At 40.1% G+C, this 57,671-nt stretch carries 52 protein-coding genes and 1 other RNA gene (1 of these 53 cut by a window edge); 37 read left to right on the plus strand and 16 right to left on the minus strand.

Features of this window, described 5'->3' with window-relative positions:
• Window positions 1-505 precede the first annotated feature (505 nt).
• The 5 genes from F986_RS14925 (at window position 506) to F986_RS14945 (ending at window position 4,159) form a co-directional block, all read left to right on the plus strand.
• Window positions 506-1,276, plus strand: a complete 771-nt coding sequence (locus tag F986_RS14925) for a HesA/MoeB/ThiF family protein (RefSeq protein WP_004696494.1) — start codon at window positions 506-508, stop codon at window positions 1,274-1,276.
• Window positions 1,277-1,333: 57 nt separating this feature from the next.
• Window positions 1,334-2,632: an ABC1 kinase family protein gene (locus F986_RS14930; protein WP_004696496.1), complete on the plus strand. Its 1,299-nt coding sequence runs from the start codon at window positions 1,334-1,336 to the stop codon at window positions 2,630-2,632.
• Window positions 2,633-2,777: 145 nt separating this feature from the next.
• On the plus strand, window positions 2,778-3,158 hold the full coding sequence (gene folB / locus F986_RS14935) for a dihydroneopterin aldolase (protein ID WP_026056477.1): 381 nt from the start codon (window positions 2,778-2,780) through the stop codon (window positions 3,156-3,158).
• Window positions 3,115-3,558 carry a 2-amino-4-hydroxy-6-hydroxymethyldihydropteridine diphosphokinase gene (locus F986_RS14940; protein WP_004696501.1) on the plus strand — a complete coding sequence of 148 codons (444 nt, stop codon included), beginning with the start codon at window positions 3,115-3,117 and terminating at the stop codon, window positions 3,556-3,558. Before folB ends, F986_RS14940 begins: the two co-directional genes overlap by 44 nt.
• A 163-nt stretch (window positions 3,559-3,721) precedes the next feature.
• Window positions 3,722-4,159, plus strand: coding sequence for a hypothetical protein (locus F986_RS14945; protein WP_017396992.1), 438 nt, complete (start codon window positions 3,722-3,724; stop codon window positions 4,157-4,159).
• Between the two features lie 68 nt (window positions 4,160-4,227).
• Here the strand turns inward: F986_RS14945 and coq7 are convergent, their stop codons facing one another.
• Together coq7 and F986_RS14955 are read right to left on the minus strand one after the other, a co-directional pair.
• Complete coding sequence (gene coq7 / locus F986_RS14950; RefSeq protein ID WP_004696505.1) at window positions 4,228-4,863, minus strand: 2-polyprenyl-3-methyl-6-methoxy-1,4-benzoquinone monooxygenase; 636 nt, start codon at window positions 4,861-4,863, stop codon at window positions 4,228-4,230.
• A gap of 4 nt (window positions 4,864-4,867) precedes the next feature.
• The gene (locus F986_RS14955) at window positions 4,868-6,187 is read right to left on the minus strand and encodes an MFS transporter (RefSeq protein ID WP_004696506.1); all 1,320 of its coding nucleotides are present in this window, start codon (window positions 6,185-6,187) and stop codon (window positions 4,868-4,870) included.
• 175 nt (window positions 6,188-6,362) lie between these two features.
• Between F986_RS14955 and F986_RS14960 the strand changes: the two genes are divergently transcribed.
• The 11 genes from F986_RS14960 (at window position 6,363) to gltS (ending at window position 24,617) form a co-directional block, all read left to right on the plus strand.
• Window positions 6,363-9,116, plus strand: coding sequence for an autotransporter assembly complex protein TamA (locus tag F986_RS14960; protein WP_004696508.1), 2,754 nt, complete (start codon window positions 6,363-6,365; stop codon window positions 9,114-9,116).
• Between the two features lie 24 nt (window positions 9,117-9,140).
• Window positions 9,141-13,658, plus strand: a complete 4,518-nt coding sequence (locus F986_RS14965; protein ID WP_004696510.1) for a translocation/assembly module TamB domain-containing protein — start codon at window positions 9,141-9,143, stop codon at window positions 13,656-13,658.
• A gap of 207 nt (window positions 13,659-13,865) precedes the next feature.
• Window positions 13,866-14,069 carry a hypothetical protein gene (locus F986_RS14970; RefSeq protein WP_004696512.1) on the plus strand — a complete coding sequence of 68 codons (204 nt, stop codon included), beginning with the start codon at window positions 13,866-13,868 and terminating at the stop codon, window positions 14,067-14,069.
• 144 nt (window positions 14,070-14,213) lie between these two features.
• On the plus strand, window positions 14,214-14,648 hold the full coding sequence (locus F986_RS14975) for an I78 family peptidase inhibitor (RefSeq protein WP_004696513.1): 435 nt from the start codon (window positions 14,214-14,216) through the stop codon (window positions 14,646-14,648).
• Between the two features lie 109 nt (window positions 14,649-14,757).
• Window positions 14,758-15,117, plus strand: coding sequence for a hypothetical protein (locus tag F986_RS14980; protein ID WP_004696515.1), 360 nt, complete (start codon window positions 14,758-14,760; stop codon window positions 15,115-15,117).
• 121 nt (window positions 15,118-15,238) lie between these two features.
• Complete coding sequence (locus F986_RS14985; RefSeq protein WP_004696516.1) at window positions 15,239-15,508, plus strand: hypothetical protein; 270 nt, start codon at window positions 15,239-15,241, stop codon at window positions 15,506-15,508.
• Window positions 15,509-15,802: 294 nt separating this feature from the next.
• Window positions 15,803-18,442, plus strand: coding sequence for a bifunctional aconitate hydratase 2/2-methylisocitrate dehydratase (locus F986_RS14990; RefSeq protein ID WP_004696519.1), 2,640 nt, complete (start codon window positions 15,803-15,805; stop codon window positions 18,440-18,442).
• A 59-nt stretch (window positions 18,443-18,501) separates the two neighbouring features.
• The gene (locus F986_RS14995; protein ID WP_004696520.1) at window positions 18,502-20,187 is read left to right on the plus strand and encodes an ATP-dependent nuclease; all 1,686 of its coding nucleotides are present in this window, start codon (window positions 18,502-18,504) and stop codon (window positions 20,185-20,187) included.
• A gap of 139 nt (window positions 20,188-20,326) precedes the next feature.
• Entirely contained in the window at window positions 20,327-20,542 is a 216-nt protein-coding gene (locus F986_RS15000) for a hypothetical protein (protein WP_004696523.1), read from the plus strand.
• Window positions 20,543-20,957: 415 nt separating this feature from the next.
• Window positions 20,958-23,189: a TonB-dependent siderophore receptor gene (locus F986_RS15005; RefSeq protein ID WP_004696526.1), complete on the plus strand. Its 2,232-nt coding sequence runs from the start codon at window positions 20,958-20,960 to the stop codon at window positions 23,187-23,189.
• Window positions 23,190-23,393: 204 nt separating this feature from the next.
• Complete coding sequence (gene gltS, locus F986_RS15010) at window positions 23,394-24,617, plus strand: sodium/glutamate symporter (RefSeq protein ID WP_004696529.1); 1,224 nt, start codon at window positions 23,394-23,396, stop codon at window positions 24,615-24,617.
• A 232-nt stretch (window positions 24,618-24,849) separates the two neighbouring features.
• Here the strand turns inward: gltS and F986_RS15015 are convergent, their stop codons facing one another.
• The 3 genes from F986_RS15015 to F986_RS15025 form a co-directional block, all read right to left on the minus strand.
• A complete protein-coding gene (locus tag F986_RS15015; RefSeq protein WP_004696532.1) occupies window positions 24,850-25,335 on the minus strand; it encodes an Lrp/AsnC family transcriptional regulator in 486 nt (161 codons plus the stop codon).
• Window positions 25,336-25,551: 216 nt separating this feature from the next.
• A complete protein-coding gene (locus tag F986_RS15020; RefSeq protein ID WP_004696534.1) occupies window positions 25,552-26,916 on the minus strand; it encodes an amino acid permease in 1,365 nt (454 codons plus the stop codon).
• A 216-nt stretch (window positions 26,917-27,132) separates the two neighbouring features.
• Window positions 27,133-27,990: an alpha/beta hydrolase family protein gene (locus F986_RS15025; RefSeq protein ID WP_004696536.1), complete on the minus strand. Its 858-nt coding sequence runs from the start codon at window positions 27,988-27,990 to the stop codon at window positions 27,133-27,135.
• 123 nt (window positions 27,991-28,113) lie between these two features.
• Between F986_RS15025 and F986_RS15030 the strand changes: the two genes are divergently transcribed.
• Window positions 28,114-28,572: a hypothetical protein gene (locus F986_RS15030; protein ID WP_004696539.1), complete on the plus strand. Its 459-nt coding sequence runs from the start codon at window positions 28,114-28,116 to the stop codon at window positions 28,570-28,572.
• A 67-nt stretch (window positions 28,573-28,639) separates the two neighbouring features.
• Here F986_RS15030 and F986_RS15035 read toward each other — a convergent pair whose 3' ends face one another.
• Both F986_RS15035 and brnQ read right to left on the minus strand, forming a co-directional pair.
• Complete coding sequence (locus F986_RS15035; protein ID WP_004696541.1) at window positions 28,640-28,876, minus strand: hypothetical protein; 237 nt, start codon at window positions 28,874-28,876, stop codon at window positions 28,640-28,642.
• A gap of 493 nt (window positions 28,877-29,369) precedes the next feature.
• Complete coding sequence (gene brnQ, locus F986_RS15040; RefSeq protein WP_004696543.1) at window positions 29,370-30,656, minus strand: branched-chain amino acid transport system II carrier protein; 1,287 nt, start codon at window positions 30,654-30,656, stop codon at window positions 29,370-29,372.
• 350 nt (window positions 30,657-31,006) lie between these two features.
• Between brnQ and map the strand changes: the two genes are divergently transcribed.
• Window positions 31,007-31,801 carry a type I methionyl aminopeptidase gene (gene map, locus F986_RS15045; protein ID WP_004696545.1) on the plus strand — a complete coding sequence of 265 codons (795 nt, stop codon included), beginning with the start codon at window positions 31,007-31,009 and terminating at the stop codon, window positions 31,799-31,801.
• A 302-nt stretch (window positions 31,802-32,103) separates the two neighbouring features.
• Here the strand turns inward: map and F986_RS15050 are convergent, their stop codons facing one another.
• Together F986_RS15050 and F986_RS15055 are read right to left on the minus strand one after the other, a co-directional pair.
• Window positions 32,104-33,012: a LysR family transcriptional regulator gene (locus F986_RS15050; RefSeq protein WP_004696547.1), complete on the minus strand. Its 909-nt coding sequence runs from the start codon at window positions 33,010-33,012 to the stop codon at window positions 32,104-32,106.
• Window positions 33,013-33,114: 102 nt separating this feature from the next.
• Window positions 33,115-33,555, minus strand: coding sequence for a hypothetical protein (locus F986_RS15055; protein WP_004696548.1), 441 nt, complete (start codon window positions 33,553-33,555; stop codon window positions 33,115-33,117).
• Window positions 33,556-33,617: 62 nt separating this feature from the next.
• Between F986_RS15055 and F986_RS15060 the strand changes: the two genes are divergently transcribed.
• Window positions 33,618-33,944, plus strand: a complete 327-nt coding sequence (locus tag F986_RS15060; protein WP_004696551.1) for a hypothetical protein — start codon at window positions 33,618-33,620, stop codon at window positions 33,942-33,944.
• A 41-nt stretch (window positions 33,945-33,985) separates the two neighbouring features.
• Here the strand turns inward: F986_RS15060 and glnG are convergent, their stop codons facing one another.
• Window positions 33,986-35,467: a nitrogen regulation protein NR(I) gene (glnG, locus tag F986_RS15065; RefSeq protein WP_004696552.1), complete on the minus strand. Its 1,482-nt coding sequence runs from the start codon at window positions 35,465-35,467 to the stop codon at window positions 33,986-33,988.
• Window positions 35,454-36,563 carry a nitrogen regulation protein NR(II) gene (gene glnL, locus F986_RS15070; RefSeq protein WP_004696555.1) on the minus strand — a complete coding sequence of 370 codons (1,110 nt, stop codon included), beginning with the start codon at window positions 36,561-36,563 and terminating at the stop codon, window positions 35,454-35,456. The genes glnG and glnL overlap by 14 nt, the downstream gene beginning before the upstream one ends.
• A 351-nt stretch (window positions 36,564-36,914) precedes the next feature.
• Between glnL and rimO the strand changes: the two genes are divergently transcribed.
• The 12 genes from rimO to lpxA all read left to right on the plus strand — a co-directional run bounded on the left by rimO (window position 36,915) and on the right by lpxA (window position 49,265).
• On the plus strand, window positions 36,915-38,258 hold the full coding sequence (gene rimO, locus F986_RS15075; protein WP_004696556.1) for a 30S ribosomal protein S12 methylthiotransferase RimO: 1,344 nt from the start codon (window positions 36,915-36,917) through the stop codon (window positions 38,256-38,258).
• Between the two features lie 43 nt (window positions 38,259-38,301).
• Entirely contained in the window at window positions 38,302-39,030 is a 729-nt protein-coding gene (gene pyrH / locus F986_RS15080) for a UMP kinase (protein WP_004696558.1), read from the plus strand.
• 79 nt (window positions 39,031-39,109) lie between these two features.
• Window positions 39,110-39,664 (plus strand): ribosome recycling factor, encoded by a 555-nt coding sequence (gene frr / locus F986_RS15085; protein ID WP_004696560.1) that lies wholly within the window; start codon window positions 39,110-39,112, stop codon window positions 39,662-39,664.
• Window positions 39,665-39,672: 8 nt separating this feature from the next.
• Window positions 39,673-40,425: a polyprenyl diphosphate synthase gene (uppS, locus tag F986_RS15090; protein WP_004696563.1), complete on the plus strand. Its 753-nt coding sequence runs from the start codon at window positions 39,673-39,675 to the stop codon at window positions 40,423-40,425.
• A gap of 3 nt (window positions 40,426-40,428) precedes the next feature.
• Window positions 40,429-41,253, plus strand: coding sequence for a phosphatidate cytidylyltransferase (locus F986_RS15095; RefSeq protein ID WP_004696564.1), 825 nt, complete (start codon window positions 40,429-40,431; stop codon window positions 41,251-41,253).
• Window positions 41,254-42,450 (plus strand): 1-deoxy-D-xylulose-5-phosphate reductoisomerase, encoded by a 1,197-nt coding sequence (ispC, locus tag F986_RS15100; protein WP_004696566.1) that lies wholly within the window; start codon window positions 41,254-41,256, stop codon window positions 42,448-42,450.
• Window positions 42,451-42,452: 2 nt separating this feature from the next.
• A complete protein-coding gene (rseP, locus tag F986_RS15105; RefSeq protein WP_004696568.1) occupies window positions 42,453-43,808 on the plus strand; it encodes an RIP metalloprotease RseP in 1,356 nt (451 codons plus the stop codon).
• Between the two features lie 90 nt (window positions 43,809-43,898).
• Complete coding sequence (gene bamA / locus F986_RS15110; protein ID WP_406935415.1) at window positions 43,899-46,388, plus strand: outer membrane protein assembly factor BamA; 2,490 nt, start codon at window positions 43,899-43,901, stop codon at window positions 46,386-46,388.
• A 33-nt stretch (window positions 46,389-46,421) separates the two neighbouring features.
• Window positions 46,422-46,916, plus strand: a complete 495-nt coding sequence (locus F986_RS15115; RefSeq protein ID WP_017396994.1) for an OmpH/Skp family outer membrane protein — start codon at window positions 46,422-46,424, stop codon at window positions 46,914-46,916.
• 3 nt (window positions 46,917-46,919) lie between these two features.
• Window positions 46,920-47,987: a UDP-3-O-(3-hydroxymyristoyl)glucosamine N-acyltransferase gene (lpxD, locus tag F986_RS15120; RefSeq protein WP_004696574.1), complete on the plus strand. Its 1,068-nt coding sequence runs from the start codon at window positions 46,920-46,922 to the stop codon at window positions 47,985-47,987.
• A 7-nt stretch (window positions 47,988-47,994) separates the two neighbouring features.
• Window positions 47,995-48,480 carry a 3-hydroxyacyl-ACP dehydratase FabZ gene (fabZ, locus tag F986_RS15125; protein ID WP_010326983.1) on the plus strand — a complete coding sequence of 162 codons (486 nt, stop codon included), beginning with the start codon at window positions 47,995-47,997 and terminating at the stop codon, window positions 48,478-48,480.
• Window positions 48,477-49,265: an acyl-ACP--UDP-N-acetylglucosamine O-acyltransferase gene (gene lpxA / locus F986_RS15130; RefSeq protein WP_004696577.1), complete on the plus strand. Its 789-nt coding sequence runs from the start codon at window positions 48,477-48,479 to the stop codon at window positions 49,263-49,265. The genes fabZ and lpxA overlap by 4 nt, the downstream gene beginning before the upstream one ends.
• Window positions 49,266-49,324: 59 nt before the next feature.
• On the opposite strand, the gene F986_RS15135 is transcribed toward lpxA, so the two are convergent.
• On the minus strand, window positions 49,325-50,161 hold the full coding sequence (locus F986_RS15135; RefSeq protein WP_004696578.1) for a YbgF trimerization domain-containing protein: 837 nt from the start codon (window positions 50,159-50,161) through the stop codon (window positions 49,325-49,327).
• A gap of 274 nt (window positions 50,162-50,435) precedes the next feature.
• Between F986_RS15135 and ffs the strand changes: the two genes are divergently transcribed.
• From ffs to F986_RS18640, 3 genes are all read left to right on the plus strand, one after another.
• An RNA gene (ffs, locus tag F986_RS18100) (signal recognition particle sRNA small type) lies at window positions 50,436-50,532 on the plus strand.
• Window positions 50,533-50,775: 243 nt separating this feature from the next.
• The gene (locus F986_RS15140; protein WP_004696580.1) at window positions 50,776-51,129 is read left to right on the plus strand and encodes a hypothetical protein; all 354 of its coding nucleotides are present in this window, start codon (window positions 50,776-50,778) and stop codon (window positions 51,127-51,129) included.
• A 311-nt stretch (window positions 51,130-51,440) separates the two neighbouring features.
• Window positions 51,441-51,773, plus strand: coding sequence for a hypothetical protein (locus F986_RS18640; protein WP_228127909.1), 333 nt, complete (start codon window positions 51,441-51,443; stop codon window positions 51,771-51,773).
• Between the two features lie 108 nt (window positions 51,774-51,881).
• On the opposite strand, the gene F986_RS15150 is transcribed toward F986_RS18640, so the two are convergent.
• The 4 genes from F986_RS15150 to F986_RS15165 form a co-directional block, all read right to left on the minus strand.
• Complete coding sequence (locus F986_RS15150; protein ID WP_004696584.1) at window positions 51,882-52,487, minus strand: regulatory protein RecX; 606 nt, start codon at window positions 52,485-52,487, stop codon at window positions 51,882-51,884.
• Between the two features lie 108 nt (window positions 52,488-52,595).
• The gene (gene recA, locus F986_RS15155) at window positions 52,596-53,639 is read right to left on the minus strand and encodes a recombinase RecA (protein WP_004696585.1); all 1,044 of its coding nucleotides are present in this window, start codon (window positions 53,637-53,639) and stop codon (window positions 52,596-52,598) included.
• A gap of 114 nt (window positions 53,640-53,753) precedes the next feature.
• The gene (locus tag F986_RS15160; RefSeq protein ID WP_004696588.1) at window positions 53,754-54,197 is read right to left on the minus strand and encodes an RNA-binding S4 domain-containing protein; all 444 of its coding nucleotides are present in this window, start codon (window positions 54,195-54,197) and stop codon (window positions 53,754-53,756) included.
• Window positions 54,190-54,864: an HAD-IA family hydrolase gene (locus tag F986_RS15165; RefSeq protein WP_004696591.1), complete on the minus strand. Its 675-nt coding sequence runs from the start codon at window positions 54,862-54,864 to the stop codon at window positions 54,190-54,192. Before F986_RS15165 ends, F986_RS15160 begins: the two co-directional genes overlap by 8 nt.
• Before the next feature lie 663 nt (window positions 54,865-55,527).
• On the opposite strand from F986_RS15165, the gene F986_RS15170 reads away from it, so the two are divergent.
• From F986_RS15170 to F986_RS15180, 3 genes are all read left to right on the plus strand, one after another.
• Complete coding sequence (locus F986_RS15170; RefSeq protein WP_004696593.1) at window positions 55,528-55,773, plus strand: hypothetical protein; 246 nt, start codon at window positions 55,528-55,530, stop codon at window positions 55,771-55,773.
• Window positions 55,774-56,094: 321 nt separating this feature from the next.
• Window positions 56,095-56,340: a hypothetical protein gene (locus tag F986_RS15175; RefSeq protein ID WP_004696594.1), complete on the plus strand. Its 246-nt coding sequence runs from the start codon at window positions 56,095-56,097 to the stop codon at window positions 56,338-56,340.
• 500 nt (window positions 56,341-56,840) lie between these two features.
• A protein-coding gene (locus F986_RS15180) for a 3'(2'),5'-bisphosphate nucleotidase CysQ family protein (protein ID WP_004696595.1) crosses the window boundary here: on the plus strand, window positions 56,841-57,671 show its 5' portion. Its footprint extends 24 nt past the window's final position; only the first 831 of its 855 coding nucleotides appear in the window; it begins with the start codon at window positions 56,841-56,843; the stop codon falls past the right edge of the window.

Here is a 57,671-nt window from a genome sequence, read left to right on the forward strand (position 1 = left end):
TTGAAAAAAATTATCTTGGCGGAGTTTTATCGAATTTTCATCCAATTTCGTCATTAGCCTGCGGCTCATCCTGCTTTTGTTTCGGCAAAAGTAGGCAAAACCATGGTCATCTGCAAAACCTGTTCTTTTCTTGGACTTGTTAAAATATATTGAAGAAACATTATCTTGCTTATACCATGCCGGTTACAGATGACGTTTTCCGAGTATCATTTTTTTGTTGAACTCTAATTAGGGTTAAAGCCAGTCAGTTCTAAATGGGCTGGCTTTTTCTTTTCTTCATTTATAGCGGGACGTAACTTGTGGAACACCGCTAGAAATATAGTTAGATGTATAAATAGCCTAAGAAAATTTAACTAGGCAACTATTATGATTCAATCTCCATTACTTAAAAATGAAAAAGTTGAGCCATCTAAAGCTCATAGCATTTATTGAATTTGTGCATAGCTAACCTTGGTTTCATGGTTATAATTCGCCATCAACATTTTCTTTAGCGAAAGGCTGAATCATGGACGAGTTAGATGAAAGTCTAGAACTGAGTAATGCTGAAATGCATCTCTATAGCCGCCAGATTTTATTGGACGGATGGGATATAGAGGCACAAGAAAAACTCAAGTTGGCCAATGTACTCATCGTAGGCTGTGGTGGCATTGGTTGTATGACTGCGGAGTTATTGGCACGTGCTGGCGTAGGGCAAATCAGCTTGATAGATGCCGATACCATCGAAGTGAGCAATCTCCAAAGACAGATTGCCTATGTAGAAAACAATGTCGGTTTTTATAAAGCAGAGGTTTTGGCCCAGCGTTTAAAGCAGATCAATCCCTACATCAAAGTTCATGCGCATGCTGTAAAACTTGATACAACCAATGCAGCTAGTTTAATTGCAGGTCAAGACTTAGTCCTCGATGGCTGTGATAATTTTACGACACGGTATTTGGTCAATCAGCAGTGTAAAGTGGCCAATATTCCACTCATCAGTGCATCGGCCATTGGTTTTCAAGGGCAACTGTTTATGGTGGAAGGTGAGTCCGCTTGCTATGAATGCTTGTTCCCGAAAGAAGAACATGCGAATGAAAGCCTACGCTGTGCAGATTCAGGTGTTCTCGCCACCACGCCAAACGTGATGGCCAGTCTTCAAGCGCATCATGCACTTTTATATTTGGGTTTAAATGTGACTGCACTCAAACAACGCTTGTTACTTTGGGATGGCTTAAGTATGAAACAACGTTTGCTTGCTTTCGAAAAAGATACAGATTGTCCCGTTTGTCAGGCAAGATAAGCCTACAATTTTTTCATTCTTTGATACACTTAATACAATTTATTTTTGACCGATATTATGAAAAACAATATCTTTTTAGATGGACTGCGATCTGTGGCCCGTGTTGGGGAAACAGCAGTCATTGCAGCGCGTGCGGGTATTAAGTACGCCACTGAAAAACCAAGTAATGCCAAATTGATGCGTGAAACCTTTGAGTCTCTGGGTTCAACCTATATCAAGTTGGGGCAATTTATTGCGAGTACACCTTCACTTTTTCCACGTGAATATGTTGAAGAGTTTCAAGGCTGTTTAGACCAAACTCCATCTTTACCGTTTAGTTATGTACAAGGGGTTTTAGCTTCTGAGTTTGAAGGCCGAAATCTGTCTGAGATTTTTGCATCGATTGATGAAACGCCGTTAGCTTCAGCGTCTATTGCCCAAGTTCATGCCGCGAAGCTGGTGACGGGTGAAGATGTGGTGATTAAAGTACAAAAGCCAGGTGTAGAAACCATTCTCTATACCGACTTAAATGTTCTGCACTGGGCTACCAAGGTTTTAGAAAAAGCAGTGCCTAAAGTCAAATTTGCATCGCTTGCAGATATTGTAGAAGAAATCAAAACCCGCATGGTTCGCGAGGTCGATTTTATTGAAGAAGCCAGTAATCTGGATGACTTTGTGAACTATCTCAATATCACGCAAAACCATAAGGCGATGGCACCTAAGGTCTATCACCAATATTCGACTCGCCGTGTGCTGACTATGCAGCGTCTTTACGGCGTACCACTGACTGATTTTGAAGTTGTTAAAAAGCGCTGTAAAGATCCTTCACAAGTCCTGATTACTGCCATGAACACATGGTTTGGTAGCCTGATGATGTGTAATAGCTTCCATGCTGACTTACATGCTGGAAACCTGATGCTGCTTGATGATGGTCGTGTCGGTTTTATTGATTTCGGAATTGTGGGACAGTTGAAACCTGAAGTATGGACAGCTTGCATCGCGTTTATGGATGCCTTGCAAAAAACAGATTATGCACTCATGGCGGAAAATATGCTGGGAATGGGCATGACCGCAGTGAAGATTGATACTCAGGTGTTGGCCGCAGATCTTGAACGTTTATTTAGTGGTGTGTTGTTGGCAGATCCGCAAGAGTTGCTTAGTTCAAACCCAGCAGATTTGAATGACATCATGATGGATATGGTCGCAGTGGGCGAGCGCCACGGGATTCGCTTCCCGCGTGATTTTGCCTTGTTATTTAAACAGATGCTGTATTTTGATCGTTTCATGCGCATTCTTGCACCGTATACCGACATCTATGCTGACCAGCGTTTGCAAATGGTGCAAACTATGGACCCAAATGTGTTATTAAAAAACTAAGTTCTTTTGAAGCACACTCACCAAAAAATCCCTTTCAGTCCTTCTTTTAAAAGAGGGACTGAAAAATGCTTTCCTGTTTAGGGGATGAAAAACATAGTTTCCTAAGACAGGGATTAAAATGTCAAAATCTGTTAAAGGTAATAATGTGGACGCAATTATCATTGAAGGCTTAAAAGTTGAAACAGTGGTTGGCTGCTTTAACTGGGAACGTCAGATTATTCAGCCTTTAATGTTGGATATGATTATTCAAACAGATTTGGAACAAGCTTCAAACTCAGATGACTTAGACCATACTTTAAATTATGCTGAAATTTGTGAAATTGCAGCAAAGGTCATTCAAGATACTAAGCCTGAGCTGATTGAACATGCAGCAAAATTGGTCATCAACGCACTTTTTTCTACCTTTCATGCGATTGAATCGATTAATATTACCATCCGTAAGCCTGCCATTATCGCGCAAGCAAATTCTGTAGGAATTCGTCTTGAACGCCACCGAAACGATTTTCGCCCTAGCTCTGGCGAGTAATAATAATCCAAAGCAACATTTTTTATATGCCTCTGAGCAACTTGCTAAAATTGGGCAACTGCAATTTTCGAACATTTATTTAATTCCATGCCGTGATGGAGTTGGGGCAGATTATTGGAATGCAGCCTGTTTGCTGAAATCGTCTTTGTCCGTTGCCGATATTTCGGTATTGCTGAAAAATATGGAAGCCACATCTGGGCGTGTCCGTCCATCACATCAGATTTCACTGGATGTCGATTTGATTGCATGGGGTGAAAACTTAGAACATATGCAGTTCAATCCCAAAAAATTGCCTTTGGCTTTAGATGTGAAAATTCCAATGTTCGATGTGTGGAAGGATAATGCATTTCAACATCAAACGCATACATTTCCAACGGTAAGCTGCTTGGAAACCAAATAACATATCGAAGTGTGATTGGCAGTTGAACTGGCTTAACATGCTCATAAAACACAATTCACAGCGAGCTATTTTCATGAAAATACAAATTTTGAGTGCTCTTTCTTTAGCAGTGTTTCTAGCGGGCTGTCATTCAACTCCGTCCAAAATGACAGCGACAACTGCTATGGATAAAACGAGTGTATCTCAAACGACTGAAAAACAAGGGTTAAAACTAGCTGTTCAGGCCTATACCCAAGATCAATCGGATTATCAAACTAGCCTATATGATTTAAACCAAGACGGAATCGATGATGCCGTGGTGCTATTAAGTGGGATGGAGTGGTGTGGTTCAGGTGGCTGTACGTTGCTGGTCTTTAAAGGTCTTGCAGATGGGAGTTTCCAACCGCATAGCAAAATGACTGTTTCATCTACACCGATTTATGCTTTAAGTACTCAAACCCAAGGTTGGCGTGATTTATCGGTCTATACCCGAGGTTTAGGACAGGTCATACTGAAGTACAATGGGAAAAACTATCCATCCAATCCATCACTAGCGTCAAAATATACGGCGAATTTAAAGCAAGTAGGTAATACTTTATTACTGCCGATCGTTGTGGAATAACTCAGCATTAAGTCAATAAAAAAGCAGTGGAACACCACTGCTTTTTTATTGGTTCAAACCATTGTGGTTTAAATAAAATAACTGGTCTTGGTCATGAGTTTTGATATAGCCGTCATGGTGATTTTGACAGGAATCGGTAAATCGACTCCGCCAGCATTCAGTGCTGTATCACGATGGTGTAATTCATCTTCATTCATTTGCACAAGAATATTGCGTGAACGGTCATCTTGAGCAGGGAGTTGGCTGATGTGATGCTGTAAATGCAGGCTCACTTGGCGTTCAGTTTCTGCAACAAAACCTAAGCTATATTTATCGCCTGCAATGCCTGCGATTGCACCCATGCCAAAGGATAAGCCGTACCAGATTGGATTGAGCAGACTGGTATGGCTATCTAGCTCTTTTAAGCGGTCTTCACACCATGCAAGATGGTCTTGTTCTTCAATCGCCGCTTGTTCCATTTCGCGGCGTACATTCGGCAGTTTTGCCGTTAAAGCTTGCCCATGATAAAGCGCTTGTGCACACACTTCACCACTATGGTTGACCCGCATTAGACCTGCAACATGACGTGCTTCACTCACTGCGAGTTGGGTTTCTACCGCCTTGCCTGGGTTTTCACGTTGAGCAGACGTTGTGCCTGGAACTAAGCTACGCAGGGCTTGATCAAAAGAATTGATAAATTTATCGATGCCAGTGTAATGACGCATAACTTTAGTCCTCTAACTCAGGTTGTACAGTTTTTAGCATGGGTTTGAGTCGATATAACAACCACAGCGTAAAGCCCGCACTTAATACAGCAGTAATGCTGAAAAGTATTTTAATATCAATCTTCAAAACACTTAAAATGATAATCGAAAATATAGCAGAAGACACCATAAACACCGCATTTAATATGTTGTTTGCGGCAACAACACGTGCACGATGTGAATGCGGTGAATAGGCTTGCATCATGGCGTATAGCGGCACAATATAAAAACCACCACTGATGCCGAGCAAGGTCACCGCAAGCATGACATGGTAGTAAATTGCACCGTGGTTAAACATATCCGCGATATTCATCATCGCGCCTGTACGCTCAGGTACAAAAGCTAGACTCAAAGCCAAGTAAAAGGCAAATAGGGTGAGCCCAATCGCACCGATTGGCACCATTTTAATATTCACTTCAGAGCCACCAATTCTACGACACAGCAGGGAGCCAACTCCAATCCCGACAGAAAAGAACGTGAGTAAAAGACTGACGACATTTTCTGATGCATGTAGGTTTTGTTGAGTCAACTGTGGAATTTGGGTGAGATAGGTCGCGCCGTAAAACCAATACCACGAATTTCCCAGTAAAATCATAAAGATGAGGGGGAGGCTTTTGGCATATTTGAGTGTTTGAAAACTGGTTCTAAAGAAATTCCAGTCAATTTTTAACTCGGGTGAGCTGACTTGCTGTTTTAAAATAAATCGACTGGAGAGATAACCCAAAATGGCAATGATGACGACAGTCAGGCTGATCCAAATAAGATTGCCTTGAGAAACCGAAATGACTGCGCCACCCAAAATCATCCCGATTAAAATAGCAATGGAGGTGCCCGACTGAAATAGCGCATTGCCCGACATGAGTTCATTCGGTTTTAGAATCTCAGGTAAAATGGCGTATTTAATGGGGCCAAAGAAGGTGGAGTGTGTGCCCATCATAAATAGAGCCAAGAGCAGCAGCCATAAATTGCCCAACAAGAAACCCGCGGAACCGATGAGCATAATCACAATTTCTAGAACTTTGATGCTACGAATGAGTTGTGAGCGCTCAAACTTATCGGCAATTTGTCCTGCAGTTGCAGAAAAAATGAAGTAAGGCAAAATAAATAACAGCGCGGCTAAATTATTTAAGGTACTAACATCCGCGGCTTGTTGATTAATCCATCCATAAGTAATGACTAAAAGCAAAGCTTGTTTATAGACATTGTCGTTTAAAGCACCAAAAAATTGGGTAATAAACATGGGAAGAAAACGACGGGTACTTAATAGATGTTCATGGTTTTTCATGCTTTTGCACTGCATTAAGTTTTATTAAGAAATGTGACTAATTGCTCAAACGTTCAATAAAATCATGTAATATATTTAAAACCTGAAATTGGGTAAAATAATCAATAGATTTCAGTTCTTTTGTGACAATTCATTAGAGCAAATCCATAACGATTAAATAAATTTAGAGTTTTCTATGCTTGCTAAAACACAATTTAAAAAGTCGACTCTTTCATTGAGTATGAATTCTCTCATACCGTGGCATCATAACAATAAATATTTGTGTCTGAGTATCTTTTTAACGCTTTTGTCACAAGCGGCTTTGGCTGAAACACCCGTTGCGATTGAACCAAGTAACGCGGAAGTCGATCCACAAATTTCTACACAATTCACTGAAGACATTAAAAAAGAAGCAATTCGCCAAGGTATGGGCAGTGCGGACGAATTAAAAAAAGTTGAAAATTCTGTGGTTCAGCCCACGGTTCCAGACAGTATGCAAATGTTGCAACAACAGCAGATGGCTTTAAAAAATTTACCTGAATTTGCACCGATTGAGTTTGATAACCTTGAAGACTTGCCAACTGTCCAAGTTGACCAAGGTATGGCCAATGATATTTATCAGGTAGCTGAGCAAGCGAAAGCAGAAGCTCAAGCTTACCGTAGTGGCCAAAAGACAGAGTTGGTGCTAAGCGATGCAACTCAACAGGAAATGGCGGAAATTAATCAAGCTCCAGTCAATGTTGATCAACTGATGCAAAGCATTCAAGCAGACAGTAAAATTTCAGTAGAAGCCAACACGGAAGGCAATACTTTAGATTTTGGCATGAGTGCTGAAGAGCAAATTGCCAAAGAACCTAATTTCTTTAAACGCATGCTTTATAAAATTCGACCACCAAGAGAATTAGATACTGCAAAGGTGCCGCGGATCAGTGCGGATGTCGAAATCATCAATGCGAAATATGAAGGTGAAATATCCGATAAAGCGTATCAGGCCGCTTTGGTTAATTTAAAAGAAAATATTAAAGGCAAGGTTTCGAGCTTTACTGAAGAATCTTTTGAAGACTTTCCTTCGGCACTGCCACAGTTGCGGACACTTTCCAACCAAGCTGCTCAAGCCGTCGGGTTTTATAATGCTGAGTTTAAGTTTGAAAAAACCAGCAGTAATCGTGTGCGCATTCAAGTGGTACCGAATAACCCTGTGCGGATTGAAGAACAAAACATCGAGTTTAGTGGTGCAGGTCAGTACTTACCGCAGTTCCAAGTGATTAAAGTCTTACCTGAACAAGATGTTGGTGATGTATTGCACCACGGCTTATACGAGTCGACGAAAGCACGAATTAATGAAGCGGCCAGCAATAACGGTTTCTTTGATAGTTACTGGCGCTTACATGATGTGAAAGTTGAACAGCCGCAAAATACCGCAGACATTAACTTACGTTATGAAACAGGTGAACGCTATAAACTCGGCGGTGTTGAGTTTGTGATGAGTGACCCAAGCAAACCACTGCCTATTGATTTAGATGTTTTGCAAAGTTTAGTGACTTGGGAGCCTGGCGCGGACTATACCTTTTGGCGTGTTAATGGTTTGGCCAATAATTTGACCAACTCACGTTACTTTAACTACAGCTTGGTAGATGCCGTTCGACCGGACCCTGTTGAAAGAATTCGCGAGTTACCCCCTGATTTACAGCAATTGGTCGATGAACAACAGCTTTCTAGTCAAGATGCTTTGATCCAAGAGAGGAAAGAAGTTGTTTCAAATCGTGAAGTAACACAGTCTGTGGTGAGCGAAGCACAGTTCGCCGGTGTCAATGATGCCGAGCAGAACAAAGCACAAGCAGCGCTTCGCACCGCACAAGAAACCAAAGAAAGTGAAGAAGAACGTTTAAAACTGGAAGCTCGAGAAACAAAAGTAATTCCTGTTAAAGTTACTTTAAATGCGGACCAGTTAAACAGTGTAGAAGTCGGCGCAGGTTATGGTAGTGACTCTGGTGCGCGTTTACGTGCGCAATACCGTCGTGCCATTGTAAACCGACGTGGTCACTCTTTTGACGCCAACTTTGAGCTTTCAGAAATTCGTCAGTCTATCGACGGTCGTTATAATATTCCCTATAAGCATCCACTAAATGATTATATCAGTCTCGTGGGGGGGTATGAGCGTGAAGTGCGTGATGATGTGGGACAGGGCGTAAACTTACTCACAGAATCAGCAGTTGCAGGGGCTGACCGTGTCATTAAAAACCCAATGGGGAACTGGCAACATACTTATGGGGTGCGTTACCGTTTAGACCGCTTAACGCAAAAAGGTACAGCGAGTGCAACAGATATCCCTGATGCATTTATTGCCAATGATGACCCAGAACAAGAGTCACTTTTATTGGGCTATGAAATTTCTAGAATTGACAGTGATAAACGGGTCAACCCAAGCAAAGGAATTAAACAAACCTATAAAATTCAATTGGGGAGCGAAAGCCTACTTTCAGATGCAGATATGGCCATCGTAAACGCGGGTTGGCGTTTTATCTATTCCTTGGGTGAAAATGACAATCACCAATTTGTCGGACGTGGCGATCTCGGTTATATCTTTACCCCAGACTTTAATAAAGTCCCTTATAACTTACGTTATTTCACGGGTGGAGACCAAGGCATTCGTGGTTTTGACTACAAGAGTTTGTCACCTGTGGTCGATGGTTTTAAAGTGGGTGGTCAAGCCTTAGCTGTCGGCTCCATGGAATACAATTACCAATTTAAAGAAGGCTGGCGTGCGGCAGTATTCAGCGACTTTGGTAATGCTTATGATACAGATTTTAGCAATGACACCGAATACAGTGTCGGTCTTGGTGTGCGCTGGGCATCACCGATAGGCCCGATCCGGATTGATGTAGCTTCAGGTATTTCTGATGATAGTCATCCGATACGTGTGCATTTCTTTATTGGCTCATTATTATAATATTTAACACTTTTTGGGAAGACTATGGCTGAAGTAGAACAGCAGCAAGAACCAACACCACCTGCGCCGCTTGCCAAACAGCGACGTATTTTTAGAAGTGTCATTTTGACGCTGTTGTTGACGCTCATCTTGTTGGTGATATCGCTTGCGGTCATGTTTTCTACCGATAAAGGCAGTAAGTTCTTACTCGACCAAGTTTTACAACGCCAGCAGATTATCCAATATGAATATGAAGGTGGTAATCTGTGGAAAGGCATTATCCTTAAAAATGTGGTGGTTACCTTAAAGCCTGTCGATGTCAAAATTGACCGTGCTGACGTGAGTTTGGGGTGGCGCGCCATCTTGGATAAAGAGATTCATCTACGTGAAGCTGATGTGCGTAATCTACGCATCATTACTAAAGGTGAACCGAGTGATGAACCGTTTAAGTTCAGCGAAATTAAATTACCCTTTGTTTTACGTTTAGATACAGCAGATGTTGATCATTTAAATATCCGTACCGCATCCGATGCCGAAGTTAATTTTTATGATGTGCATTTAAATAACGCTCTCTGGTCGGGGACGGAACTTGAGTTTGAAGACTCTCGTATGGACATGGGCTATCTAGCAGTTCGTAATGCAACTGGGAAAATGAAATTCTCAGGGAAATATCCACTTGAAGCGACCGCCATTGCAAACTTACCGGCACTGCGTGATAGTTTAAATGTGTATGATATTGCGGTACACGCAACGGGGACACTGGATACCATCCAAGCGGGTTTTGCAACGCGGACACCTGACCTGTTGACAGGTTGGGCCATTTTGCACCCTGTACGTAAGCATGTACCGATGCAAGGTCAGCTTAAATTTAATCATTACAACTTACCACTCCTGACCGATTACAAACTCTATGCTGAAAAAGGCGTTGCTAAATTTTCAGGTGATATCCAACGTTTAAATATCGACTTAAATACAGATCTGAGTGGTAAAGACATTCCAAAAGGTCAATATACTGCTTTGATGCATACCGATTTGGTTCATCAACTTGACATTGATAACCTAAATGCTCAGTTGATGAAAGGTTCGGTCAATCTGGGTGGTGTGGTGAGTTGGAAAGATCATGTCACTTGGGATGTACAAGGTCGTTTAGATAAAATCAATCCTAAAGACGATGTACTGCCACAAGTGGTTTCTGACTTTCTACCGCCAAGTTTAGATGCAAAAATTGCATCTAAAGGTACGCTTGAAAAGGGTTTACACTTAACCGCAGATCTAGACTTTGATCGTTATGAAGCATGGCATCTCGCACTAGACCAAAACCCAGAGAAAAATAACAAAGTCCAGCCAATGTTGATGGATGTCTCTTGGAAAAATATTGACCGCGCCGTGCCTTATATCGGTTGGTTAAGTAGTGCTTCAGGGGATGTAAAACTGGCGTTAGTTGAAGGTCAGCAAGATATTCATGTTGCCACTGTTGTGAGTAAACACGAAAAAGCGACGTTACCTGCGGGTAATTACCTCGCACAGTTAAATTTTAAAAATAATAATTTAAATGTGCCGAGTTTTAGTTATGTGGCAGGCAAGGGAAGCTTAAGTGGCAATGCGGTGGTTGAGCTGCCAGATGAGAAACGTCAACTGAAGTGGAAAGCCGCTTTAAACGCGAAAGATTTTAATCCGCAAATGGTTGCAGAAGCTTCACCGGTTAATCTATTGAACGGAAAGCTACAAGCAAGTGGCTATGCCAAACCGAATCAGCAAATCATTCAGCTACAGGGCATTGATCTGACTGGAAAAATGGTGGGCAATAATGAAACGGTTCACTTAACGGGTAAGTCAACAGCGGCACTCCTGTTTAATGATGAAAAAGCTGGTGGTGCTTTCAAAGGCTATGCAGTGAACTATGATGGTGCTTTAAAAGCCAGCCAGTTTGAAGCCAGTCAGGGCACGTTAAACCTAAAACTTTCAGGAACGCCTGAATTTATTAAAGTAACTGAGTTGAAACACAATGGTGTGGCAGGTCAAATTAATGCCAGTGGTTTGGTGCATTTTATTCACGGTATCACTTGGGATGTGAATGCAGCATTCATTCGTTTTAAACCACAATATTTTGCATCTAGTGTTAAAGGCGAATTGTCTGGTGTGGTGAAAACCAAAGGCACATGGTCGGATGCTTTAAAACGCATTAACATTGAGAGCTTAAACCTCGCAGGTACACTGAACAATAAGCCAGTCCGTGGCACGGGTAATTTGGCTTTAGTGCTCAACTCCAGCGAAAAGGGCTTTTTACCGCAACAGTTTGAAGCGAATAATCTACTGTTGGCTTATGCCAAAAACCAAGTGCAAGCGACGGGTAATGCACAAAACCTGAGACTGAATATTAATGCACCTGCTCTGTATGAAATTTATGCGGGCTTACGTGGCCGTGCCTACGGCTATTTAAATATCCAATCTCAACCACGTTTAAGAGCTACCGCAAACTTAGCAGTGGATAATTTTGGCTTTAAAGATCTGATTGATATGCGTAAATTACGCATTGTCGGGCAGTTGCCGACATCGGAAACAACGCCGTCATTATTGACTGCAAAAATGGAAAGCTTAAGAAGTGGTAACCGTGAAATTCAACAAGGTGAAATTTCACTGGCAGGTATTCGCAAAGCTCATTTATTAAAAGTTTCTGCACAAAATGAAAAGTCGAAATTTTATGTGCAATTGGCAGGTGGTTTTAATGCGCAAAATGATTGGTTAGGTCAGATCCAAAAAGGTGATTTTGACTCTTTACGTGCACGTTTGGTACAGCGCCAAAATGCAGCAGTTGTCTATAACAGTGCCAAAGCAGATTTGTTGATTGGTGCGCATTGTTGGATGAGTCAACAAAGTCAGTTGTGTTTTGACCAGCCGATTCGTGTCAGTAAAACACGTGGCAATATTTCATTCGTGACTCAAAACCTCGACCTAAACGACTTTGCTGCCTTTATGCCTGAAGGATTAGCGATTACAGGTAAGTTAAATGGACATGCTAAAGCGGTTTGGGCACAAGGATCTAAACCAAAAATTGATGCGCGCTTAGTCACCCGTGATGGTGTGATTGGCTTGGCGGCGGATGACCCACAAGATATGGGTTCAACCTTAAAATATGAACAAGTGGCTTTGGTTGCCAAAAGCATCGCGGAAGGTTTACAAATCCGTTTGGATGTCAAAACACCTGAAATTGGTGTGGGCTATGCCAATGTGGTTATTGATCCGTATCGGGACAGCATGCCTATGCGCGGTGAAATTGCATTTGATCAGGTGCAACTCAAAGTCTTTAAACCTTTCATTGCTGATGTACGTTCGATGGGCGGAACACTTTCGTATGCAGGTAAAATTAATGGAACGCTAAAAGCACCACTACTTACAGGCGATGTCCGTCTGAAAGATGGTTCAATTAGTATGATCTCACTTCCAGTCAATTTGACCAATATTCAGCTGTATTCCGCTATACGCCAAGACCAAGCCACCATCAATGGTGCTTTTAACAGTGGTCGTGGTGTGGGGACACTTACAGGGACGGTAGATTGGAAAAATGATCCACGTATTCAGCTTCAGTTGAATGGAGAAAATCTACTGATTCGCCAAGCGCCATTAATTACCGCGCTAGTGACACCAAAAATCACACTGGATGTTTTACCGTTGAGTAAGAAATTAACCTTAAACGGTGAAATTCAAGTTCCTCGTGCGCTTATTTCGATGCCTGAAGCATCTGTACCTGTGGTGAACGTATCGTCAGATGTACGCGTGGTCAGAGAAGGTCAAAACCAATTGGCGATTTTAAATAGCGCAAAACCTTGGGACATTCGTGCTGATGTGATGGTTGGACTAGGTAATCAAGTTGTGTTCCAAGGGTTTAATAGTCGTATTCCATTGTTAGGTCGTTTATATCTATCGCAGCGCGGTGCTGAAACCGCAATGAGTGCCAATGGTGCAATTGGGGTAAGTCAGAAAGTTAAAATTGAAGCTTATGGACAGAGTTTGGATTTAAACCGTGCCATAGCGCGTTTTAACGGTGTGTTGAGCAACCCAACACTGGATGTCGATGCAAATAAAAATGTACAAGGCAGCACGGTGGGTTTCCGTGTGACGGGTACGGCAACATCACCAAATATTCAGGTCTATAACGATGCAGGGCTGTCTGAGCAAGAAGCTTTGAACGCGTTAATTACAGGCCGCATTAACGAAGGTACAAGCGGTTTAAGTCAAACGGAAGGCTTCAAGTCAGATGTCAACAACACCATTGCTGCTGCAGGGATTAGTTTGGGTTTAGGCGGTACACGCGCCTTTACGAACCAAATTGGACGTACTTTTGGCTTAAGTGGTTTAGCATTGGATGCGCAAGGCACAGGGGATGACACACAAGTCAGCCTGACGGGTTATATTACACCTGACTTATATATTCGTTATGGCGTGGGTGTCTTTACGCCAGTCAATAAACTGACTCTGCGTTATCAAATGAACAAACGTATGTACTTAGAGGCGAGTCAGTCATTAGAGCGTGCAATCGACGTCTTCTATAACTGGAAGTTCTAAAGCTACTCTTCTGCTAAATAAAGCCTACATCATGTAGGCTTTATTTTTTGGTGTTAAAAAAGCTTAATTCGCCATTTGATAAAAATTTTTATTTGGTAGATGAAGAAAACCTATGAATAACAGACACTAGATACTTAAAATCAATTAAACCATAATGAAAGTAGGTGTATAGTAAATGGACTTGCTAAATTTAGAGTGATGATCCCTATGCCGATCAATTTTGTAATACGCTTTGCAGTGATTTTATTTTCAGTTTTAATTTTAGTGGCGCTTGCTATTCAGTTTTTCTTTGATCCGCACTATACCGTGGTCTTTTGGATCTTTGCGATGCCGTTCATTTTAGGTACTCCAATTCTAGCATCTGTAGTTTTAGCGAAAAATGAAGAGCTTGATATTCACTCAGTCAATTAAAAATGACCTGAAAATCTAGCTTTTCAAAATAAAAAGTCCGTCAAGTGATGGGCTTTTTTATGTAATCTTGAATTTTGCAAAACTCGCACAGTTTTTTTTAAATATATTTGCTATGTTGATCTTTTATTTAAAGAAATATTTTTTATGAAAAAAATCTTAATGCTTGGATTAATGGTTGCTGCTATTTCGGGTTGTAGTACTGCGCAAAAGAATGAAACTGAAAAGCCAACTTTAGGTATGGCTAATCCTGCCAGTACATACTGTGTTGAACAGGGTGGTAAATTAGAGATTCGAAAAGAGGCCAATGGTGAAGTAGGCTATTGCCATTTACCGAATGGTCAAGTTGTTGAAGAATGGGCGCTTTTCCGTGCTAGTCAAAGCAAATGTGTTGCCGAGCAAGCGACAGCTTTGATTGGTCAGTCAAATTTAACTGAAGCGCAGATTAAGCAAAAAACCAGTGCGAAGATGGTACGCTTAGTACAACCGGGGCAGCCTGTGACTATGGATTATCGTGAAGAACGTGTGACAGTAACAGTTGATCCGAAAACCAATAAAGTAGTTCAAGCAAGCTGCGGTTAATTTTTGCTAAGAATAAAAGCCCGAATTTGGGCTTTTATTCTATTTAAAGTGGGTAATAGTTCTGCATTTGAAAAAGTTTGATTATGATAGGGCGAATAGGAGAGTTGTAATGAAAAAATTATTCGCTTTGGTTGCTGTGATTGCACTGGTGGGTTGTGCTGAAAAAAAACCGTTAACCCCAGAAGAGCAATGGCATGGCTATTGTAAAAGTATTGGTAATGCAGCACGTTCAATTATGTTAGACCGTCAAAATGCCATTGAAAAAGATAAAGCGATTGAGCATGCCAATAAAGTTGAAGATGAAATGACAAAAGCATTTGCGTTAGAAATTATTGAAGATGTTTATGCTTTACCTGAGGCTGAAATTAAATCCGATATTGAAGGTGCGCGTGAAAAAATTCGTGTGAAATATACTGAAAAATGTATTGCAACACCGCATACTGAAATGCCAGATTACAAACCGTTCTAAGGAACGGTTTTTTATTTTTTGCATGGAACTTTTTGTGACAAAACTCTAAATCATATATATAGCAAAGCATATAAAAATAAAGAATAATGAACCTAGAATAAAAAAACGAGAGGAGCAGAAAATGGAAGTTGTTGGCTATTTAAATCACGCAGATTTACTCTTGGAAGATGAAAATGGTGTGGCCGTAATTGGCGGTGGTCATTATGTCCTTAGCTTGGGTGACCATGTATACTTCAAACACGCACTTGACCATGAACCTACACGAATTTCAGTACAAATTTCTTTTGCAAGCTCTGCACATCAAAATTTACATGAGGACGAAATTCAGATGAAATTTGAAGGCTGTCGTGAAAGTTTCAAACAATATATTCAAGCGACAACGGTACACTAAGGTTGAATATTTATATTGCGTAAAAAGAGGCAACATAGGTTGCCTTTTTTATTTTTAAATGGCAGTTCAAAGTTAATGTGAAACAATTCCAAACGATCTGACTATATTGCTGTTTTTATGTCCAATCGATATGAACATCATTTAGTTAGAAAATAATGGGCATCACGAAGAAACACTTGTAGCGCATTAACTTTTAACTGGAATTTTAGTAAAATTAAGCAGTCCATATTATTTACGTAGCTTTATTTAAAGCAGGAATACGTAAATAATTTTTTAAAAAAGAGGAATAACACCGTGCTAGAAGCTTACCGCCAACACGTTGCAGAACGTGCCGCACTCGGAGTCCCACCGAAGCCACTTGACGATGCTCAAACAGCTGCATTAGTTGAATTATTAAAAAACCCACCAGCTGGCGAAGAAGCATTTTTAGTTGATTTACTAGAAAACCGTGTTCCAGCGGGTGTTGACCAAGCTGCATATGTTAAAGCTGCATTCTTAGCTGCTTTGGCTAAAGGCGAGGCGACTTCACCATTAGTTTCTAAAGAACGTGCGGTTTACTTACTAGGCACTATGCTTGGTGGTTATAACGTTGCTCCTTTAGTTGCTCTTCTTGACGATGCTGCACTTGCTGAATTAGCAGCTGAAGCACTTAAGAAAACGCTTCTTGTATTTGATGCGTTCCATGACGTTGCAGACAAAGCAAAAGCGGGTAACGCGAATGCACAAGCGGTTATGCAATCTTGGGCTGACGCTGAATGGTTCACGACTCGTAAAGACGTTCCAACTGAAATCAAACTGACTGTTTTCAAAGTAACTGGTGAAACTAACACTGACGACTTGTCACCTGCACAAGACGCATGGAGCCGTCCAGACATTCCATTGCACGCAAATGCAATGTTGAAAAACGTACGTGACGGTATCAACCCAGAAGTTCCTGGTGAAGTGGGTCCACTTAACCAAATTAAAGAATTGATCGCGAAAGGCAACCAAGTTGCTTACGTTGGTGACGTTGTTGGTACAGGTTCATCTCGTAAATCTGCAACTAACTCTGTACTTTGGTTCTTCGGTGATGACATTCCGCACATCCCGAACAAAAAAGACGGTGGTTACTGTCTAGGTTCTAAAATTGCTCCAATTTTCTTCAACACGATGGAAGATGCTGGTGCATTACCGATCGAGATCGATGTTGCTAACATGAACATGGGCGATGAAATCGTTCTTAAGATCGATCACGCTGCTGCTAAAGTAACTGCGTTCAAAGACGGCGCGCAAATCGCTGAAGCTGAACTTAAAACTCCAGTTCTTCTAGACGAAGTTCGTGCTGGCGGTCGTATTAACCTGATCGTAGGTCGTGGTTTGACGACTAAGGCGCGTGAAGCTTTAGGTCTTCCAGTATCTACAATGTTCCGTACTCCGGTTCAGCCTGCTGCAACTGGCAAAGGTTTCACTCAAGCTCAGAAGATGGTTGGTCGCGCTTGTGGTCTTCCTGAAGGTCAAGGTGTACTTCCAGGTACTTACTGTGAACCTAAGATGACTACTGTTGGTTCGCAAGATACAACTGGTCCAATGACTCGTGACGAATTGAAAGACTTGGCTTGCCTAGGCTTCTCTGCTGACCTTGTTATGCAATCTTTCTGTCATACAGCTGCGTATCCAAAACCAGTTGACGTTCAAATGCAACACTCGCTTCCTGATTTCATCATGAACCGTGGTGGTGTGTCTTTACGCCCAGGTGACGGTATTATTCACTCTTGGTTAAACCGTATGCTTCTTCCGGATACCGTTGGTACTGGTGGTGACTCGCATACTCGTTTCCCAATCGGTATTTCATTCCCGGCGGGTTCTGGTCTTGTAGCGTTCGCTGCAGCAACTGGTGTTATGCCACTTGATATGCCTGAATCTGTACTTGTGAAGTTCAAAGGTAAAATGCAGCCTGGTATCACTCTACGTGACCTTGTACATGCAATTCCTTACTACGCAATTAAGGAAGGTGACTTAACTGTAGAGAAGAAAGGTAAGAAAAACATCTTCTCTGGTCGTATCCTTGAGATCGACTTAACAGAAATGGAAACTGACCTGACTGTTGAGCAAGCATTCGAACTTTCTGATGCTTCTGCTGAACGTTCAGCTGCTGGTTGTTCTATTACGCTTTCTGAAGAGAAAGTTGCTGAATACCTTCGTTCAAACATCACCATGTTGAAGTGGATGATTTCTGAAGGTTATGGCGATGCGCGTACTATGGCTCGTCGTGTTGAGAACATGGAAAAATGGTTGGCTAACCCAAGCCTGATCAAAGCGGATGCTGATGCTGAATACACCAAAGTGTATGAAATTGATCTTGCAGACATCAAAGAACCTATTCTTTGCTGCCCGAACGATCCAGATGATGCAAAACTTCTTTCTGATGTTCAAGGCGCGAAAATTGACGAAGTATTCGTTGGTTCTTGTATGACGAACATCGGTCACTTCCGTGCGACTGGTAAATTGTTAGAGAAAGTTCCTGGTGGTGCGTTGTCAACTCGTTTGTGGATTGCTCCACCTACGCGTATGGACGAACATCAGTTGATGGAAGAAGGTTTCTATAACATTTATGGTAAAGCTGGCGCGCGTACTGAAATGCCAGGTTGTTCATTATGTATGGGTAACCAAGCACGTGTAGCGCCGAACACGACTTGTGTATCGACTTCTACACGTAACTTCCCGAACCGTTTAGGTCAAGGTGCGAACGTTTACTTAGCGTCTGCTGAACTTGCTTCTGTTGCTGCTGTACTTGGTAAATTACCAACTCCAGAAGAATACCAACAGTATGCAGCTCAAATTGATAGCATGTCTGCTGACATCTACCAATACTTAAGCTTCGACAAAATGGGCGACTATACTGACGCTGCTGCGAATGTTGATACGAAGAAAATTGCTGCTGCTCAGTTGACTTAATTTATTGTTAATTAAGTTGAAATAGTTTATAAAAGCTCCACTTAGGTGGGGCTTTTTCTATGAAACTAACAAAATTTACGATTAAAAATTTCAGAAGTATTACGGATGGAGGAGAAATTAATTTAAAAGATCAGTCCGTCCTAGTTGGTAAAAATAATGAGGGTAAAACTACTGTTTTACTTGCTTTGAAGTTAGCAATGGATACTTTAAAGTTTCATGGATTATCTTATAAAAGTTTAGGAAGTGTACGTTTTAAACAGAGAAATAATTATGACTGGTATAGGGACTTTCCAATTTCTCTTCAAAATAAGCCACGCGCTAAAAATACATTATTTATATTAAATTTTGAGCTAAATGAAGATGAAAGACTAGATTTTTATAAAGTAATAAGAAGTAGAATCAATGGTGATTTATGTATACAGATTTCATTTGATCAAAATAATGTAGGTGAAATTCTTGTACCAAAACGTGGAAGTAGTTCTTTATCTGAAAAATCAGAGAAAATCGCAAAATACATTGCTGAAAAAATTCAATTTACATATATACCAGCGGTAAGAACTGAACAAGAAGCTTTAGATGTAATTAATGAAATGGTCGAAGAGGAATTAGCAAAATTAGAAAGTGATGAAGATTTTAAACAAGCATTAGCTGTAATCGAAAATTTACAAAAACCTGTATTAGATAAAGTTGCAAATACTATTAAAGATTCTTTACATAAATTTTTGCCAAATATTAAATCAGTACAATTAAGAATCTCTGATTCAGCTAGAAGATATAGATTAAGAAAAGATTATGTTATTGAGGTTGATGATGGTGATCAAACCGATATTAAATATAAAGGTGATGGAGTGAAAAGCCTAGCAGCTATCGGTTTGTTGAAAGATAGAAATAGAATTCATAATGGGGCATCTATTATTGCTATTGAAGAACCAGAATCACATTTACATCCTTCAGCAATGCACAGTTTGAAAGTGGCTGTTGAAGAGCTGTCTATAGTAAACCAGTTAGTTATATCAACACATAATCCAGTGTTTGTTGACAGAGATGAGCTATCTAATAATATTTTAGTATCGAATAATAAAGTAAAATCAGTTAAGAAAATTCAAGAAATTCGTGATTGCTTGGGTGTTAGAACTTCTGATAATTTGGAGCATGCACGTAAAGTTATTATTGTTGAAGGTGAATGTGACAGTATTATTATTAAAAAACTTATAACCGAGAGGAGTCAAAAACTATCAAAAATAATGAAAGATGGTGATTTAATAATTAAATTTTTGGGTGGTGTGAGTAAATTAAATTATGAACTTAAACATTATCAAGATATGCTTTGCTCATGTTTTGTTATTGTGGATAACGATGAGGCCTCAAAATCAATCATACCAAAACTACTCGATTCTACTGAGTTAAATAATAATTCTTATAGCTATTTAATGGCGAAGGGAAAAAAAGAAACAGAAATTGAAAATTTATTTAAAATTGAATTTTATTCAAATAAAGTAGATGAGGAATTTGGGATTGACCTTAAGAACACCAAATTTAGTAAAGATAATAGTAAGTGGAGTACTGCTTTGAAAAGCGTATTAGAAGCTCAGGGTAAAGTTGTCACAGATTCCATTTTAACTACACTTAAGAAGCATATAACTGCACAAGTTAGTCAGTATGGTGTATACGAAAATATTTATGATTGTAATCATGAATATATAGATAATCTTATTCTCCAACTAGAGCGAAAATTTATAAAATGAAGAAATGCTAAGCCCAGTAAATGATTTTTTAGTTTAAATTGCGATCAATTGGTAAGTAATCATTAACTAGACCTTACAACTAAACTCAATCATCGTTTAATCTTTACATTGAAAAATGATTTAGCAAGTTGATGTAGTAATGGCAAAACAATCTCGCTTCCTCTGTATTGGTGGTTTCCTCAACGGAACCCAAGTCAAAGACCAAGGTAATAGCTTTATCTGTGTGGAAAATGGTAAACAAGTGACCTACCGAAAAATGGAAATTTTCCATCAAGACGCGTGGGATCAAGATTACTATGTGTGTGAAACTACGACAGACCAACAAGCCAAAAACTGGGTGTATGACATTGAGTAAGTCCTCGACAAGACCATGAGCTAAAAATAGACCAAGATACACTTGGTCTATTTTTTTGTTGTCATATTTATAATTATAAAAAAATAGAGCATTATAAATATCGAATGTTTGTTTTTCACTCAGTTTTCTGTGAAAAGGAACGTATATCTACAATACAAATATCTTAAATCTAAATTAAAGATGTATTTGCTAATGATAATCAGTATCACTTGCGTTATTTTTTGTTTATAATTTTTCGAAATGGATTGATATGTAATGACTCAAATCACTGAGATGTTCGAAAAGGATTTTACGAATCTTAGTACTTGTGATGCTACAAAGGTGCTTGTTTTACTTAAGCATAGTAGGCATGTGCGCACTTTAAAATTATCAATTCATTGTCTTATTTTTTCTCATTAGCTGTGAATGTCCTGATATGTTTAAACGTCCGTTGCCTACGCAAAAGCCACTTTATTTGGCGATGCAAATTATTTTCCTATCTTCAACTGCCATGCTGTCTATAACACACGCAAACACCGTGGAAGAGGAGGAGGCGAATGCAACGTCTCAGCCAAATGCACAGTTGGCGACCATTACCCTTACAGCTCAAGATAAAACAGCAGTTACCGAAAATACAGGCAGCTATACGACGAGTAGCACAAATACCGCAACCAAGTTAAATTTATCCCTACGTGAAACCCCACAAACAGTCAAAGTCTATACCCGTGAATATTTGGATGACCGAAACATTGAGTCCTTCCAAGATTTGATGAGTAATATTACAGGTGTATCTACTCCGCGTACGGACGAACGTCAACGACCTTATGCACGCGGTTTTGATGTAGATAATTTCCTTATCGATGGAAAGCCAACAACTGCAAACTTAGTGGCAGCTGACCTAGATTTAAGCATTTATGATCGTGTTGAAGTCGTAAAAGGTGCTAATGGTTTAATGACTGGAGCTGGAAGCCCAGCAATGGGTATTAATTTAATCCGTAAGCATGCAAATTCAAAGGAATTTGCTGGATCAGTAAGTGCATCGGCAGGTTCATGGAATAGTTATTCAAGCTCGGCAGATCTATCTGCACCTTTAAATAATGATGGCTCACTTCGTGGACGCATCTTCGTAAAACATTCTGATGAAGATTCATTTATGGATTTTTATGAGAAAGAGCGAAATATTGTTTATGGTGCAATTGATTATGATATTAGCGATAAAACATTATTATCTTTCGCTGCATCTTATCAAGAGTTGAATCGCGATGGTGTGCGTTGGGGAGGCTTACCCGCATTTTATACCGATGGTACCAGAACCAATTTTGATCGATCACTAACAGTTAGTTCTGACTGGACGTATTGGGATGCAAAAACGACGATGCTTTTTGCTGACTTAAAGCATACTTTGTTTAATGATGTAAGCTTAAACGTTTCATATTTATATAGAAAAGAAGATTCATCTTCAAACTTGTTGTACACAACAGGGCAAGTGAATAAAGAAACAAATAAACTTCCTGTCTATAATGAGACTACCAAAAAGTATAATGTTTCTGTTTATGCAGATGATCAACGTACCGATGAAAATAATGTCGATGTTTATATCGCAGCACCTTTCACACTTGCCGGCCGTGAGCAAGAGATTGTTATTGGAGGAGCATGGAATAAATCTGAATTAAAGAAAAATAACTTTGGAGGTTCTTATTATACGGGAGGGAATGTATTAAATGTAGATGCATTAAACTTTAACGATATGAATACCCAAATTGTTGTACCTATAGAAAAAAATCAAAAAGGTGTACTCAATAACACGGTTCAAACAGCAGGTTACATTTCAGGTAAATTCCATATTTTAGATCCATTAAAAGCCGTTGCAGGTGTTCGTGTTTCAAATTGGGAATACGAAGCAGCAGATGGTAAAGGGAATAGAGAGTTTAAAAATGAGATTACACCTTACTTTGGCCTTATTTATGACGTTGCGCGAGATTATTCAGCATACGTGAGCTATACCAGTATTTTTAAACCACAAAACAGAAAAGATGTAAGTGGCAATTACCTTGATCCTATTGACGGTAAAAGCTATGAAATGGGTTTAAAAGGTGAATATTTGGATGGAAAGCTAAATGCCGCCTTATCTATCTTCCGAATTGAGCAAGATAATGTTGCAGAGCAATTATATGATTCAAATGGAAAAGAAGTAAAAGTTAAAGATAACAACGGGGCTGATACCCCAGAAAATGCTTATTTTGCGGCTGAAGGTGTAACCAGTAAAGGGGTTGAACTCAACATTGATGGTGAGCTTAATGAGAATTGGGGGCTTAGCTTTGGTGTTGCCAATTTTGATGCTAAGGATGCTAAAGGTGTTGATTATAACTCTACCAGTTCTCGGACTACGGCAGACTTATTTGTTAAATATAAAAATGAAGCATGGTATGCCGGTGCTGGCCTAAATTATTTTAGTAAAATTTATAAAGGCACAGGTGCGACGCGTGTGGACAGAGGTGATTTGTATCTTGCAAATGCAATGCTGGGTTATAAGTTTGATCCAAATTTTAGTACACAACTCAATGTAAATAATTTATTTGATAAAAAATATTATGATGGAATAGGCTCAGACTCGATGATTTGGGGCGAACCAAGAAATGCAACATTAAGCTTTCATTATAAATTTTAATTTTAAAGTTACGCTGCTGTAAAAACAAAAAAGACTCAATTGGGTCTTTTTTGTTTTTAAGATGATGTAGTTTTAAAATACTGAGCTCAGTTTTAAAACATCATGTAATCTAAAGCATAGAAATTGTACATTGAGAAACTTTAGCCTGTTCATTACTGACTTATCTGTTTTAGAATTAATGCAATAAGCATCATTGGATACCTCATGAACTATCAATTCGATGCATTTATGACCATTGTTGCAGCAGTTGCTGTACTATTGGTCGGTTATGTATTTGTGAATAAAGTCAGTATTTTAAAAAAATATAACATTCCCGAACCTGTTGCGGGTGGATTGGTTGCAGCTGTTATCACTTATATCTTATTTAAAAGTTCAAACATAACTGTCAACTTTGATACCAATATTCAGCAAATTTTTATGCTAATGTTCTTCACCTCTGTGGGGTTAAGTGCAAGCTTAGTTAAGCTCAAAGAAGGTGGGAAGTCGCTGCTTGTATTTTTGGTCTGCGTCATTGTATTTGTCCTGCTGCAAAATGTGGTTGGTATTAGTCTTGCCAAAGTTTTAGGTCTAGACCCGCTGATTGGTTTAATTACCGGTTCGGTCACACTCACAGGTGGTCATGGGACAGCAGGTGCATGGGGCACGATATTTGAACAAGAACATGGTGTGCATGGTGCGATTGTGCTGGGTATGGCAAGTGCAACATTTGGTTTGGTCATTGGGGGAATGATGGGCGGGCCTGTAGCTAAATTTCTGATACGTCGCTACCAGTTGGCTGAAGAAATTCCAGCTGCAACAGGGCGTAATGAAGCGCCACCTTCAGCACAAACGGCTCCATTTGAATTTCCTGAAAAGACGCGTCTGATTACGGCAGATGATGCGGTCAAAACCATGGGGATGTTTGCCATTTGTATCAGCTTTGCATACTTCATGACAGCGGTAGCTAAAGGGCAGTGGTTTGAGCTACCAAGTTTTGTTTGGGCTCTAATGTGTGGTGTGGTTTTACGTAATATTTTAGAGCATGGGTTGAGAGTTCAGGTTTTTGACCGCTGTATCGATGTATTTGGCAATGCTTCACTGGCACTGTTTTTAGCCATGGCGTTGATGTCCTTACAGCTTTGGTTGTTGGCAGATCTAGCAGGTCCTTTAGTGATTATCCTGATTGTTCAAACACTGTTCTTAGCACTTTATTTATACTTTGTGACTTTTCGTGTGATGGGTAAGAACTATGATGCTGCGGTACTCTGTGCAGGCCAATGTGGCGTCAACTTAGGCGCGACACCGACAGCAATTGCCAATATTCAAGCGGTAACCAATACCTATGGACCATCCCATAAAGCCTTTTTGATCATTCCGCTGACGGGCGCATTCTTTGTCGATATTGTGAATGCTTTTGTGATTCAGCTCTCAATTGGTATTTTGGGTTAATATTTTTAGAGATGATATCGTTAATAAAAAAGCACTTTAGGGTATTTTTTTATTGGTTACGGTTTTGTATTTGAATGATGTGCACTATCTAAAATATCAGAAATATAAAATCTATAGACATTAAAAAGCCCCATGGTTAGGGGCTAGTCGTATGCACATCTAAGGCACATACTGTAAGAGGCTCATCTCATACTGAGTGTATTAAACCACATTTACACAATATTTGCAGCAATCACTCAATCATAATGAGGTCGGATTTATTTTCGAGTTTTAAAGGGCGTAAGGCAAAAATGGAGCGTGTATGACGTACACCTTTCATTGAGTATAAGTTTTTACGCAAAAAGCGTTCATAGTGTTCTGCATTTTTCACTGCGACTTTGAGTAAGTAGTCGTAATCGCCAGTTACTAAATGTGCTTCAACCACTTCAGGCATGTAAGCCAGTGCTTCACTAAATTGCTCTAAGATTTCATCATCATGGCGTTCAAGCGTAATCTCAATAAAAAACAGCTCATTAATACCAATGGCTTTTGAATTAATCTTCGCTGTATAGCCTTCAATGATATTGAGGTTTTCTAGACGTTTTACACGTGTCCAGCACGGAGAAGACGAGAGCCCAACTTTCTCAGCCAACTGGGTAACAGTCAGGCGGCCATCTTGGCGAAGTTCAGACAAAATACGGCGGTCAATTTTATCTAAAACGTAGTGAGCGTCATTCATAACGTATTCCTGCGTATAATTTTCTTTATAAACTATTTTATGTGAAAATATTTCTCAATAAATACTCAAAATAAGCAAATAAAAGAGAAACACTCTGCATCGGTTATGACTACAATAAAGTGATTCAATCAAAGTCATTTGGGAAATTGGCTTTGATTTGCAAACAGCGTCTTTAAAGGGAAGGGTGCCTTTTAACGGCGCTGTTTGCTGACTTATTTATGGTATTTTTTGTGTTTTTGATCTTTGTTTAAACCAGTAAGTTAGAGTTAGGCAGCCAATCCAAAGTGGAATCAGCATCACTGCAATTCGCATATCAGGTGTAAGCCACATCACCACTAAAATACCAAGCATAAATACAATACAGATATAGTTACTGATAGGGTAAATCAAAGTTGGAAACAAGGTTGATTTTTGCAATGCCAGCATACGTTGCTTGAATTTTAAATGGGTCAACGCCAACATCATCCAGTTAATCACAATGGCTGAAACTACAAGACTCATCAGTAGTTTAAAGGCTTTTTCTGGGAAGATATAATTCAAGACGACGCACAGTAAGGTCACCAATGCAGAGCATAAAATGGCTGCATAAGGGATGCCACGCTGGTTAATTTTCTTTAAAAATTGTGGAGCATTGCCTTGTTCTGCCAGGCCTAGCAGCATACGACTCGTGCCATAGCTGGTACCGTTATACACCGATATAGCTGCGGTTAAGACCACAAAATTCAGCACAGTTGCAACGCCTTGACTACCTAAGGAGTCAAATATCAAAACAAAAGGACTACCGCCTTCTGCGATTTGATTCCATGGAAACAATGAGAGCAGAACAATGATCGTAAGCACATAAAACAGTAACACACGGTAGACAATTTGATTGACTGCTTTAGGAATAGTTGTGGTCGGATTTTTAGTTTCCGCAGCTGCTATACCAACGAGTTCAATACCGCCAAAGGAAAACATAATGATGGCCATCGCCATGATTAAGCCAGAAATGCCATTGGGAAAGAAACCGCCTAGAGCCCAGAGGTTGGAAATAGAGGCATGTGCACCACCGTGACCACTTGCCAGTAACCAAGCGCCATATCCAATCATGCCAATGATGGCGAGAATTTTAATCATGGAGAATAAAAATTCTGTTTCACCAAAGACTTTGACATGCAGCAGGTTGATGGCATTGATCAGTACAAAGAAACCAAGCGCTGAAATCCATGTGGGAATTTCAGGCCACCAATACTGGACATAGAGGCCGATGGCACTTAGTTCCGCCATGCAGACCAAGACATTGAGCACCCAATAGTTCCAGCCCGACATAAAGCCAGCAAAAGGGCTCCAAAATTTATAGGCAAAATAACTAAAAGAGCCACTCACGGGTTCTTCAACCACCATTTCACCCAACTGGCGCATCATGAAAAATGCAATTAAGCCCGCCAGTGCGTAGCCTAAAATAACGGAAGGGCCAGCCAGTTTAATGGTTTGCGAAATGCCTAAAAATAGGCCTGTACCAATAGAGCCGCCTAAAGCAATCAGCTGAATATGGCGGTTGCTCAGCCCATGCTTAAGCTGGGGTTGCTGTTGTGCAGACATGATTCATCCATCTCTAGCACATGCGATAGTCATCACATGAACTATGACTTAATAAAAATTCGTGGTGGAAATATAATATTTATTTATCGATTAATGAAATTAAATTTATCAATAGCGTTGGTTTTTATCTGAAAGCTGCAGTTTTGCGGTGAAAATAAAGCCAGTCAAGTAAGTACTGCTTGAACTGGCGATAGGCTTGGCTTGATATGTACCGCCTTAAGATGAAAGCTGTGCTGCAATTTCAGGCCATAAGTTTTGATGGGAGCGCTTAAACATCGCCATATGTCCAATGACTTTATGGCCATAAGCCTGTGGTTTGAGTTCAATTTGATCTGTTTGTGCATTTGGGTAAAGGCTGAGTAAGCCTTTAACATTCACTTGTGTGGCAATTTCATCATCCGAGGCCCAAATAGCTGTGATTGGACAGCGAATATCATGGTGGAAGTCATCTTGTACTGTTTTGCCTAAGGCATTAATTACATAACCAGGTTTGCTGCAAAACTGTGCCCAATCGCGTGCCACGTCTTTGGGTAGGTTTTCGCCCATGCCAATGGCATTGGTCGGACCGTAACCTAAGGTATAACGTGCAATAGGAAAGATCAGTTTAAACATCACAGGAGCTAGAAGTTTGGTACGACCTTTCAAGTCTTTTATGTGTCCGGTTGAGCCAGCAACGGCAACGACTTTTGCGACTTTCTCATAGTTTGGGTTAATACCTAATAGTTGCCCATCTGCACTATGACCGAGCAAGATCACTTGTGTCGCTTGGGTCTTATTTAATAACACCTCCATCGCTGCTGGGATGTCCAATTGCCCCCATTGCACGATGCTGGCTTTCGACTTTTTAAGTGGCTCATGCAGAGACTCACCAATGCCGCGAAAATCAAAAACCAAAACGGCATAGCCTTGTTCGGCAAGCCATGATGCAAAATGGTGGTAAAACTGTTGGGTAATACCTGTGGCAGGGCAGATTAAAACAGGTAGGGCTTGTTGTGTACCTTGAGCTGCATAAAAGCGTCCATTGAGTGAATAATGGTCAGAGCAGGTAATAGCTAAAGTTTCGTAATTTTGCATAATCGGTTAAGCATTGAATTTTTTTATACTCTACCTAAGTTCCAAAAAGAAACTTGTCTAATCTATGACTTTGAAGTCAAGCAGATCTGTATAGAATAGAGTGAAAATAAAAAAGGAAAACACATGCAGTTTGTTGAATTAGATATGTCGGTAAAATTTGCACTTTTGTTTAGTGGTATTTTTCTGTTTGTAGGGATGCTGACAGGGGTATGGAAATATGCACAAATACGCCATTCACCGCAGTTTCGCGCGCACTATTATGTTGATATTGCGCACCGCAGTAGTTTGTTATATGCACCTGCAAGTTTAATTATTGCGGTAATGGCCGCAATTTCTATCTGGCCTGAACCTGTGAACATGCTGTTTGTGGGAATCAATTTATTCTTTTTTAGCTTCTCTATACTGAGCTATATTGTGCATGGGGTGTTGCAAGACACCAATAACCAATTTCGTAGTCCGCATGTTTTAGGCAAATGGACTTTACCCAAATCAATCATGCTGATAGCAATGATGGCATTGGTTGTGGGGGAAATTATGGCGACGTTAGGCTTGTTGTGGGGAATGTTTTTAGGTTTATTTTAAGTTGTTCTTATAGTTTTTTAATTTTTATACTTTTACAAAGGTGGATGACTAATCATCCACCTGTTTGCTAGTCAATTGACTGTGTGGCCTTTCGGAATTTTTGATCGACGACTGCCCATAAATAAAAGGCAAATGATACGACGATAGCGTAAGCAAAATATTCAGCTTTAAGGTTACCTTGAATTAAGCCATGCATGATCATAATGACCATCAGGGCAATGGTGGTACTTAAATACGTCACCATATTCTTGTTTGCCTTCAGAGCGTTAATGAAGACTTGCTTGTTGAAATGTAATGATAACATCTCCATCCCTCCTTGAGTTTTTGACTAAAAACCAATGTGTTTAGTCGGATTAGTTCTTAATGTTGTACTGCTAAAACTTGCGTTGATCAAGAGCAAAAACAACTATTTTTCAGAGAAATTATGCTATACCAATCAGAAAATATGTGTGTAGCATTTTTTTAGTGAATAAATAGTATTTCGTTACCGTATAAGGTGACAAATAAATGATGCATGTAAGCTTATACATAGATTGTATAAAGCAATATTGATGCCATGAATGACTTGCTAGGACAGGCTTTAAAGAATTTTTTATTTTCTAATATTAAATTTAGAAGAGATATGAAGGTGTTGATATACGACTTTAGCGGTGTATATGAAATGTGTCAGTATGTACAAAAACTGATGTAGAAAGAAATGAAACAATATGTATCCATTTGGATAAAATGTGACAAATATTGATCATGCTTAAAATCAGGTTTGGGTAAAACCAGACTTTAACAACATCAGTTTTTGCTTACTTTTTCACTTTGTCGATTACAAAAGCAATTACAAAAACCACCAATGATGGGATAAGCCATGCAAGGTTTTGTTCTGCAAGAGGTAAGTGAGTCAGCGCATAAGGCAGTTCAAAGTTCGCAACTTTTAAACCATCTACAATACCAAAGACCAAAGACACTGCGGTAACAGGTGCGATCACTCGGCGAGGATGATTAAAGAATTTCCAGCCAAAGCTCAGCATAATCACTACAATTGCAGGTGGATAAATTGCACTTAAAACAGGCACAGAAAAGGCGATAAGTTTGGTTAAACCTAAGTTGGAAATAATGAAAGAGAAACCAATCAGAATGAAGACCCAAACTTTATAGCCAATTTTAGTGATTGAACTGAAATATTCAGCACACGCACAGGTCAGGCCAATCGCAGTGACCATACACGCAATAAAAATCATGGCAGAAAGGAAGATAGAACCTAAGTCACCAAATGCATGTTGAACATATGCATGCAGGATCACTGCACCATTGCTCGCATTTGCTGCGACTTCATGGCTTCCAAGGCCAAGTTTAAATAAGCTGAGGTAAACTACAGTTAAACCAATACCAGAAATGATACTTGCAATAACTGCATAACGCGTAATCAGTTTAGGATTGCTTACACCGCGTGAACGGATGGCTTGAATAATCACAATACCAAAAACCAAAGCACCTAAAGTGTCCATGGTTAAATAACCATTGACAAAACCTTCAGAAACAGGGCTGTCGATATAATTATTGATGGCTGGCGAAACGAAACCTGTTGGAATCATCATCGCCGCAATGCCAAGGATGGCCAAAGATAAAATCTTTAGTGGCGAGAGTACATAGCCGACCGTGTCTAAAATCTTGTTTGGATACAGTGAAATGAGGGTGACTACACTAAAGTAGATTGCACTGTAGATCAGCAAGCTGCTGCTTGATGTTCCAAGATAAGATGAAAAACCAATTTCATAAGAAACGGTTGCAGTACGTGGTGTCGCAAAGAGTGGCCCGACAGTTAGGTAACACGTAATGGTTAAAATGAGGCTGGCTATTTTACCCAAAGGTGAACTTAAAATTTGAATCGAACCTTCGACACGTGACAGCGCAATAATGGTGATTACAGGTAAGCCCACAGCAGTGATTAAGAAACCAAAAGCTGCTAGCCATACATGCTCACCCGCTTGTTGAGCCACAATCGGTGGAAAGATAATGTTGCCCGCACCAATGAAGAGTGCGAAAGTCATAAAACCCAAAGCAACAATATCCCGAGTACGCAGACTTGTCATAAAAGGGAGATCGAGTTGAACAAAGGGGACGATTTTAGTGCATATGGGTTTTTTTGGCTAATTTATTTCATGGGTAGTATTAAATTTTTTTATAAGATGAAAAGTGAATATATCAACTTGTAAAAAATAGGTTGATATATGTGATTGATTATCCATTTTAAAATAGAAAAATTATAAATATGAAAAGCTTGAGGCGCTATTTTTCCTAAATTAAAAGTTGTAGTGTAAATGCTTTAAAATTACACAAATTTTTTAAAGGCTGGTTGTTGGAGGTGACCTTAAGATTTAAGTTTGAACAAAAATATTGAGAAAAGGTCTATACTTGCGACTTCATAATTGAGGATATTTCAATGCGTGGCTTAAATGTGAGCATAAAAACTGAACAAGATGTAGAAAAACTTCGTATATCTGGTCGTTTGGCTGCCGAAGTTTTAGCGATGATTGGTGATCATGTAAAGCCGGGTGTCACGACTGAATATCTGGATGATATTTGTCATGACTTCATTGTAAATACCTTAAAAGTGACGCCTGCCAATATTGGTTATCATGGCTATACCAAAACCACCTGTATTTCTCCAAATGAAGTAGTCTGTCACGGTATTCCATCGCCGAATGTTGTACTCAAAGATGGCGATATTATTAATATTGATGTGGCGATTATTAAAGATGGCTACTTTGGTGATACCAGTCGTATGTATTACGTGGGTACAGTGAAACCAGAAGCCAAAAAGCTAGTCGATACGACTTATGAGGCGATGGTTGCAGGTATTCATGCTGTGAAGCAAGGTGCAACGCTTGGTGATATTGGTTATGCCATTCAAACAGTTGCGCACCGTGAAGGTTATAGTGTGGTACGCGAGTATTGTGGTCATGGTATCGGCAAGGTTTATCACGAACAGCCAAGCGTATTGCACTATGGTCAACCAGGTAAGGGGATGCAGCTTAAAGCGGGCATGGTGTTCACGATTGAACCGATGATTAATATGGGCAAAGCGCATGTCAAAGAACTTAAGGATGGTTGGACAGTCGTGACTGCAGATAAGTCTTTAACTGCGCAGTGGGAGCATATGGTACTCGTGACTGAAACAGGTTTTGAGTTACTATCACCTTGGCCTGAAGGTACGGGCACTTATCCAGAAATTTAAGTTGATGTTTTGTAGGTGGTTAAATTTTAGACTTTGGTCTAGCTTTGTGGTCTAAAAGCTAAATTAAGTCTTAAAAGCAATCACTGATATTTCTGAACCCCTTTATTTATCGGGTTTTTGATTTTATATGATTAAAACTTATACATGCAAGCTATTGGTCTAGACTTCATTTTGTCACTAAAATTGTTTCCAAGATACTCGCTGTAGTTTCTTATTTTGAAAGTTTATGAGCTTATCCACCTCGGTTAAGCTCTTTTTTTTGCCTCATGGATTGGCTCAATGTCATTGAGCATGTGTAGAGTTTAAAGTGATTTATTTGAGCTAAGGTGTTCAATTAAATAGTCAATAAACACGCGGACAGCAGGCAATAAACCACGACGTGAAGGATACACCGCATGAAAAATACCGTGTGGTGCTTTCCAGTCGGGCAGGACACGAACCAGCTCACCACTTTTCACCATATCTTGTACGATGCTGTCTGGAAGTAAGGCAATACCGCAGTTTTTACGCACCAGTTGAGCCAGCATACTCAAATCAGAGCCCATCACTACAGGATTGACACGTATTTTCTTTTGTTGCTGTGCATCGTTATGCACGATGATATGTTGATCTAAATGCTCGTCGACCATACTGAGTATATGATGTTGGCTTAAATCTTCGGGTTGTTTCAGTTCGCCAAATTCATTCAAGTAGGCTTGGCTGGCAAATAAATGCTGCTCGATATTTTCAAATTTACGAATTACCAAACTTGGATCATCGTCTAGATTGGAGCGGACGCGAAGGGCAATATCAAAACCTTCGTTGATAATATCCACACGGCGATTGGTCACCATCATTTGTACTTTAATTTCGGGATAGGTTTTTAAGAAGCTCGGTAAAATACGTGCAATTTCGTTTTGTGCAATCGATACTGGCAGGCTGAGTTTAATGATGCCACGCGGTTGTAAACTGAGATGATCGACCAAATCGTGTGCGGCTTGTGCGGCATTCATCATCACTTGCGCATGACGGTAAATATTCATACCAATATCGGTCACTGCGAAATGGCGAGAGCTGCGTTGAATTAGGCGTACACCCAAGCGCTCTTCGAGGTTATACACGCGTCGACTGAGCTTGGATTTAGGAATATCTGTTGCGCGTTCGGCTGCGCTAAAACCACCATGTTCAACCACTTGAGCAAAACAATAAAAATCATCTAAATCGCTTAACATTCACGATGTCCATTTGTGCAACGATAGGCTTAATTAAAAAGTGATCGTTGCAGTTTGTCAATTTTGAAATTGTAGAGATTTAATTGAAAATACTCAGCTATTTTAAGGGTTTCGCTGAGTTTTCGCTTGTTTGAGTATTTCAAGCACCACTTTATATTCTTCAAGTCGTGCAAAGTCGTGTGCTGTTGGATTGTTTATGCGCGTAAGGTTCATATTATCGAGTACATCAACATATTTCACTTGGGTTGCAAGAGGGTTTAATACAGTGCGCTTAGCCGCTTGCAAACGTGATTCACCTGTTTGTTTGGTCAGTGCTTGTATGGATTGAATGATCTCGGCACTAAAGCCAAGCGCTTTTAAGTCTTCAGCAGTCGTTGCGGTGTCTTCCAAAATGTCATGCAACACCGCAATGATTTGTAGGGTGGGATTGGAAAATTGCAACATGAGGCGAAGTGGATGCAAGATGTAAGGTTGTCCGCCCTTATCGAGTTGCCCCGCATGTTGGGTTGCAGCCAGTGCAATGGCTTTTTCTAAAGTCGACATGATTATTCTAGGTACTTTATCCTATGCTAAACTTCGCAGCATCTTTGTTTAAAAACTAAATTATGACTTATCAATTGATCCCACTAGACTGTGAAGCGACAGATCCCGTAGCGTGTCCACACTGCCAACAACAGGTAATTGATTGGTCTCAGGAACAATACGTTCAGCCTTGTGAGCATACCTTATTTATTGCGATGGACATTGGTTTTGAATATATCACAGATGAATTTGAAGCGACCATGCAGCGCAGTGTTGATGATCTCCATGCACATGATGATCAAGTGATTATGTTTGAAGAGTTAACTCAAGCCAGTTACCCAAAATTTATCATGTTAAAAGCACCACTTGGTGTTGAAGGCTATTCACGCTATTTAGGCTTTACGGCTTAATAAATAAAAGCGCCATTGCGGCGCTTTTATTTGAATCTGTCTTAGTTTTCTAAAGCTTCTTCTTCACTTTCATCATCTGCGGTATCCATACCTAGCTCTTTAAGTTTACGCGTAAGGGTGTTACGCCCCCAACCGAGTAACTCAGCCGCATGCCGTTTACGGCCACGGGTTTGTTGCAGCGCAGCAATGATCAATGTACGTTCGAACATTGGGGTTGCGATATCGAGGATTTTCATCTCGCCATTTTTCAGCTTTTGCACAGCCCATTGACCCAACAACTCATCCCAATGGTGGACTGCAATCCGATCTAAGTTTTGCGCGGCTTGCGCATCTTCACCTGAGCGGGTAATTGGAATTTGCTTCAGCTCTGATGGTAAGTCTTCAGGATAAACTTCACGTCCTGTAATCATGACCGTTAACCAGCGGCAAGTGTTCTCGAGCTGACGTACGTTTCCTTGCCAAGGCAGCTGTTGCATATATTCTTGCGTTTCAGGACGAAGGATTTTAGGGCTTACACCTAATTCTTTGCCTGCACGTGCCAAGAAGTGTTGCGCTAACATTGGGATGTCTTCGCTACGATGCGCCAGTTTTGGAATGTGAATGCGAATCACGTTTAGACGGTGATATAAGTCTTCACGGAAGCGACCATCATGTACCAATTTTTCTAAGTCTTGGTGCGTTGCCGCGACAATACGTACATCTACTTTTACTGGGATATGCCCACCAACACGGTAAAACTCGCCATCAGCCAAGACACGCAGTAAACGCGTTTGTGTTTCAAAAGGCATATCGCCAATTTCATCTAAAAACAGCGTTCCACCATTGGCCTGTTCAAAGCGACCTTGGCGCTGGGTATTGGCGCCAGTAAATGCACCTTTCTCATGACCAAAAAGCTCTGTTTCAATTAGGTCTTTGGGAATCGCGGCCATGTTGAGTGCAATAAAAGGTTTGCTGCTCCGTGGTGAGTGGCGGTGTAGCGCATGCGCAACTAACTCTTTACCTGTACCAGATTCACCATTAATCAGCACTGTAATGTGTGATTGAGACAAACGACCAATCGCGCGGAAGACTTCCTGCATAGCAGGAGACTCGCCAATGATTTCGGTCGATTGAATCGGTGGTACCGTTTTTGCCGATTCTTGCTGCTGCATTTTGGTGATGTGCAAAATCGCACGATTCACTAAAGCTAAGGCTTCATCAATATCAAAAGGCTTGGGTAAATACTCAAATGCGCCTGTTTGATAACTTGAAACAGCAGACTCTAGGTCAGAGTGAGCCGTCATAATAATGACAGGTAGATCAGGATAGTTGGCTTTAACTTTCGCTAAAAAAGTTAAGCCATCTATGCCGGGCATACGAATATCGGTCAAGATCACATCGGGTGCATCTAAACTGAGTTGGTCTAAAGCAGATTGAGCTTCTTCAAAACTTGTGACGTCAAAACCTTCTTCTTTGAACGTTTTTTCCAGCACCCAGCGCATGGCGCGATCGTCATCAATTACCCATATTTTATTTCGCGACATGGTTTAACTCCCAAGGTATATATAAGCTAAAAGTTGTTTTTCCGGGAACAGATTGGCATTCAATCATTCCGTTATGTTGATGCATAATATTTTGCGCAATACTTAAACCCAGTCCTGTGCCTTTAGCACGACCCGTGACCAGTGGGTAAAACACGGATTCTAAAATTTCTTCTGGAACGCCCGGACCATTGTCTTCGATATCAATCCGTACCACAGAGCGTTGCAGTACACCATTGATGGTCACTAAACGTTGAATACGGGTGCGTAACATTAGTTCAGGTTGGTGGTCGACAAAGAACTCTTTATTTTCAGTCATGGCTTGCACTGCATTGACGCTAATGTTCAGCATAACTTGTATCAGTTGATCACGATCGGCCATGACTTCAGGTAATGACAAATCATAATCACGGGTGATCTTAATTTTCTTTTTGGTTTGGTTGGTAATGAGTGAGCGAACACGCTCTAAAGGCTCATGTACATTGACCAACTCATAACTTGGGAGCTGACGTGAACCAAGCATGGTGTCTGCTAAATTACGTAAGCGATCGACTTCACTAATAATAATGTCGGTGAACTCGCTATATTGAGGATCATTGAGGCTACGTGCTAAAAGTTGTGTAGCACCGCGAATTCCGCCTAGCGGATTTTTAATTTCATGTGCAACACCGCGAATCAGTTGGCGTGCAACCTGATGTTGTTGTAAGAAGTTTTCTTCCTTGGAAATTTTGAGCATCCGATCAATCGGATTGATCTCAATTAAAAGCAAAGGATGATAGGGTTTATTTGAATTTAGCTGTGACACGGTATAGTCAACATGAATATCTTTAAAGTTGACCTTAATGATGGCTTCACGACGGGTGTAGTGTTGCCCCGAGTTTAAAGTATTGAGAAGAGCTTCTTCTGTATTGAACTCATCATTGGGTGCATGGAGTAAATTAAGTGCAGGTTGGCCAGAGGCACGTAAAAGGCTGATATCAAATAATGCTTCGCAAGAGGAATTTAAGTAAAAAATATTTAATTTACTGTCGACCAATAGAATCGCAGTGGTCAAATTGTCCACTAAAAGGCGATAGTCGATAGAAATAGGGTGATCCATTAGCGAATGTATCCTGTATTAAAATAGCGCAATGGCATCTTGATAAAGCATTAACCGTTCCAAATAGCGGACTGAATTGATGCAAATAAAGCAAAATGCACGCCAACTTTGATTTTGTATAGTGAAATGAGCACACTTTTTTTGCGGAATGCGCTGTAAATGAACGATTAGCTAAAGATATAGCGGATTCTAAAAATCAAGTAAACTGAAAGTGACTTAAAATGGTGCGTTATATTAAGTCTACTACAGTGTTGGTTTTATTTTGGTGCATTAAACAAAGAGTGTGGAATCGATCTGTTTTTATAAACAGAAAAGACATACAATACGCGCATTCTAGTGGAGCGCAGATTCATGAAATCCCCCAAAGTCGGTTTTGTTTCTTTAGGTTGTCCTAAGGCATTGGTTGATTCCGAACGAATTTTAACTCAGTTGAAGACTGAAGGTTATGATGTAGCATCAGATTATGATGGTGCGGATTTAGTTGTTGTAAATACCTGTGGTTTTATTGAATCTGCAGTGCAAGAGTCTTTAGATGCCATTGGCGAAGCCATGAGTGCGAACGGTCGTGTAATCGTTACGGGCTGCCTAGGTAAAGACGAAGACAAAATTCGCCAAATGCACCCAAATGTCTTAAAAGTGACAGGGGCGGCTGCATATCAAGAAGTGATGGAAGCCGTGCACCAATACGTGCCTGAGCCACCAAAACACAACCCATTTATTGACCTTGTTCCAGAACAAGGGATTCGTTTAACGCCGAAGCATTATGCGTACTTAAAAATCTCAGAAGGGTGCAACCATCGTTGTACCTTCTGCATTATTCCAAGTATGCGTGGTGACTTAGTGTCTCGCCCAGTCGGTTCTGTTTTAGAAGAAGCGGCTGCGCTTAAACGTGCCGGTGTAAAAGAAGTACTCGTTATCTCCCAAGATACTTCTGCTTACGGGCTCGATACCAAATACAAATTAGACTTTTGGAATGGTCAACCTGTTAAGACGAAGTTCTATGACATGTGTGAGGCCTTAGGTCAACTGGGTATTTGGGTGCGTTTGCACTATGTCTATCCATATCCACATGTGGATGCAGTGATTGACTTGATGGCACAAGGTAAAATTTTGCCTTATTTGGATATTCCATTCCAACATGCCAGCCCAAAAGTTTTAAAACTAATGAAACGACCTGCGCATAGTGAAAATACACTTGAGCGTTTAAAGCTGTGGCGTGAAAAATGTCCTGACTTGGTGATTCGTTCAACCTTCGTTGTGGGTTTCCCTGGCGAAACTGAAGAAGATTTTGAAATCTTACTTGAGTGGTTGAAAGAAGCACAACTTGATCGCGTAGGCTGCTTCACCTATTCACCTGTTGAGGGTGCGACAGCAAACGACTTGCCAGATCACGTGCCTGAAGAGATTAAGCAACAGCGTTATGAACGCTTTATGGAAGTGCAACAGGCGATTTCTGCTGCCAAACTTCAAAAGCGTGTTGGTCAGAAAATGACGGTGCTGGTCGATGAGTTGGATGAAGAATTCCCAGTTGCGATTGCACGCTCATACGCAGATGCTCCTGAAATTGATGGCAATGTCTTTGTGGAAGATATTGATAAAAGCCAGATTAAATCAGGCGATTTGTTAGAAGTCGAAATTACCGATGCAGATGAATATGATCTGTATGCACAGTTGATTTCGATTAAATCGAATTAAGACACAAATAAAATTTTAAAATTTAGATATTGGAGTTATTGCGATGTTGGATTCTAAAAAACCACGTTTTGAACGCATCTTACTGAAACTTTCTGGCGAAGCATTGGCTGGAAATAAAGATATGGGTATTGATGCTCAAGTACTTGATCAAATGTCTTTGGCCATTGCGCACTTGGTGGGTTTGGGTGTGCAAGTCGGGATTGTTGTGGGTGGTGGTAATTTATATCGCGGTAGTCAATTACAAAAAGATGGTTTGGTTGGTCGTGTAACCGGTGACCAAATGGGTATGCTTGCAACCGTGATGAATGGTTTGGCATTACGTGATGCTTTGGTACGTCGTAATATCAAAACCCGTTTGATGTCAGCATTGCCAATTGGTGCTGTGGTTGAATCATACTCAAGCCGTGATGCGATTCGTCACCTAACACAAGGTGAAGTTTGTGTGTTTGTCGCAGGTACAGGTAACCCGTTCTTTACCACAGATACAGCAGCATGCTTACGTGGTATCGAGATTGAAGCCAACCTGATCCTAAAAGCAACGAAAGTTGATGGTGTCTACAACAAAGACCCAAGCAAATATGATGATGCTGTTAAATATGACACCTTAACTTTTGACCAAGTGTTAGATGAGAAATTGGGTGTGATGGATTTAACCGCGATTTGTTTGTGTCGTGACCACAATGTACCGCTTCAAGTCTTTGACATGAATAAAGCAGGTTCATTGCTTTCAGTGGTTATGGGCGAAAAAGAGGGTACTCACGTAACGAACTAATGTACGTGACCTCGAAAGCTCTTTATACTACACGCTATTTTAGAATTTATATCTTTTCGAATTAAGTAAGGAAGATCACATGATTAACGATCTTAAAAAAGACGCAGAAGACCGTATGAACAAGTCACTTGACTCGTTAGAACACGGTTTTGCCAAGGTTCGTACTGGACGTGCGCATCCATCTATCTTAAACGGGGTAATGGTTCCTTACTATGGCTCAGATGTGCCATTAAACCAAGTGGCAAACGTGGGTGTTGAAGACTCGCGTACATTGTTGATTCAGCCATTTGAGCGCACCATGGTTGCGGCAATTGATAAAGCGATTCGTGAATCAGATTTGGGTTTAAATCCGATTACGGCTGATGCGATTCGTGTTCCAATGGCTGCACTGACGGAAGAAACACGTCGTGACATGCAAAAAATTGCGCGTAACGAAGCTGAAAATGCAAAAGTTGCAGTACGTAATATTCGCCGTGATGTACTGGGCGACATCAAAGCATTGTTGAAAGAAAAAGAAATTTCTGAAGATGATGAACGTCGTGCATCTGATGATATTCAAAAAATCACAGATAAGTTTGTTGCTGAAATCGACAAACGTCTTGCGAATAAAGAAGCTGAGCTGTTGAAGGTCTAATTTGTATAATGACCGATTCAGAAGATAAGCTTACTCTTCCAAAACATGTTGCCATCATCATGGATGGCAACAATCGTTTTGCCAAAAAAAATGCAATGCAAAAGGGCGATGGTCACCGTGAAGGAAAAAATGTCCTGGACCCGATTGTAGAGCATTGTCGAAAAAGAAATATTCAAGCATTAACCGTTTTTGCTTTTTCGAGTGAAAATTGGAAGCGCCCTCAAGCTGAAGTTGATTTGCTCATGAAACTGTTGGAAGACACGATTCATGAACAGTTGCCTCGTATGCATCAATATCAAATGTCTTTACGTTTTATTGGTGATCGTTCTAAATTATCTCCGCAATTGCGTGACTTAATGTTGCATGCCGAACAAGACACTGCTAATTTCGACAAGATGACTTTGACCATCGCAATTAGTTACGGTGGGATGTGGGATATGGCGCATGCGGCTAAGCAGATTGCGCTTGCTGTTCAATCTCAAGCGTTAGATCCTGAGCAAATTGATGAACATATTTTTGGCCAATACGTAAGTTTGAGTGATTTACCGGCTGTGGATCTATTGATTCGTACAGGTGGGGATTTTCGTTTATCGAACTTTATGTTGTGGCAAGCAGCTTATGCAGAGCTTTACTTCACTCCAACTCTTTGGCCAGAGTTCAGTGTAGAAGAGTTTGATGACGCCTTGGCTGTATTTGGTGGGCGTGAACGTCGTTTCGGGAAAACGACGGAACAAATTCTACAAGATAAAATTGAGAACTAATAAATGTTAGAGCGGATTATAACCGCATTGGTTTTGGTGGCCGTTGTACTGAGTTGTATGTTTGCAACCCAGTCACACTATCCAATGTTTGTGCTGATGATTATTGCGGCAGGGGTTGCAGGCTATGAGTGGTTTAAACTCATGCCCCGTACAACAAAAAATGTTAATAAACCTCTAGTGTGGGGTTTTGGTTTACTAAGTGCTGGCCTTGCTACACTTGCTTTATACTTTACCGATATTGCGCTTCTACTTTGGGCTGCCTCTATCCTATGTTGGCTGCTCAGCCTGTATTGGGTTAAATCCTATCCAAATTATGATGCTTGGTATAATTCAACCCTTAAGGTGGTTGGTATTGTTCTGATATCTTCAGCTGTGACCGCTATTTTTGCACTCTGGAAGATGTCTCCATGGTGGCTGATGTACCTGTTTTTATTGGTCTGGGGTGCTGACAGCGGGGCATACTTTGTTGGGCGTAAACTGGGTAAACGTAAACTTGCACCTGAAGTGAGTCCAAATAAATCGTTGGAAGGTCTCTATGGTGGTGTGATTACAGCCATGATCATCGTGGTCGCTGTTGAAATCCTCTATTTAGACCTAACGTACGCACAGCATTTATTATTTCTTATTTTATCTGTAGTGACTGTATTTAGCTCGGTGCTCGGTGATTTGTTTGAGTCTATGATTAAACGTCGTGCTGGAATTAAAGACTCAGGTCGTATTTTGCCAGGGCATGGTGGGGTGTTGGATCGTATTGACTCGCTACTGGCTGCTGCACCTATCTTTGCTGCGGGTGTATATGTGTTAAAACTTATTGGCGTAGATTTGTAAATGTCTCAATCTGTTTGTATTTTGGGTGTGACGGGCTCGATTGGGCAGAGCACCTTAAAAATATTGCAACAACATGCTGAAAGCTACTCTGTGTTTGCTGTTACGGCACATAGTCGGATGCAAGAACTTGTTGATATTTGTCAGCAGTTTCAACCTAAAATTGCAGTTGTACCTCAAGTTAAAGTGGATGAACTGCGCCAGCTCCTAGTCGCAGCCAATTTACAAAACATTGAAATTTTGGCGGATGAGGCAGGCCTTATCGCGGTTGCTGAACATCCAGAAGTGGATGTGGTAATGGCGGCCATTGTTGGCGCGGCAGGTTTAATGCCGACGCTAGCAGCGGTAAAGGCAGGAAAGCGTGTTCTTTTGGCAAATAAAGAAGCGCTGGTGATGTCGGGTGACATCATGATGCAGGCTGCTCATGATCATCAGGCTCTTTTACTGCCTGTGGACTCTGAGCATAATGCAATTTTCCAATGCTTGCCGCAGACCTACTTACAAGCTGAGCGTCACGGACAGCCGAAACTCGGAGTCTCTGGTATTCTTCTGACCGCATCCGGTGGGCCATTTCTTAAGCATAGTTTAGATGAATTACATAATGTAACGGCTGCACAGGCGTGCAAACATCCTAATTGGTCCATGGGGCAGAAAATTTCGGTTGATTCGGCGACCCTCATGAACAAAGGGTTAGAGCTAATTGAAGCTTGTCATCTTTTTTCAATCGAAGAACATTTTGTTACAGTAGTTGTGCATCCGCAGAGTATTATTCATTCCATGGTGCAATATGTGGATGGTTCAACATTGGCGCAAATGGGAAATCCTGATATGTGTACGCCGATTGCACATGCGTTAGCATGGCCTGAGCGTATTCAAACCCATGTTCCAGCTTTAGATTTATTTAAAAATCATCAGTTGGATTTCCAAGCGCCTGATACGCATCGATTCCCTGCATTAAGCTTGGCACGTCAAGCGATGAAAACTGGGGGTACAGCCCCTGCGATTTTAAATGCAGCCAATGAAATTGCGGTTGCTGCATTTTTAAATCAACAGGTGGGGTTTATGGATATTCCTGCTATTGTTGAACACACTTTGAATACCATCCCACATCAAGCAGCAACACAACTTGATGTTATTTTAGAAGCCGATCGAAACGCACGCCATGTTGCTCAGCAATATGTGGTGAATATAGGAATTTAAGCATGAGCGCCTTGTTTATGATTGTTGCGGCAATTTTGCTTTTAGGCCCACTTATTGCAATACATGAGTTTGGGCACTATTTTGTTGCGCGTAAATTGGGCGTAAAAGTTCTAGTTTATTCCATTGGTTTTGGACCGACGGTTTTAAAGTGGACCTCTAAAAAGTCAGGTATTCAATATCAGCTTTCGGCATTGCCCTTGGGTGGTTATGTTAAAATGCTGGATGAACGTGAAGGTGATGTTGCTGAAGAGGATGCGCCCAAAGCATTTAATCGTCAGTCACCTTGGAAGCGTATCGCAATTGTTGCAGCTGGCCCATTGATTAACTTGGCATTTGCAATCTTTCTGTTTTGGATTTTGTTTTTGCCTGCACAAGAGCAGTTGAATACACGTGTGGGTAAAGTGCTACCTAATACACCTGCCGCACAAGTTCAAATGCAAGTGGGCGATAAAATTACCGCTGTTGATGGCTTAACGACACCCACTTGGGAAAAATTGAATTTTGCCTTGGTTGATCGGGTGGGCGAAACAGGATCAATCCAAATTCAGGCCGAACGTGCGGGACAAGTTAAGACATTTAGTTTGCCTATTCAAAACTTCTTGAAAGATCAAACACAATCTCCGCTTGATGTTCTTGGTTTTACGCCTTATCGACCTAAAATTCCTGCGGTTGTAACTAAGTTGAGCGAAGATGGCGCAGCCATTCGTCAGGGTATGCAGCAAGGTGACAAAATAGTCGCAATTGATGGCATCAAGATGAATGATTGGTTTGATGTGGTACAAGTGGTTCAAGCCTCGCCTGAGAAATTGTTAAAAATTGATGTGCTTCGTCAAAATCAATTGGTACAACTTGAAGTGATGCCACAAGGTAAACGCGACAATATGGGCAAGGTTTCTGGTGTCTTAGGTGTACAAAGTGACCCTGGGAAAATCAGTATTCCTACAGAATATAAACAAACGATACAATATAATCCTGCCGAAGCCTTCATGATGGCGGTAGATAAAACCGGTCAACTGTCGAGTATGATTTTGAACTCGATTGTAAAAATGGTGCGCGGTTTGATTGGTCTAGACAACCTATCAGGACCGATCACGATTGCCAAAGTCGCAGGACAAAGTGCGGAAATGGGTTGGCAAACTTTTATCTCATTTATGGCATTGATGAGTGTAAGTTTAGGGATATTAAATTTATTGCCTATTCCTATGCTTGATGGTGGACATTTGGTCTATTATTTTATAGAACTAATACGTGGTAAACCTGTTTCTGAACAAATACAATTGGTTGGTTTAAAAATTGGTATGGTATTGCTCGGAAGTATGATGCTTTTGGCACTATTCAATGATTTTATGCGTTTGTAAAAAAGCGTAGATACGGAATTAAATTTTACATCGGAAAAAACTGGCATGCAGCACACACATTTATTTATGCCTTTGGCGCTCATCAGTGCTATGGCAACAGTACAACAAGTATATGCAGCAGAAGATTATATAGTACGTGATATTAAGGTTGATGGACTTGTTCGTTTAACGCCAGCAAATATCTATGGAATGATTCCGTTGAATAGTGGGGATCGTGTGAGCGATGCAGCACTTGCCAATGCCATTCGTAGTTTATATGCAACAGGTTTGTTTGATGACATTAAAACAGAAAAGCAGGGTGATACGCTGGTTTTCAAAGTTGTCGAACGTCCACTAATTTCTAAAGTTGAATTTAAAGGTAATAAACTCATTCCTAAAGAGGCCTTGGAAGAAGGCTTGAAGAAGATGGGGATTACCGAAGGTGAAGTGCTGAAAAAATCAGCGCTACAGACGGTTGAGTCTGAGCTTGAACAACAGTACATGCAGCAAGGTCGTTATGATGCTGATGTTAAAGTTGTGACAACAGCGAAGCCGAATAACCGTGTAGATCTTACTATTGAATTTGTTGAAGGTAAGGCTGCAAAAGTTGTAGATATCAATATTATTGGTAATACGGTATTTAAAGAAAGCGAAATTGAACAAGCGTTTGCGGTAAAAGAAAGTGGTTGGACGTCCATTATTTCACGTAATGACCGTTATGCACGTGAAAAGATGGCTGCAAGCTTAGAGTCTTTACGTGCACTTTATTTAAACAAAGGCTATATCAACTTTAATATCAATCACTCAAGCTTAAATTTAAGTGAAGATAAAAAGAATATTTTTGTTGAAGTTTCAGTGGATGAAGGCGAACAGTTTAAATTTGGCGAAACCAAATTTTTGGGCGATGCTTTATACACGCCAGCAGAGCTGAAAGCGTTACAAATATATAAAGATGGCGATATCTATTCACAAGAAAAAGTGAATGCGGTTAAACAGTTGCTTCTACGTAAATACGGTAATGCAGGTTATTACTATGCAGAAGTGAACGTCGTGCCTCAGATTGATAAAGAAACTCATCTGGTGGATTTAAATTATTATGTGAATCCAGGTCAGCAAGTAACTGTGCGTCGTATTAACTTTACCGGCAACACGAAAACTGCGGATGAAGTATTACGTCGTGAAATGCGCCAAATGGAAGGTGCACTCGCAAGTAATGAGAAAATTGATTTATCTAAAGTTCGTTTAGAGCGTACAGGCTTCTTTAAGACTGTAGATATCAAGCCTGCACGTGTTCCGAACACAGCCGACCAAGTTGATTTAAATATTAATGTTGAAGAGCAGCACTCAGGTACCAGTACTTTAGCAGTTGGTTTCTCGCAAAGCGGTGGTATAACCTTCCAAGCGGGTTTAAGTCAAACCAATTTCATGGGTACAGGTAACTCTGTTGCTATTGATTTATCCCGCTCAGAAACACAAGATTATTACAACCTAAGTGTGACGGACCCGTACTTTACGATTGATGGTGTACGTCGTGGTTATAACATGTACTACCGTAAAACCAAGTTGGATGAAGACTATAACGTCAATAACTATGTGACGGACAGTTTTGGTGGTGGTATTAACTTCGGTTATCCAATTGATGAAAACCAAAGCATCAGTGCGGGTTTAAACATCGACCAAACTGAAGTCACCACAGGTCCGTATGTATCGACCTATGTACGTGATTACTTGTTGGCGCATGGCGGTAAGGCAACTGGCAAAGCTGAAGATGTTTGTATTGGTACTATAGAAAACTTGTATGAGGATACTGCTAATCCAACAAAAATAACTGGTACGAAATGTAATGGTCAGACTGTTGATTATGATAATGAATTTAACGGTGATTTCCTAACGTATAACTTAAACTTGGGTTGGTCATATAACACCTTAAACCGTCCGGTGTTCCCGACATCTGGTATGTCGCATCGTATTAATGGTGAAATTGCATTACCCGGTAGTGATGTTGAATATCAAAAGCTGACATATGATGCTCAGGCGTACTTCCCGCTTGCGAAAGATTTTGTGTTACGTGGCTATGGTAAGTTGGGTTATGGTAATGATTTACCATTCTATAAAAACTTCTATGCAGGTGGTTTTGGTTCGGTACGTGGTTATGATAACAGTACCTTAGGTCCGAAATACCCAGGCGTAACTTATAGTGAATCAAGATCTAAAGATAATGACTATGAGGAAGTGGGTGGTAACGCATTGATCCAATTTGGTACAGAATTGGCTTTGCCTTTACCATTTAAAGGAGATTGGACACGTCAAGTTCGCCCAGTTATCTTTGCTGAAGGTGCGCAAGTGTTTGATACACAGTGTGATGTTCCATCTGGTCAGTTATATATGACTGGAAGTAAAACTGATGCTGGTGTAGATGCGAAGCAATACTGTAAAGACAACTTCGGTTTCGAGCTTGATAACATGCGCTATAGCGTGGGCGTAGGCTTTACTTGGATTACGATGATTGGTCCATTGTCTCTCAGCTATGCATATCCATTGAATGATAAAGAAGGCGATGAAACAAAGAATATTCAATTTGAAATCGGTCGTACCTTCTAAGGTCGACCTTTTCTCTACATGAAAGATATCAATATGAAAAAACTTTTTACAGCTTTAACACTTACAGCATTAACTTCTACAGTGGCGAATGCTGCTGGCTATGGTGTGGTGGATCTTGAGCGTGTTGTTGAAAATAGTAGCTATTTAAAACAGCAAAATTCGAGTTTTCAACAGAAAATTCAACCGCAAAGCACCAAGCTTGATCAACTCAGTAAAGAGCTTCAAGACTTACAACAGCGTTTACAAACAGGTGATAAGCTGAGCGCTGCGGATAAGCAAAAAATGGTGACTCAGTATCAAACCAAAATGAACGAGTTCAATACTTTACAACAAACCATGCAAAGCAGTGTGCAAAGCTCTATTCAGCAAGTACGTACTGTATTTGATGGTCGTGTAAAGCAGGTTGCTGAACAATTGCGTAAAGAAAATCAATTAGATGTTGTTTTGAATAAAAACTCAGCACTTGCCTATGACGCTAAGTATGATTTAACTGATAAAATGATTCAAAAGGTTAACGCAATTAAGTAATCAATGAATCCTCAACAGTACCGCTTAGAAGATCTTGCTCGTCTCGTCCAAGGTGAGTGTGTAGGTCAAGCTGATTTAATCCTTAAGGGATTAGCAAGTCTAGATTCGGCAGAGTCTAGACATCTTGCATTTGTAAATGGTGAAAAGTACTTAGAGCAAGCACAGCAGTCTAAAGCTGGAGCATTCATTGTTACAGCAGATCTGAAAAATCACTTGGTTGAACATCAAAACTTTATTGTTGTTGCCAATCCTTATTTAGCCTTTGCGATTTTGACCCATGCTTTTGAGGCCAAACACACTGAGCAGGGCATTGAAAGCACTGCACAGATACATCCTTCTGCAATCATCTCAGATACTGCTTATATTGGTCATTATGTGGTCATTGGTGAAAATTGCGTTGTTGGCGATGATACGATTATCCATTCCCATGTCAGCATACATGATGGTGTTGAAATTGGCCGCGGTGGTTTAATTGAATCACATGTAAATCTGATGTCATGCAAAATTGGTGATCGTGTCCGTATTCATGCCAATACTGTGATTGGTAGTGAAGGTTTTGGTTTTGCCCCTTATCAAGGGAAATGGCATCGAATTGCTCAATTGGGTTCGGTCATCATTGGAAATGATGTACGGATTGGTTCAAATTGTAGTATTGATCGCGGTGCATTGGATGACACAATTTTGGAAGAAGGTGTCATTATTGATAACCTTGTGCAAATCGCCCATAACGCTAAAATTGGTGCCAATTCGGCTTTTGCTGCCAATACTGCAATAGCCGGTAGTACAACCATTGGCAAAAATTGCATCGTAGGTGGTGGGTCTGCAATTGCAGGGCACCTAAATATTGTTGATAATGTCACTTTAACTGGAATGTCAATGGTCACAAATAATATTTCTGTGGCTGGAACGTATTCTTCAGGAATTGGGCTGTTTGAAAATCAAAAGTGGAAACGCACCGTTGTTCGTTTAAGACAATTAGCAGATGTGCCATTGACCCAATTGGTAAAAAAACTTGATCATATGCAGGCTCAAATCGAGTCCCTTGAATCAACAATTAAATTGCGTAAATAGAAATATGATGACTGAGTCGAATTCTACTAGTTTCACGAAACCTGAATTGCCAATGACGATTCAAACCATTCGTGAGTACTTACCACACCGCTATCCTTTTTTATTGGTCGATCGTGTTGTTGATGTGACTGAAAATGGAATTGTGGCGTATAAAAATGTGTCTATTAATGAAGAGTTTCTTCAAGGCCATTTCCCTAATTATCCAATTATGCCTGGTGTTTTGATTGTCGAAGCATTAGCGCAAGTCTCAGGTATTCTTGGTTTCATCATGAATAATGAGAAACCGAGTGAAGGTTCTTTGTTCTTGTTCGCAGGTGCAGAGAAAGTTCGCTTTAAAAAGCAAGTCGTTGCAGGCGACCAATTGGTGTTAAAATCAGAATTGGTCATGCAGAAACGTGGTATTTACAAATATAATTGTATTGCCACAGTTGACGGTGTAGTAGCAGCATCTGCGGAAATTATGGTTTCGCATCAGAAAATAGAGCAATCATGAGCAATAACGAATTTATTCACCCAACAGCAATCATCGATGCATCTGCCGTGATTGCAGCAGATGCAAAGATTGGACCATATTGTATTATTGGTCCAAATGTCACTATTGGTGCGGGTACGCAGTTACATTCGCATGTGGTGGTCGGTGGTTATACGCGTATTGGAGAAAAAAATGAAATTTTCCAATTCGCAAGCGTGGGTGAGGTCTGCCAAGATCTAAAATATGCAGGTGAAGAAACCTGGTTAGAAATTGGTGACCATAATAAAATTCGTGAGCATTGTAGTTTACACCGTGGTACGGTTCAGGATCACGGTATAACCAAGATTGGTAGCCATAATTTATTGATGGTGAATACACATATTGCGCACGACTGCGTGGTCGGTGATCATAATATTTTTGCAAACAATGTCGGCGTAGCTGGTCATGTTCATGTTGGTGACTATGTGATTGTCGGCGGTAACTCGGGTATACACCAATTCTGTAAGATTGATTCTTATAGCATGATTGGTGGCGCATCATTGATTGTAAAAGATGTCCCTGCTTATGTGATGGTTTCTGGTAATCCTGCACATGCTTTTGCGATGAATGTTGAAGGCATGCGTCGTAAGGGTTGGTCTAAAAATGTGATTCAAGGTTTACGTACTGCATTTAAACTGATCTATAAAGAAGGTTTAACGACAGAGCAGGCTTTAGAACGTATCCGTGCAGAAATTTTGCCTGAAGTTGCTGAGGTACAGCTGCTTATTGACTCGTTAGAACAGTCAGAGCGTGGCATTGTGCGTTAAGCTTATTCCAAAGATAAAAAAAGACACTTCGCGTGTCTTTTTTTATATCTATAGAAAAATTATTTTTTAAAGAAAGAGGCCTCTTCAGACTTAGGATATTGTTTAAGGAGTTTGGCTTTGTATTGGTTGGCCTGAGCAGTATTTTTATCCACTTCTTTGGCAATATTGTAGAGTTGATAGACGGCTCGAGGCGCACGCGAAGAGTTTGGGTATTGGTTTGCCACAATCCCGTAGTTCTTTTTCGCTTCTGCATAGTTGGTAGGTTCAATCGATAAATTAAATTCCGCTAACCAGAAATATGCATTGCTGATGTAAACACTGTTGGGGTTGTTTTTAATAAAATTTTGCATGGGTGCAATCGCTTTCTTCGCACCACCTTGCTTATAGGCATCCAATGCGACAGTATACGCGGCTTTTTCTAGCTCAGATGTGTTTTGCGTACTGACCACTACAGGTGCTTTGTTTACTGCGGCTGCGGTTGTGTTACTGCTGGGGTTGGTGATTGTGGTGTTACTGGGAGGAGTATCCTGTTGGTTATCCTCCGTTGTGGTACTCGCTTCAGGGTCTACTTTTTGCTGAAGTAACTCTAAGCGTTGATCTAGGTCAGCGTAACGATTTTCCAACTCATGTTTGAGTTGAGCGATCTCGTTGTCTTGTTCTTCAAGTTTACCGCGTAAGCTACGCAAATCACTTTCTAATTGTTGGTTCTTTTGCATGATTTGCCAATTAATATTGGTTGCTGTTGCACTCGCACCTGTGTCTACTGCGACGCTGGTTGGATTGACACTATTGTTCGTTGCTTGGCTTAAGCCGCGAGATTCAATTGGAATATTGGCGAAAACAGGCGTTGTGCAAAGTAGGGTGAGGGCACATAGGCTATGCTTCTTTAGCATCATAAAATATCCGTGTTATAAGGCTTTGATGGGGAACACATCAAACGAAATTCATTTACCCCATTAAAAACGGCAACGTTATGAATTGCAATAAGCTTTTACATTGTTGTCGTATATTTAGGTAAATGAATGTAGCCTAGTCGTTACCAATAATTGAGTGATTTTTCTTGAGTTTGTTTTATAAATAGTCAATTGAATGAAATGCTTATTGAAAAATCGTTTATAGGCTTGCAACTTAGGGAAAAATCTCTATACTCTGTTCTTGCAATGGTAGCCCTGCCGGTTACTTCGCAATTGTATTCTACGAACCCCGCCAGGACCGGAAGGTAGCAACGGTAGTAGAAATATGATGTGCCGAAGGTTTGCTGGTAGGGTTGCCACCATATTTATAAATATATAAGAATAAAAATGAAAGATTACTATGGCATTGATGCAGGTCTAGTCGTTAGTATTGAATCTTATAAGAAAGTTAAAAGCTTTTTTCTTTTCTTATTATTTTTTGCGGTCACCATTATTCTTTTATATTTTCTTATTTCATCTTAAATGGTTTTTCAAACTATATTGCCATAGGTATTGTTATATCTTGCTTATGTGTCTTATTTTGCATTTTTTACTTATTGCTTGAAAGCATTAATACTGAAATCACTTTTAATGAAGATCATCTTTTATATCGTAAAGTTTTCACTGTTAAAAAAGTGCTCTATAGTGAAATAAAAGGCTATGAAATTCTATCTTTTAGAAAAAGAAGTCGTTTGCTACTGATTGATCAGCATCATCAAATCGTCAATATTAGTTCAGATTTTGAATCATATACAAGAATTTGTAATATGTTCATGGCGCATTTTGAAGATATGGAGGTTGTTAATAAACGAGAGCAAGAACAAAATTTTATACAAGAACATACAAAAAATATTTCCAGTGAACAGCAACAAAAATATTTAAAATATGCATTAAGATTTAGAAAATTTTAGATGTATTGACGGTTATTATTTTCTTTTTAGCCCCTATATTTGATTGGTCAGATCTTTTATTTCATGGTATGGCTTTGGTTTATCTATACCTTAGTTATCCCAAGCATCATAATTTTTATATTATTTATATGCAAAAGGCTAAAATCTCTACAGAAGTGCTGTCTTTTCTGATTATGCTTGTATGCAATTATTTATTTCTTAGGGATCTTATCCAGCACTACGATTTAGCTTTTTTATTTTATTCTTTGATATGTATGAGCTTTCTATTATCCGCTCTATATATTGTATTTAAAAAGAAGTTTGCCCAGAAAATGAAGCGGCAAATGATCATGGTGATCGCACTTGCTCTACCTGTTGTCGGTATTTATTCTGCGAGTTTGGTACGTGTTGTGAATAGTATTAATGATAACAGTATTTTAAGTGTTCAAGATGTGCAGGTCGTAAATAAGGAGAAGAGCGAGAGCGGCAGTAGAAGAAATAGATATGCAAGTTATTATTTGGATGTTCGAATGTCTGATGGCGAGATCCAACGGATCAAGGTCAGATCGGGTGCGTACAATCATGCCAATATTGATGGGACCTATACCATGATCTTGCATCAAGGGAATTTAGGCATTACTTGGTCAGGCTACGAATTGCAGTAAATTCTGGTTTTCTCACGAATCTAACTTTCGATTATCTGTAAATATATTTAAGTTTTATTGATGTATATAGTTAGATGATCAATCATGGTATGAATGGTAAATAGCGCTTTAATCTTCAATTTTTCTCGAAATGGCTTTCATAATCGCATCCATTTCAAAGCCACGATACATCAAAAAACGGATTTGTTTGGCTTTTAGTTTTGGATCTGTTGCGACCTCTGTTCCATACTTTCTAACTTTGAGTTGATAGGCTTGTTCGCCCCAATCCGTTTCTTTCAGTTCTTCTAAAATTAAACCAGTGTCGATCTTTTTAGTTTTTAGCGCCATTTTGATGCGATTAGGGCCTTTGCCTTTACGCTTTTGGCTCGATAGCGTGATCTCAGCCACACGTTGATCACTCTGATAGTTTTGTGCTGAAAGCTCTTCAACCAGTGTAATCACTTCTTCGCGGTGCATTGCCCATGTAGCTAGTTTCTCAATTAATTCTGCTTTTGAATATTCCTTACGTGTCAGTACCGCAAAGGCATAAGAACGTAGACGAGAGCCTGTTAAACCTGTGGGTTTGGGTTGATTCTCTTCATCAAAATCTAAAGCATCATCAGTTTCTTGTGTTGCCTGGAGGGGATTGTGTTGAACAGCAGGTGCTTCTTCTTCACCAAATTGTTGTTTGAGAGCGTCATAGTCAAGAAGTTTGGGGAATTTTGAATTAGGCATAATGGGCTATGAAATAGATCTGAATAAACAAAACGCCCCGTAGGGCGTTTCTTAGTGTAAGCCTAAATGTCGTGTAATAACATTTAATCTTTTTTTAGAGGCTTTTAATTAAGCATCTAAAAAGTCTGGTTCTTCTTCTTTCTCTTCTGCTGGTGCAGCATTTGCAGTCGTCAGTAGCTTTTCTCGAATAATTTTCTCAATGGTTTCAGCCAACTGAGGATTTTCTTCGAGATGACGGATCACATTGTTTTTACCTTGACCAATTTTATCGCCTTGGTATGAATACCAAGCACCTGCTTTTTGTACGATTTCCTGTTGAACAGCCAAGTCTACAAGTTCGCCCAAGTGGTTAACGCCTTTACCATATAAAATTTGGAAGAGCGCTTCACGGAATGGAGGTGCCATCTTGTTTTTGACAACTTTTACTTTGGTTTCAGAACCAACGATTTCATCGCCTTCTTTGACCTGACCTACGCGTCGAATGTCTAAACGCACAGACGCATAGAATTTCAACGCATTACCACCAGTCGTGGTTTCAGGGCTACCAAACATCACACCAATTTTCATACGAATTTGGTTAATGAAAATCACCATACAGTTTGAACGTTTCGCATTACCTGTAATTTTACGTAATGCTTGGCTCATTAAACGTGCTTGGAGGCCCATGTGCGAGTCGCCCATTTCACCTTCAATTTCTGCACGTGGTGTCAATGCTGCAACAGAGTCGACAACGATGAGGTCAATGGCACCAGAGCGAACCAGCATGTCTGCAATTTCAAGTGCTTGTTCACCATGGTCAGGCTGAGAAACCAAGAGGTTGTCAATATCTACGCCAAGTTTACGCGCATACTGTGGGTCTAAAGCGTGTTCTGCATCAATAAATGCACATGTACCACCTGCTTTTTGACATTCGGCAATCGCTTGTAAAGTCATGGTTGTTTTACCTGAAGATTCAGGACCATAAATCTCAACGATACGACCTTTCGGTAAGCCGCCAATGCCTAGAGCAATATCAAGTGTCAAAGAACCCGTTGATACCGCTTCAACAGCTTGTACGGTGTTATCGCCAAGACGCATTACTGTGTTTTTACCAAACTGCTTTTCAATTTGGCTTAGCGCAGCATTGAGCGCCTTGCTTTTATTATCATCCATCTTACAACCTCAAAACGATGTCACGGATATTTACTGAATATGCTCAGTATAGTGACAGATTTAGTCTGTATCTTCTATAAAAGTCAGATCGTGTGCGACACAATATGACGCATGTCATTCATCATCATTATAAGACCAATATTGGTCAAATTGTTGATCATTTTCTTGTCTAAACTTACTGATATCGCGTCGGTCTTTTTTACTTGGACGATGATCAGGTCGAGCTAGATTATGCAACTTTCTTTGGCTTGCAATCAATTCCCGTCGTGTAATACTGACTTCAGTTTCTTCATATAATTTTTGTGCAACAGGAGCGGGGCCACGCACGTCAGAGAGTTCTTTGATCACTACGGTTTTCTTGTCAATGCCTTGTTGTATGGTGAGCTCCATCCCAACCCGAACTTCTCTCGACACTTTGACACGTTCACCATTGTGGTGAACTTTGCCTCCCTCAATTGCATTTTTGGCAATGGAGCGCGTTTTAAAAAAACGTGCTGCCCATAACCATTTGTCAATGCGCATGCCTACCGCATCTTCCGCTAAAGTGGATTTACGCATATTTAGCCGTGACCTCAGCTTGCTCTAAATAAGGAATTAAATCGGTGAGCTGATTTAAGATCGGATAAGGGCCGGATGTCTTGCTTTGACCTAGTGATGAGGGTTGAGCAATGGTAAATAGGTTTTGAATACCATAACTTTCAGCACCTTTTAATACTTTTTCAGTGTCATCGATAAAGTAACACTGTGTGGCTGCAAAAGGATGGCGTTCATGGAGATGTTGCCAAAACTCAGTAAACTCTTTGGCATGACCGAGGGTTTCGCTGCTAATAATGACATCGAAATATGAGGCCAGTTTCGTGTGTTCGAGTTTGAACTTGAGTCCCTCACAGTCCGCATTAGTGGCAAGCCAGCAAGGGTAGCCGTTACTTTTTAAATAGTCGAGAAGTTCAAGACAGCCTTCACGTAGGCTAACTTTATGCTTAAATTCCTGCTGCAAAGCGAGCGTATCTACGCCAACTTTAGCTGTCCAAAAGCGCGTAGAATACCAATTGAGTGTATGATTATGGGTTTGATAAAACTGAAACAGGGCCTGAGTACTTTGTTCTAAAGAGCACTGGTGTTGTTCAGCATAACGGATAGGAAGCTGATGATTCCAAATAAAATCATCATAGGCAAGATCCAGTAATGTACCGTCCATATCAAAAATGATAATTGGCTTTTCCACTCAAAAAATCTCCAAGGTTTCAAAGTTCAGCAATGGCTATAGAAAACAGTTAGCAGCCGATCTAGCCATTTTACTTTATGCAAATATGGCGTAATTATAGCGTATAGCTGCATAAGATGACGGATTTGCATAGCCCATTGTCAAAAATTGAAGAATATGGGATCTCAGTTTTTTAAGTAAGAGCATATAAGATGTGTTAATCGCACATTGATCCACAACAATATTGAACTTCAGCATAAGAAATGATTCACCTTATGGAGAAGGAAGAGCTTTTATAAACTTTCGATGAGAACACTTAGCGCTGTCATTATTATCGAAAGCCTCCACTGTTGCTGCTGACCTAAATCAGCCATGGATTACAACGGACAGCATCATTGGTTTTGTCAGCTTTTCAGTACTGCTTAACTATTCGGCTCTCATGTCTATTTCATCAAATGTTCATTTTATATTGATACCATAAAAACCACCTGAGGGTAGTTTTTATGTTTGAAACTAAAGTTAAACCACTTCAGCTGACAGAGAAAGATTCGTTGTATCCAGCGCAATAATGCAATAAAAGTAAGTTTTCTGACAAAAAATGAAAATAAAGTGGTTTTGCTGGTTATTTATACAAGAATCGGTTAAAAAAGATGTGGCGAATGAGAATAAAATAGAGAGGAATGGATGAGTGAATTAAATCTAGATTTTTTAGATGAAACCTTAGATAAATATGAAGCAAAAGGTAAGAAAAAGGCCATTAAAAAAATCCGTATTGGTTATATGCTCTATGCAAAATTTATGTCGAATAAAAAATTTGCAGAAAATGTAATGAGTTCATCTTTAGATCCAAATAAGCGGACTTATCGCAATACCAAGATTAAAATTACGCATGATGAATATGAGTTAACCTTTTTACGTAATGATGATTAAGTATTCAATTGTGTTAAAAAAGTCTTAAGGTTTCATTTATTTGAAATATTTTGGCTGTAGAGTGTGCGGCATAAAGCAATGAAAATATAATGATTAGATGATGTTTGTGCAGTTAAACCTGTTTATTTGGAGAGAGGTAAACAGGTTTTTTATTATAATAACTTTCTGGTCTGAGTGATTGCAGACAAAAAGCCCGATTTGTTTTTATACTGATCGGGCTTTTATTTTTCTATTGAAATGAAAATAGTGAGAAAGATGATTTCTGACATCTTTTGATCATATTGTTCATGGATAATCTTTTTTATTTTGAGTTGCTTCGATATGTCAATTGTTACTGCAAATGAACTAGACGATATTCTAAAAGAATTAATTTCCAAAAATAAAAAGCCTGAAAAGATTTTGATTGGTTATAAAGCATATAGCGAGCTTATGAATGATCGAAAGTTTTTGCATGAAGTCGCTAGCTCAGCTATGGATCCGAATAAAAGAAAGTATCAAAAGATTAAGATCAAAGTGACGCAGGATGAGTATCAATTAGAAGTGAAGTGTTCAGATAAAAATGAGTAGATGTACCGTAATTTAAAAAAACCGGAGAAAGAGTGTATTTTTAATTGATGTATTTAAAATACAGGTTTATACTATACTCCAAATTAAAGCGCTGTAGCTTTTCTTGTTTTATATCCCACGCTCCCATGCGTGGGATTTTTTTGCGCGATGATTTTTCATAAAGAAATCACTTGGATGTATAAAGCTGAAAAGAAGTTAAGAGTAAGCACAAATTAGAAAAGTTCAGCCTGTGGCTTTCTCTAGTCTCGATATTTAAGGTGTGGGTAAAGCTAAAGTCAGGTTGATTGGACTACTCAACCCAAAGTCAAAAGAAGAATTGGAATTGAGTGATATTTCCTGAGTGTCTTAGGCGTATAATATTTTTAAGGCAGTGTTGAAAAAGTGTTCGCGTGTTCTCACTCTAAGGTGACAGTATACCGTTGAATACGAGGCGATGAGCATGCTGCTATCCCAATAATGAACTTCTCGATCTATAACTTAATGAATAAAAAGGCGGTCTCATGTTTAAGCCCACAACTGCACCTCAAGATGCACTGATATTGCAACTTGTACCGATTGTGACTCAAGCGTGCGAGATTTTACGAGCAGAGTATCAAGCTTATGTTGCAGGTGGTGATTTTACAGTTGAACGAAAATCCGATCATTCACCTGTCACGCAAGCGGACTATCGTGTCAATCAATTTATTACTGATGCTTTAAACAATACCTTTCCTCATTTGCCTGTTCTTTCTGAAGAAGGGCAGCATGCACATAGACAGCAGTGGCAGTCTTTTTGGATGCTTGATCCTTTAGATGGTACCAAAGAATTTTTGCATCAACGTCCTGAATTCACCATTAATCTCAGCCTTATTGAGGGTGCGCATACAACTTTTGCTGTGCTGGCTATTCCTTGTGAACAGCAAATTTACTTCTGTCCACTACAAGGTCAGCCTTTAAAATACAATATTGAAAAAGACGTATGGTATGTATATGTTCCAGTTGAAAACCACAGTGCTGTTCAAGTCGGCTTAAGTCAAAGTAGTCAGAGCAAACCGCAGTATCAAGTGTATTTAGAGCAGTTGGAAAAATTTACGCCTATTCAAGAGTATCGTGCAGGGAGTGCATATAAGTTCTGCATGGTGTTGGAAGACCGAGTCGATATTTACCCACGCTTTCATCCAACGAGTGAGTGGGATACCAGTGCTGGACAGTGTTTATTAGAGCGAATAGGTGGTGGTTTGGTTGATTTTCAGGGACGACCATTCGTATATAATCAAAGATTGAGTTTACTGAATGGCGGTTTTATTGCATATCGAAATAACGATATGAAAAAACTGGCATTACAAGCACTT

The organism is Acinetobacter johnsonii CIP 64.6 (assembly GCF_000368045.1).
Taxonomy (GTDB): domain Bacteria; phylum Pseudomonadota; class Gammaproteobacteria; order Pseudomonadales; family Moraxellaceae; genus Acinetobacter; species Acinetobacter johnsonii.

What these genes read in the sequence shown, in the direction of transcription:
- F986_RS14925 (WP_004696494.1), top strand. Translation starts at nt 506, where the DNA reads ATGGACGAGTTAGATGAAAGTCTAGAACTGAGTAATGCTGAAATGCAT.
- F986_RS14930 (WP_004696496.1), top strand. Translation starts at nt 1,334, where the DNA reads ATGAAAAACAATATCTTTTTAGATGGACTGCGATCTGTGGCCCGTGTT.
- F986_RS14945 (WP_017396992.1), top strand. Translation starts at nt 3,722, where the DNA reads ATGGATAAAACGAGTGTATCTCAAACGACTGAAAAACAAGGGTTAAAA.
- coq7 (WP_004696505.1), bottom strand. Translation starts at nt 4,863, where the DNA reads ATGCGTCATTACACTGGCATCGATAAATTTATCAATTCTTTTGATCAA.
- F986_RS14955 (WP_004696506.1), bottom strand. Translation starts at nt 6,187, where the DNA reads ATGAAAAACCATGAACATCTATTAAGTACCCGTCGTTTTCTTCCCATG.
- F986_RS14960 (WP_004696508.1), top strand. Translation starts at nt 6,363, where the DNA reads ATGCTTGCTAAAACACAATTTAAAAAGTCGACTCTTTCATTGAGTATG.
- F986_RS14965 (WP_004696510.1), top strand. Translation starts at nt 9,141, where the DNA reads ATGGCTGAAGTAGAACAGCAGCAAGAACCAACACCACCTGCGCCGCTT.
- F986_RS14970 (WP_004696512.1), top strand. Translation starts at nt 13,866, where the DNA reads ATGCCGATCAATTTTGTAATACGCTTTGCAGTGATTTTATTTTCAGTT.
- F986_RS14975 (WP_004696513.1), top strand. Translation starts at nt 14,214, where the DNA reads ATGAAAAAAATCTTAATGCTTGGATTAATGGTTGCTGCTATTTCGGGT.
- F986_RS14980 (WP_004696515.1), top strand. Translation starts at nt 14,758, where the DNA reads ATGAAAAAATTATTCGCTTTGGTTGCTGTGATTGCACTGGTGGGTTGT.
- F986_RS14985 (WP_004696516.1), top strand. Translation starts at nt 15,239, where the DNA reads ATGGAAGTTGTTGGCTATTTAAATCACGCAGATTTACTCTTGGAAGAT.
- F986_RS14995 (WP_004696520.1), top strand. Translation starts at nt 18,502, where the DNA reads ATGAAACTAACAAAATTTACGATTAAAAATTTCAGAAGTATTACGGAT.
- F986_RS15000 (WP_004696523.1), top strand. Translation starts at nt 20,327, where the DNA reads ATGGCAAAACAATCTCGCTTCCTCTGTATTGGTGGTTTCCTCAACGGA.
- F986_RS15005 (WP_004696526.1), top strand. Translation starts at nt 20,958, where the DNA reads ATGTTTAAACGTCCGTTGCCTACGCAAAAGCCACTTTATTTGGCGATG.
- gltS (WP_004696529.1), top strand. Translation starts at nt 23,394, where the DNA reads ATGAACTATCAATTCGATGCATTTATGACCATTGTTGCAGCAGTTGCT.
- F986_RS15015 (WP_004696532.1), bottom strand. Translation starts at nt 25,335, where the DNA reads ATGAATGACGCTCACTACGTTTTAGATAAAATTGACCGCCGTATTTTG.
- F986_RS15020 (WP_004696534.1), bottom strand. Translation starts at nt 26,916, where the DNA reads ATGTCTGCACAACAGCAACCCCAGCTTAAGCATGGGCTGAGCAACCGC.
- F986_RS15025 (WP_004696536.1), bottom strand. Translation starts at nt 27,990, where the DNA reads ATGCAAAATTACGAAACTTTAGCTATTACCTGCTCTGACCATTATTCA.
- F986_RS15030 (WP_004696539.1), top strand. Translation starts at nt 28,114, where the DNA reads ATGCAGTTTGTTGAATTAGATATGTCGGTAAAATTTGCACTTTTGTTT.
- F986_RS15035 (WP_004696541.1), bottom strand. Translation starts at nt 28,876, where the DNA reads ATGTTATCATTACATTTCAACAAGCAAGTCTTCATTAACGCTCTGAAG.
- brnQ (WP_004696543.1), bottom strand. Translation starts at nt 30,656, where the DNA reads ATGACAAGTCTGCGTACTCGGGATATTGTTGCTTTGGGTTTTATGACT.
- map (WP_004696545.1), top strand. Translation starts at nt 31,007, where the DNA reads ATGCGTGGCTTAAATGTGAGCATAAAAACTGAACAAGATGTAGAAAAA.
- F986_RS15050 (WP_004696547.1), bottom strand. Translation starts at nt 33,012, where the DNA reads ATGTTAAGCGATTTAGATGATTTTTATTGTTTTGCTCAAGTGGTTGAA.
- F986_RS15055 (WP_004696548.1), bottom strand. Translation starts at nt 33,555, where the DNA reads ATGTCGACTTTAGAAAAAGCCATTGCACTGGCTGCAACCCAACATGCG.
- F986_RS15060 (WP_004696551.1), top strand. Translation starts at nt 33,618, where the DNA reads ATGACTTATCAATTGATCCCACTAGACTGTGAAGCGACAGATCCCGTA.
- glnG (WP_004696552.1), bottom strand. Translation starts at nt 35,467, where the DNA reads ATGTCGCGAAATAAAATATGGGTAATTGATGACGATCGCGCCATGCGC.
- glnL (WP_004696555.1), bottom strand. Translation starts at nt 36,563, where the DNA reads ATGGATCACCCTATTTCTATCGACTATCGCCTTTTAGTGGACAATTTG.
- rimO (WP_004696556.1), top strand. Translation starts at nt 36,915, where the DNA reads ATGAAATCCCCCAAAGTCGGTTTTGTTTCTTTAGGTTGTCCTAAGGCA.
- pyrH (WP_004696558.1), top strand. Translation starts at nt 38,302, where the DNA reads ATGTTGGATTCTAAAAAACCACGTTTTGAACGCATCTTACTGAAACTT.
- frr (WP_004696560.1), top strand. Translation starts at nt 39,110, where the DNA reads ATGATTAACGATCTTAAAAAAGACGCAGAAGACCGTATGAACAAGTCA.
- uppS (WP_004696563.1), top strand. Translation starts at nt 39,673, where the DNA reads ATGACCGATTCAGAAGATAAGCTTACTCTTCCAAAACATGTTGCCATC.
- F986_RS15095 (WP_004696564.1), top strand. Translation starts at nt 40,429, where the DNA reads ATGTTAGAGCGGATTATAACCGCATTGGTTTTGGTGGCCGTTGTACTG.
- ispC (WP_004696566.1), top strand. Translation starts at nt 41,254, where the DNA reads ATGTCTCAATCTGTTTGTATTTTGGGTGTGACGGGCTCGATTGGGCAG.
- rseP (WP_004696568.1), top strand. Translation starts at nt 42,453, where the DNA reads ATGAGCGCCTTGTTTATGATTGTTGCGGCAATTTTGCTTTTAGGCCCA.
- bamA (WP_406935415.1), top strand. Translation starts at nt 43,899, where the DNA reads ATGGCAACAGTACAACAAGTATATGCAGCAGAAGATTATATAGTACGT.
- F986_RS15115 (WP_017396994.1), top strand. Translation starts at nt 46,422, where the DNA reads ATGAAAAAACTTTTTACAGCTTTAACACTTACAGCATTAACTTCTACA.
- lpxD (WP_004696574.1), top strand. Translation starts at nt 46,920, where the DNA reads ATGAATCCTCAACAGTACCGCTTAGAAGATCTTGCTCGTCTCGTCCAA.
- fabZ (WP_010326983.1), top strand. Translation starts at nt 47,995, where the DNA reads ATGACTGAGTCGAATTCTACTAGTTTCACGAAACCTGAATTGCCAATG.
- lpxA (WP_004696577.1), top strand. Translation starts at nt 48,477, where the DNA reads ATGAGCAATAACGAATTTATTCACCCAACAGCAATCATCGATGCATCT.
- F986_RS15135 (WP_004696578.1), bottom strand. Translation starts at nt 50,161, where the DNA reads ATGATGCTAAAGAAGCATAGCCTATGTGCCCTCACCCTACTTTGCACA.
- F986_RS18640 (WP_228127909.1), top strand. Translation starts at nt 51,441, where the DNA reads ATGAAGCGGCAAATGATCATGGTGATCGCACTTGCTCTACCTGTTGTC.
- F986_RS15150 (WP_004696584.1), bottom strand. Translation starts at nt 52,487, where the DNA reads ATGCCTAATTCAAAATTCCCCAAACTTCTTGACTATGACGCTCTCAAA.
- recA (WP_004696585.1), bottom strand. Translation starts at nt 53,639, where the DNA reads ATGGATGATAATAAAAGCAAGGCGCTCAATGCTGCGCTAAGCCAAATT.
- F986_RS15160 (WP_004696588.1), bottom strand. Translation starts at nt 54,197, where the DNA reads ATGCGTAAATCCACTTTAGCGGAAGATGCGGTAGGCATGCGCATTGAC.
- F986_RS15170 (WP_004696593.1), top strand. Translation starts at nt 55,528, where the DNA reads ATGAGTGAATTAAATCTAGATTTTTTAGATGAAACCTTAGATAAATAT.
- F986_RS15175 (WP_004696594.1), top strand. Translation starts at nt 56,095, where the DNA reads ATGTCAATTGTTACTGCAAATGAACTAGACGATATTCTAAAAGAATTA.